This window comes from Mycobacterium sp. NGS26, from assembly GCF_059813025.1.
The window spans coordinates 54510-110368 of record NZ_JCALDU010000002.1; the positions used below are offsets into that span (position 1 = coordinate 54510).

Below are 55859 nucleotides of genomic sequence, written 5' to 3' on the forward strand. Positions count from 1 at the left end.
CGCGGGTATCCGGCCAGCGCTCGCGCCGGTCCTGCCGCTAGTCATTGACCTTGCGATCGGAGTCGCGACGCTCGCGTTAGTCGCGATCGGGGACAAACCCGCACGTCGCACACGTATCGCGCTTCGCGGTGTGGCAAGACCCGCGACTCCCGGAGCGGCTCCCGACCGCGGCGCCACAAGCGCGGCAACTGCGACTACCGCGACGACCAACCGCGACACCGCGGCTCCGTCGCGGGCCAAGAGCGCGAACCTTGCAGTCGACGAGCAGACCCGCGAACTCGCGGCAGCGATGGTCGCCCAGAAGGTCACCCGACAACCGGTCGAGACGGTCGTCCGCATTCTCGTCGCCCACACGTCCGGTGACCCTCTCAATAGGATCGCCAAGGACGTCGGGGTTCACCACTCAGCCGTGGCTAGGGTCATCGACGCTGCCGCAGCGCATGGCCAGCGCGTACTCGAGGCGGTATGACGACTAGGCGGTATGCCGACGAGGACCCACTGGTCGGTGACCCCGCTGCATGTTATGGGCTGCGTTTCGTGCGTGCCCACATTTTGCCCACATTTTGAGGCAAGTAACAGATAACTTGAGTAAGCATAAGTAATCAGTTCTCGCACGTCAGACGCTTATTGACGTCTCTGACCAGGTAGCTGAGCAGAACCACGACTTCTTCTCCGGCTCGGGCTCGTCGTACGTGATCGGAAAGGCCGTCGTCACCGAGGACGAGGACTGGGACTTCTAAGGCCTCAGTGCTCGTGCTCGGCGCGGTCGAGATGCTGCGCCCGCGTGGGCGAGTAGAACCTCGGCGTCATCGTCGCCATCACCGGTAGGCGCAGCGTGACCCCGTCGCCGATCGGCACGCGGAGCTTGAAGTACACGATCTGCATGTCGAGGCCCACCTGGAGACGCATCTCCCGCAGGGACTCGGTTTGCACGCGCAGGCCTATCTCCCTCAACCGGGCGGCCAGGCCGCGTTCCAGGGCCCGGACCGGCTTCAGGTCGGCCGGATTCTGAACGTTTATGGTCGCGATTGGCGTTGGCTTCTTCGCAATCGGTCTAGCCATGGCTCGACTGTACTCGTCACCGGCGGCGCAGACCGGCGTGCTGATCGGATCGTGAACGCGGCATGAATTGTCGGGATGCGGCGGCGCCCCGGTGGCGCCGGCCACCGCGAACCCGTGACACTGATGCGGTGACCACACTCAATCACCACCATTTCCTGCGGTCGGTAATCCGTTGGCTGCAGGCCGGCTACCCCGATGGCGTGCCCGGGCCGGATCGGGTGCCGCTGCTGGCGCTGCTGCGCAGCACGCCGCTGTCCGCCGAGCAGGTCGAAGCGGTGGTGAGCAACCTGACCGCCAAGGGTTCGCCCGCGGTGGCCGACGGCGTGATCGACGGCAACGAGATCGCCGAGACGATCTCGGGGCTGACCCACCGCGACCCCGGCCCCGAGAACGTCCGGCGGGTGGCCGCCACCCTGGCCGCCGCCGGTTGGCCGCTGGCCGGCATCGACGTCAGCGAGGTGATTCCCGGCGACGAGGACGGCGAGGCCGCCGAGGAGATCGCGAGCGGGCGCGGGGTGGCCGAGGGCGCCCCCGCCTCACAACCGTGAGATGTCGATGACGAAGCGGTAGCGCACGTCGCTGGCCAGCACGCGCTCGTAGGCCTCGTTGATGTAGGCCGGTGCGATGAGCTCGATCTCGGGTGTCACGCCGTGCTCGGCGCAGAAATCCAGCATCTCCTGCGTCTCGGCGATGCCGCCGATCAGCGAACCGGACAGGCTGCGCCGCCAGCCCGCCAGCGGGAACGCCGGCACCTCCATCGCGTGCTCGGGGATACCCAGCTCGACCATGGTCCCGTCGACGTCGAGCAGCTTCAGGTACTGGCCGAGGTCCAGGTTCGCCGACACGGTGTTGATGATCAGGTCGAAGTTGTCGCGCAGCACCGTGAAGGTGTTGGGGTCGGAGGTCGCGTAGTAATGGCTGGCGCCCAGGCGCAGCCCGTCCTCCATCTTCTTCAGCGACTGCGACAGCACCGACACCTCGGCGCCCATCGCCGCACCCAGCTTGACGCCCATGTGCCCGAGCCCGCCCAGGCCGATGATCGCCAGCCGGGTGGTCTTGCCCGCTTTCCAGTGCCGCAGCGGGGAATAGAGCGTGACGCCCGCACAGAGCAGCGGCGCGGCCTTGTCCAGCGGCAGCGCGTCGGGGATGCGCAGCACGTAGTTCTCGTCGACGACGATGGCGGTGCTGTAGCCGCCCTGGGTGGGCTGGCCGTCCTTGCCGACGCCGTTGTACGTGGGCGTCGACCCGCGCTTGCAGTACTGCTCCAGGCCGGCCAGGCAGCTGGCGCACTCGCGGCAGGAGTCGACGAAACAGCCGACGCCGACGCGGTCACCCACCTTGTGCCTGGTGACCTCGGAACCGACCGCGGACACCACGCCCGCGATCTCGTGGCCCGGAACCAGCGGGTAAGTGGGCTCGCCCCACTCGGCCTTGACGGTGTGGATGTCCGAGTGGCAGATGCCGGCGAACTTGATGTCGATCGCGACGTCGTGCGGGCCAGGGTCGCGCCGGGTGATGGTGGTCTTGGTCAGCGGTTCGGTCGCCGACGTCGCGGCATAGGCCGTAACAGTGCTCATGTATATCCCTCTTCGAAGTCGTCCTGAAAAAGTTTAGCTAAGGTAACGGTTTTCGAACCACCCGGGCGGGTGTGATGTGCCTTTCAACGGTGTCGCGGTGTTGAGTGTGCACTCACGGCTTTCGGTGTGTACGTACGGCGGGATTCCGGCCGGATCGACGCCCAGGTTTCACACGCGAAGCCCAGGATTCACACTCAACGCCCTGGCCCGACGCCAGGCGGGCGCTCAGTTGATCGGGGCGTTGACCATGCGGAGGTCGTCGACGATGCCCCGGGCGGCGAGCACGCCCTCACCGGTCTGCCATACCTCGTCGTTGACGACGTAAACGCGGTTGTCGCGGTTGGCGGACAGCCGGCGCCACGGGTCGCTGTCGAGGATGGTGGCGGCGCGGTCGGCGGCGGCGGGCGTGGCGCATGACACGTAGACGACGTCGGCGTCGGCGGCGGAGAAATCCGGAGCCTTCGCGAGATCGGCGTCGGTGGCGCCGATCTCGATGTAGGGCTTGTCGGTGAACCGCTGGGCGGCGGGCCGGTCCACCCCGACCGCGGCGAGCACGCTGGCCGGGAAGTTGACGGACCCGTAGACCCGGACGCTGGTGGTGGTCAGCTGGACGATCGACGCCTGGAAGTGGGCCGCGTCGTGGCTGCCGCCGATCTGCGTGGCCCGCTGGGTGAAGCCGTTGATCAGCCCGTCCGCGGCGGCGCCGCGCGCCGTGGCGGCGCCGACGCCGCGCAGGTTGTCCTGCCAGGCGGCGCCGGGTGCCGCGGTGAACACCGTAGGGGCGATCGCCGCCAGCTGCGGGTACAGCTTCGGCGTCAACCCCTGCGACCCCAGGATCAGGTCCGGGTGGGCCGCCGCGATGCCCTTCAGGTCGGGGTTGCTGCGCGTCCCGACGCCGGGCAGGCCGTGCACCGCGTTGCCCAGGTAGGACGGCTGGCCCGGGGAGCCGTCCGGCAGGGCGGCGGCGACGACGCGGGATTGCAGGCCGAGCGCGCACAGGGTGTCGAGCTGATCGCCGGAGAGCACCACGATGCGCTGCGCCTCGGCGGGCACCGCGACGACGTCCGGGGTGACCCCGGCCGCGTTGTGGGCCTCCCGCGTCGGCGGCCCCGGGTCGGCGGGGGCCGGGTCCCGCGCGCACGACTCGTCGGGCCGGCGGTCGTTTCCCAGCACCCCGGCCCCGGCGATCTGGGTGGTGGGCGTGACCAGCGATCGCGTCGACGCCCTGGGGGCCGATCCGGACCCGCAGGCGCCGCACGCCACCACCAGCGCCGCCGCCGCGGCGGCGGCCAGCATCGCTCGCGTCGGCCCCGATTGCACGCGTCCGACGCTAACATCCGCGCAGCTGGGACCCGCTCGGCGAAACGGCCCGCCGCCGCCGGCAACGCATTTACGACAGTTTGTAGGACCAGGCCTCCCACCGACCTGATCGGCGGCTAAGATTCCAATCATTGGTCCTGGGCCCCGGTCCGAGATGTTTGGAGGAGCTGTTGACAGCTGAAGCGCCCCCGTTGGGAGAACTCGAGGCCGTCCGCCCGTACCCGGCCAGAACGGGTCCCAAAGGGAACCTCATCTACAAGCTGATCACCACCACCGATCACAAGCTGATCGGCATCATGTACTGCGTCGCCTGCTTCATCTTCTTCTTCATCGGCGGGCTGCTGGCGCTGTTGATGCGGACCGAGCTGGCCGCGCCGGGCCTGCAGTTCCTGTCGAACGAGCAGTTCAACCAGCTGTTCACCATGCACGGCACGATCATGCTGCTGTTCTATGCGACCCCGATCGTATTCGGCTTCGCCAACCTGGTGCTGCCGCTGCAGATCGGCGCGCCCGACGTGGCCTTCCCGCGGCTGAACGCGTTCTCGTTCTGGTTGTTCGTGTTCGGCGCCACCATCGCGATGGCGGGCTTCGTGGTCCCGGGTGGGGCGGCCGACTTCGGCTGGACCGCGTACACGCCGCTGAGCGACGCCGTCCACTCGCCCGGCGCGGGCGGCGACCTGTGGATCATGGGCCTGGCGGTCGCCGGCCTGGGCACCATCCTGGGCGGGGTCAACATGATCACCACGGTGGTCTGCATGCGCGCGCCCGGGATGACGATGTTCCGGATGCCGATCTTCACCTGGAACATCCTGGTGACGTCGATCCTGGTGCTGATCGTCTTCCCGCTGCTGACCGCCGCGCTGTTCGGGCTGGCCGCCGACCGGCACCTGGGGGCGCACGTCTACGACGCGGCCAACGGCGGAGTCCTGTTGTGGCAGCACCTGTTCTGGTTCTTCGGCCACCCCGAGGTGTACATCATCGCGCTGCCGTTCTTCGGCATCATCACCGAGGTCGTGCCGGTGTTCTCGCGCAAGCCGATCTTCGGTTACACCACGCTGGTCTACGCGACGCTGTCGATCGCCGCGCTGTCGGTCGCGGTGTGGGCGCACCACATGTTCGCCACCGGAGCCGTTCTGCTGCCGTTCTTTTCGTTCATGACGTATCTGATCGCGGTGCCGACCGGGATCAAGTTCTTCAACTGGATCGGCACGATGTGGAAGGGCCAGTTGACGTTCGAGACGCCGATGCTGTTCTCGGTCGGCTTCATGGTGACGTTCCTGCTGGGCGGCCTGACCGGCGTGCTGCTGGCCAGCCCGCCGCTGGACTTCCACGTGACCGACACCTATTTCGTCGTCGCGCACTTCCACTACGTGCTGTTCGGCACCATCGTGTTCTCCACCTTCGCGGGCATCTACTTCTGGTTCCCGAAGATGACCGGCCGGCTGCTCGACGAGCGGCTGGGCAAGCTGCACTTCTGGTTGACGTTCATCGGCTTCCACACCACGTTCCTGGTGCAGCACTGGCTGGGTGACCAGGGCATGCCGCGCCGCTACGCCGACTACCTGCCCACCGACGGCTTCCAGGGCCTCAACGTCGTCTCGACGATCGGGGCGTTCATCCTGGGCGCGTCGATGTTCCCGTTCGTGTGGAACGTCTTCAAGAGCTGGCGCTACGGCGAGGTCGTCACGGTGGACGACCCGTGGGGCTACGGCAACTCGCTGGAGTGGGCGACAAGCTGCCCGCCGCCGCGGCACAACTTCACCGAGCTGCCCCGAATCCGTTCGGAGCGGCCGGCATTCGAGCTGCACTACCCGCACATGGTGGAGCGGCTGCGCGCCGAGGCGCATGTGGGACGCGCCCACGGTCCCTCCGACAAGGACGTCACCCGGATGGACGACGTCAACGTGCGAAGCTGACGGCGTCGGTGGGCGGCTGCCGCGAGTGAACTCACCACCCAAGGTGTCGGTGCTGATCACCGTCACCGGCGTGGATCAGCCAGGTGTGACGTCGGCGCTGTTCGAGGTGCTGTCGCGGCACGGGGTCGAGCTCCTCAACGTCGAACAGGTGGTGATCCGCGGCCGGCTGACGCTGGGTGTGCTGCTGTGCTGTGCGCCCGAGGTCGCCGACGGCGCCGTGTTGCGTGACGACGTCGAATCCGCCGTCCGCGCAAAGGGTCTCGACGTCAGCATCGAACGCAGCGACGACGTGCCGATCATCCGGGAACCGTCGACCCACACCATTTTCGTTCTGGGCCGCCCGATCACGGCCCGGGCGTTCGGCGCGGTGGCCCGCGAGGTGGCCGAGCTGGGCGTCAACATCGACCTCATCCGCGGCGTCTCCGACTACCCCGTGACGGGTCTGGAGCTGCGCGTGTCGGTGCCACCGGGAGCCGACGCGCCGTTGCGCAACGCGCTGACGCGGGTCGCCGTCGACGAGCGGGTCGACGTGGCGGTCGAGGACTACAGCCTGGAACGGCGCGCCAAGCGGCTCATCGTCTTCGACGTCGACTCGACGCTGGTGCAGGGCGAGGTCATCGAGATGCTGGCCGCCCGGGCGGGCGCCGAGGGGACGGTCGCCGCGATCACCGAGGCCGCGATGCGCGGCGAGCTGGACTTCGCGCAGTCGCTGCAGCAGCGGGTGGCGACCCTGGCGGGCCTGCCCGCGAGCGTGATTGACGAGGTCGCCGCCCAGCTGGAGCTGATGCCCGGGGCCCGGACCACGCTGCGGACGTTGCGGCGCTTGGGTTTTCACTGCGGCGTGGTCTCCGGGGGATTCCGTCGGATCATCGACCCGCTGGCCGACGAGCTGATGCTGGACTTCGTCGCCGCCAACGAGCTCGAGATCGTCGACGGCACGCTGACCGGACGGGTCGTCGGCCCGATCATCGACCGGGCCGGCAAGGCCAAGGCGCTGCGGGACTTCGCGCAGCAGGCGGGCGTGCCGATGGCGCAGACCGTCGCCGTCGGCGACGGCGCCAACGACATCGACATGCTGGCCGCGGCCGGCCTGGGGGTGGCGTTCAACGCCAAGCCGGCGCTGCGCGAGGTCGCCGACGCGTCGCTGAGCCACCCGTATCTGGACACGGTGCTGTTCCTGCTCGGCGTGACCCGCGGCGAGATCGAGGCCGCCGACGCCGGCGATCTCGGGGTGCGACGTGTGGAGATCCCCTCGGAATAACGGCGAGCGCGGCGAGCAACCCGGCAGCCTCGGCGGCGCCGCGGTACGGCACGATGATCGGGTGCCCGTCGACACCGGTGCTGCCCCAGCCGATCCCGATCTGCTGATCGACCTGCGCGACGTGGCGCTGCGCCGCGCCGGGCGCACCCTGGTCGGGCCGCTGGACTGGGCGGTCGAACTCGACGAACGCTGGGTGATCATCGGCCCCAACGGGGCCGGCAAGACGTCGCTGCTGCGCATCGCGGCGGCCGCCGAGCACCCGTCGTCGGGCGTCGCCTTCGTGCTCGGTGAGCGGCTGGGTCGGGTCGACGTTTCGGAACTGCGCGCCCGGATCGGCCTGAGTTCCTCGGCCCTGGCGCAGCGGGTGCCTGACGACGAGGTGGTGCGCGACCTCGTCGTCTCGGCCGGCTACGCGCTGCTGGGCCGCTGGCGGGAGCGCTACGAGGACGTCGACTACCGGCGGGCGATCGACATGCTGGAGAGCCTGGGCGCCGAGCACCTCGCGGACCGCAGCTACGGCACCCTGTCGGAGGGCGAGCGCAAGCGGGTGCAGATCGCGCGCGCCCTGATGACCGACCCGGAGCTGCTGCTGCTCGACGAGCCCGCCGCCGGCCTGGACCTGGGCGGCCGCGAGGAGTTGGTGGCCAGGCTCACCGACCTGGCCGCCGACCCCGACGCGCCCGCGCTGGTGCTGGTCACCCACCACGTCGAGGAGGTTCCCCCCGGCTTCAGCCACTGCATGCTGCTGTCGGAGGGCCGGGTGGTCGCCGCCGGGCTGCTGCCCGACGTGCTGACCGCCGAAAACCTGTCGGCCGCGTTCGGCCAGTCGATCGCGCTGGAGGTCGTCGACGGGCGCTACTTCGCCCGGCGCGTTCGCACCCGCGCGGCCCACCGGAGGCCGTTATGACCGCACCGCAAGAGCCGCCGCTGGTTCCGCGGCCGGCCGCGACCGTGATGCTGATCCGCGACACCGCCGCCGACATGGCGGTGTTCCTGATGCGCCGGCACGCGCGGATGGAATTCGCCGCGGGGACGATGGTGTTTCCGGGCGGCGGCGTCGACGACCGCGACCGCAACGCGGACATAGCGTGGGCCGGGCCGCCGCCGCAGTGGTGGGCGCAGCGGTTCGGCATCGAGCCCGACCTGGCCGAGGCGCTGGTCTGCGCGGCCGCCCGGGAGACGTTCGAGGAGTCGGGGGTGCTCTTCGCGGGGCCCGCAGGAGACCCGGACGGCATCGTCGGCGATGCGTCGGTGTACCGCGACGCCCGTCGCGAGCTGGCCTCCGGCACCCTGTCCTTCGCCGACTTCCTGCGCCGGGAAAACCTGGAGCTGCGGTCCGACCTGCTGCGGCCGTGGGCCAACTGGGTCACACCGGAGGCCGAGCGCACCCGCCGCTACGACACCTACTTCTTCGTGGCCGCGCTGCCGCGGGGCCAGCGCGCCGACGGCGAGAACACCGAATCCGACCGGGCCGGCTGGACGACGCCGCAGGCCGCCCTCGACGACTTCGCCGCCGGCCGCTGCTTCCTGCTGCCGCCGACCTGGACGCAGCTGGACTCGCTGGCCGGCCGCACGGTGGCCGACGTGCTCGCCGTCGAGCGCCAGATCGTCCCGGTGCAGCCGCACCTCGAAATACAGGGCGACAACTGGGTTTTCGAGTTCTTCGACTCCGACCGCTACCACCGGGCCCGCGAGGCCGGCGGGATGGGGTGGCGCCATTGAGCGAGTTCGTCAGCGTCGTGGTCAGCGACGGCTCCCGCGACGCCGGGCTGGCCATGCTGCTGCTGTCCCGGCCGCCCACCAACGCGATGACCCGGCAGGTCTACCGCGAGATCGTGGCCGCAGCCGACGAGCTGGGGCGCCGCGACGACGTCGCCGCCGTCATCCTGTTCGGCGGCCACGAGATCTTCTCCGCGGGCGACGACATGCCCGAGCTGGGGACGCTGACCCCGGCGGAGGCCGAGACCGCGGACCGGGTGCGCCGGCGGGCCGTCGACGCCGTGGCGGCGATCCCGAAGCCGACCGTGGCCGCGATCACCGGGTACGCGCTGGGCGCCGGCCTCACGCTGGCGCTGGCCGCCGACTGGCGGGTGGCCGGGGACAACGTCAAGTTCGGCGCGACCGAGATCCTGGCCGGCCTGGTCCCCGGCGGCGGCGGAATGGCCCGCCTGACCCGGGTCGCGGGGGCGAGCAGGGCCAAGGACCTGGTGTTCAGCGGCCGGTTCTTCGACGCCGAGGAGGCCCTGGCGCTGGGCCTGATCGACGAGATGGTGGCCCCCGACGACGTCTACGACGCCGCCGCGGCGTGGGCGCGCCGCTTCCTCGACGGGCCGCCGCGCGCGCTGGCCGCCGCCAAGGCCCAAATCAACGCCGTCTTCGAACCGCCGCCGCGGGCCGATTAGGCTGCCCTGCATGACCAGGAGTTCGACCGACGCCGTTCCCAACCCTCGTGCCACCGCCGAGCAGGTCGAAGCCGCCCGCCACGACAGCAAGCTCGCCCAGGTGCTCTACCACGACTGGGAAGCCGAGACGTACGACGAGAAATGGTCGATCTCGTATGACCAGCGCTGCATCGACTACGCCCGGGACTGCTTCGACGCCGCCGTGCCCGAGGAGGTCCTGCGCGAGCTGCCCTACGACCGTGCCCTCGAATTGGGTTGCGGGACGGGGTTTTTCCTGCTGAACCTGATCCAGGCCGGCGTCGCCCGCCGCGGGTCGGTCACCGATCTGTCGCCCGGCATGGTCAAGGTCGCCACCCGCAACGGGCAATCGCTCGGGCTGGACATCGACGGCCGGGTGGCCGACGCCGAGCGCATCCCGTACGACGACGACACGTTCGACCTGGTCGTCGGGCACGCCGTGCTGCACCACATTCCCGACGTCGAGCTGTCGCTGCGCGAGGCGATCCGGGTGCTGCGCCCGGGCGGCCGGTTCGTGTTCGCCGGCGAGCCCAGCAACGCCGGCGAAGTCTATGCCCGCACCCTGTCCACGCTGACCTGGCGGGTCGTCACCAACGCCACCAGGCTGCCCGGCCTGACCGGGTGGCGGCGCCCGCAGGCCGAGCTCGACGAGTCCTCGCGCGCCGCGGCGCTGGAGGCGCTCGTCGACCTGCACACCTTCGCGCCCGAAGACCTGGAGCGGATGGCCGCCAGCGCCGGGGCGGTCGACGTCGCGACCGCCACCGTCGAGTTCACCGCCGCGATGCTGGGCTGGCCGCTGCGCACCTTCGAGTGCGCGGTGCCGCCGGGGAAGCTGGGCTGGGGCTGGGCGAAATTCGCGTTCACCAGCTGGAAGACCCTGAGCTGGGTGGACGCCAACGTGATGCGGCGCGTGGTGCCGAAGGGCTGGTTCTACAACGTGATGATCACCGGGGTCAAACCGTCCTGAGGTGGTGCGCTTCAGCGCCGACGACGTCGACTACCTGCGGTTGGAACCGGGCGCCGAGGCGCTTGCCGCCGTCGCCGGCCTCGAGCTGACCGACCGCACCCGGGTCGCCGACGTCGCCGCGGTGCGCGCCCGGTTCGGCGGCCGGGCGCCGGTGCTGGTGGAGACGACGCTGCTGCGCCGGCGGGCGGTGGAGAAGCTGGGGGAGCTGGGCGTCTCCGGCTGGCTGTTCACCGACGAGGCGCTGCAGCAGGCCACCGCGGCGCCGGTGGCCCTGCACCGGGCCCGGCGGCTGGCAGGCCGTCTGGTGCACGACGCGACCTGTTCGATCGGCACCGAACTGGCCGCGCTGCGCGCCGCGGGGGCCGAGGCGGTGGGCAGCGACATCGACCCGGTCCGGCTGGCGATGGCGCGCCACAACCTGGGACCCGGCGCCGCCCTGTGCCGGGCCGACGCGCTGCGCCCGGTGACCCGGGATGCGGTGGTCCTCGCCGACCCGGCGCGGCGCGTTGGCGAGCGGCGTCGCTGGCGCCCCGACGACTACCGGCCGGGCCTGGGGCCGTTGCTGGACGCCTACCGCGGCCGCGATCTCGTCGTAAAGTGTGCTCCCGGAATAGATTTCGATGCCGTGCGGCGCCTCGGGTTCGACGGGGAGATCGAGGTTTCGTCGTACCGCGGTTCGGTGCGGGAGGCGTGCCTGTGGCCGGCCGGACTGGCCGAACCGGGCGTGCGCCGCCGCGCCAGCGTCCTGGATCGCGGCGAGCAGATCACCGACGCCGAGCCCGGCGACTGCCCGGCGCGGCCCGCCGGACGATTCATCGTCGACCCCGACGGCGCCGTCGTCCGGGCCGGGCTGGTGCGCCACTACGCCGCGCGGCACGGGCTGTGGCAGCTCGATCCCGACATCGCCTACCTGTCCGGCGACCGGTTGCCGCCGGGGGTGCGGGGCTTCGAGGTGCTCGAGCAGCTGGGGTTCGACGAGCGCCGGCTGCGGCGGGCACTGGCCGCGCTGGACTGCGGCGCGCTGGAGATCCTGGTCCGCGGCGTGCGGGAGGACCCCGACGCGCTGCGGCGCCGGCTGCGCCCGCGCGGCGCCCGGCCCCTGTCGGTGATCATCACCCGCGTCGGTTCGGGGTCCGCCGGTCGGGCGACGGCCTTCGTGTGCACTGCCTCCCGATAGCGCCCGGTACGCTGGCTGCGTCGGTTTGCCAGGCGCCCGTAGTTTGCGAGGACGAAACGATGCGTTACCTGATAGCGAGTACGGCGCTGGCCGCCGTGGCCTTGCTGGGCGGGCCGGCGGCCGCCGCGCCGTCGTCGTGCGCCGGCCTGGGCGGCACCGTCGACAGCGCCCAGATGTGCCACGTGAGCGCCACCGGCCCCACCTACGCGATCACCATGACATTTCCCGCCGACTACCCCGACCAGCAGGCGCTGACCGACTACATCTCCCAGAACCGCGACGGTTTCGTCAACGTCGCGCAGACGTCCGGGGCGCGCGACCACCCCTATCAAATGGAGGCCAGCACCGACCAGCGCACCTCCGGCCAGCCGCCCCACAACACGCGCAGCGTGGTGCTCAAGTTCTTCCAGGACCTCGGCGGGTCGCACCCGTCCATCTGGTACAAGGCGTTCAACTACAACCTGGGGACCAAGCAGCCCATCACCTTCGACAACCTGTTCGCGCCAGGGACGACGCCGCTGGACACCATCTTCCCGCTGGTGCAGCGCGACCTGGAACACCAGAGCGCGTTGGGTGCCGCCATCCTGCCGTCGACCGGGCTGGATCCTTCGCACTACCAGAACTTCGCGATCACCGACGACCAGCTGATCTTCTACTTCGCCCCGGGCGAGATGCTGCCCGCGGTCGCCGGGCCCGCGCAGGCGCAGGTGCCGCGCAACGCGATCCCGCCGCTGGCGGTCTAGGGGGCCTAAACGGGCCCGGACAGCGACTGCATCGCCGCGGCACCGATCGTCAGCACGATCTGCACCGAGCACCCGATGATCGGCACGAAAATGGCCGTTCGTCGCCGGACGAGGAGATACCCGGCGACGGCGACGTCCGCGACGAAGACGGCGGTGCCGCCCCACATCCCCAGCGTCATGGCGCGGCCGACCCAGGCAGGATCGCCGCACTTGACCGACCCGCACGGGTCGGTGTCCATGACGAACAGGCCCAGCAGCGCAACCGTCGCCGCCAGCAAGAACCCGTGGAAGACCAGCAGGACAATGGTCGCGGCGATGCCGGCGGAGCGGCGGCCGCTCATGCGGGCCCGAAGCCGTAGACCTGGCCGTCGCTGGTGGCCGCCACCACGCGGCGGTCGACGCCGACCGACACCCCGACCGGATACCCGGTGGCCGCGGGCAGCGGATAGCTGTTGAGGGTGTGGCCGTTGCCGGGATCGAAGGCCAGCAACGACATGCCGGGCGCGCCCTGCGCGGGCGGGCCGCTGACCACCGCGTAGCCGACGCCGGCGCCGGCCAGGCTCGACGACGACAGCGGCGCGACGTCGTCGCGCCGCCAGGCCTGCTCGGCGTGATCGCCGGCATCCTTGAAGGCCACCAGCTTTGTGTCGGGTCCGCCGCCGGACACGATCAGCCCCTGCGGGTTCACCGCGGGCGGCGTCTGCGCCAGGAAGCCCAGCGGCACCGACCATTTCACCTTCCCGTCGGCGGCGTGCAGCGCCCACAGGCGTTGATCGCGGCCGTTGACGTAGACGGTCGATCCGTCGGCGGACAGCGCCGGGCTGGCGATCACGCCGGCGCCGACGGCGTCGCTGGCCCACTCGCGGGTGAGCAGCGGCGTCTGGCCCGGGTGGTATTTCAGCCCGACCAGACCGGCGGCGGTGGCGCCGGGCTGCCAGACGCCGATCACCGCCGTCTGGCTGGCCGGCGAGAAGGCGGGGGCCGCCGCGACCGGACACCCCGGCCGGGCCGGTGCGCAGTCGGCCAGCCCGCGCGTGGCATCGGTCGGGTCGACGCCGTCGACCAGGTCCAGCGGAGCGCCCACCACGGCGCCGCGATGGGCGTCGAACGCCAGCACCTGTCCCAGGTGCGTGACGACCAGCAGCTGACCCCCGCCCAGGAACCGCGGCGTGGTCGGCATCCCGATCACCGGCTGGCGCCACCGCGTCCACTGCGTCACCGGAAAGGAGAGGAACGCCCCCGGCTGGCCGACGTAGAGGTTGTCGAAGCCGTCGAACAGCGGACCCGCGAAGCCGCCGCCCTGGACCACCCGCACGCACCAGCGTTGCCGGCCGTTGTCGTTGTTCTCCCATTCCATGAGCGAACACCCGCCCGGCGTCTGCGCATTGAGCGCGAGATAGCCGCGCGCGCTCAGCGCCGGCCCGGCCGCCAGGCTTCCCTTGACCGAGCGCGTCCACTGCAGCGAGAGCTTGCTGGCCCCGCCGGTCGCGGTGTAGCTGCTGTTGGCCGCGTCGGCGTATTGCGCGGGCCAGCCCTGCGACGGCGAGGCCTGCACCCACGAGTCGGTGTTGCCGCAACCGCCGAGCGCGGGCGTGAGCGCGGCCGCCAGCGCCACCGATGAGCAACGCCGAAGGCCTCGGAGGAGTTGTCGGGCGAGCACCTCGGTTTCCCAAATCCTTCCGCGGCCGTTCGGCTTGTTTCCAGCGCAGCGATCGAGTCCAGGTGAGGGTAACCCGCGGCGGCTCCGATAGGCTTTCCGGCCATGACGAGCATGTGGAATGCTCCGCTGCATCGCCGTTGGCGTGGATCGATGTTGCGCGACCCACGGCAGGCCAGGTTCCTCACGCTGGCCTCGCTGAAGTGGGTGCTGGCCAACCGCGCGTACACCCCGTGGTACCTGGTGCGCTACTGGCGGCTGCTGAAGTTCAAGCTGGCCAACCCGCACATCATCACGCGCGGAATGGTGTTCCTAGGCAAGGACGTCGAGATTCACTGCACGCCGGAGCTGGCGCAAATGGAGATCGGCCGCTGGGTGCACATCGGCGACAAGAACACCATCCGCGCGCACGAGGGCTCGCTGCGGTTCGGCGACAAGGTGGTGCTGGGCCGCGACAACGTCATCAACTGCTACCTCGACATCGAGCTCGGGGACTCGGTGCTGATGTCCGACTGGTGCTACGTCTGCGACTTCGACCACCGCATGGACGACATCACCATGCCGATCAAGGACCAGGGCATCGTCAAGTCGCCGGTTCGGATCGGGCCGGACACCTGGGTCGGGGTGAAGGTGACCGTGCTGCGCGGCACCACCATCGGCCGCGGCTGCGTGCTGGGGTCGCACGCGGTGGTTCGCGGCGTCGTCCCCGACTACTCGATCGCCGTGGGTGCGCCGGCCAAGGTGGTCAAGAACCGGCAGCTGTCCTGGGAGAGCTCGGCCGCGCAGCGCGCGGAGCTGGCGGCCGCGCTGGCCGACATCGAACGCAAAAAGGCGGCCCGCTAACCGATTTCGGGTGCTACGAGGGCTGGTCGTCGACCTTGAAGTTGAAGTTGACATCGCCGGCGTCGACGCTGGTGACGGTCACCGACACCCCGTACTTCTGGCCACCGCTGGTGAGTTGGCACCGCAGCGTCGCGCCCTCGACGCCCTTCAAGTTGTCCGGACATGTCACCGAATCGGGCTTTGTCCCCACCTGCTGAGTCACGTTGTCGCTGATCTGGCTGGCGACCTGGTTCTTGTCGACGGTCTCCACCATGTCGAACTTGACATCACGCCCGTTGACGCTGGTCACCGTCACGTTGACGTTGAAGGTCTGATTCTTGACCTTCATCTCGCAGTTCAGTTGCGCCCCGACCTTCGCCGGCAGGTCGCCCGGACAGTTCACCGAGTCGGGCTTGTTGCCGGCGGCGTCGGTCATCTTCGCCGTGATCTGGCTTGCGACATCTTTTTTGCCGACGGTTGACGTTCCGGTCGAGCACGAACACGCGCCGACGAGGGCCAGCAGGCCGGCCGCGGCCCCCGACATCACTAGCGTCCGAACGATCCGAGCCATGGCGCCTCCCGAGGGCTGACGGTGAATCGGCTGATGATCGCACGCCGAACGGCCACGGGTGGGCGGTTTTGGTAAACACGCGTCAAACAGCGATCTTGAACCCTCGGCTTTGCTGGCGCGGCCGCGCGGCGGTTCGTTACCGTACCTGGGACACAACAGCACTGGGGGGTGCCGCGGATGACGACCCGGACGATCGCGGTTGTGGTGCTCGCCGGCACGGTCGTCGCGGCGTGCGGCTCCACGTCCATCACGGCCTCGCCTTCCGGTATAACGTCGGGCACTCCGACGTCTGCGGCTCCCACCGACTACACCGGCCTGTTGCTTCAGGGCGGCGACGTCAGCTCGGAGCCGCCGAACGTTTTCACGCCGGCGGACCCGCCGGTCCAGAATCCCAACGCGGCGCCCGGGGCGGCGGTGGTGTTCACAAACTCCGACGACAGCAACCGGATCGGCGACACGGTCCTGGTGCTGACCGACGCGGGGGCCGCGACGAACGCGATGAGCGCGTCGGTCGCGTCGCTGGGCAACACGGTGACGGACGGTGACGCACAGCCGATTTCGGTGGGCGATGGCGGCACGATGGTGTCGGGCACGTCGCCGGACAGGACCAAAGCGGTGACCGTGCTGCTGTTCACCGAGGGCAAGGCGTTCGTCACGCTGGAATTCGACGGCGCGCCGGGCGATGTGGTGCCCGCCGACTACGCGCTGGGGGTCGCGCGGCGACAGGACGGCGCGGTCAAGGCCAGGCTGCCCGGCTGAGATTCAGCCGGTGTCGCGCCGGTTGAGCCGCCAGATGTGGGTGGACAGAACGGTGGCGAAGCCGCACCACACCGGGTATGGCGAAAGCGCAAGTCCCGCTCGCGGTTTGGCCTGCGCGGCCCGACGGGCGAGGTCGGCGCTGCTGGCCGTCAGCGCGGCCGCGCCCAGCGCGGATGCACCGAGCATGTGGCACCGGAAGAAAAGCCAACTCCATCCGGCGTTCAGCAGCAGGTTGACGCTCAACGCGGCGGCGTATCGGCGCGCCTCGTGGTCCCGCCCCGCCCGGCGGAACCCGCCGATAGCCGCCGCCGACGTGGCGGCGATGTCGCCGTAGAGGGCGGTCCAGACGACCGGGAATGCGACACCGGGCGGCTGGTACGGCGGCTTGCGAAGCCGCGAATACCAGGCAGGGACGCGCCTTGGGCTGGCGATGCTTCCGGCGCCGGCCGCCGCGGCGACGGCCAGGGTCGTCGCGGCCAATGTCGATCTGCTCACAGTGTGCTTCGTTCGTGCTCAGCCGGGTCCGCTTGCTGCTCAACGGGTTTGGCGTTGGTCACGGGCCACCATATGCGGTCGCCGATCAAGGCGAACAGCGCTGGGATGACGAGTGTGCGCACGACGAAGGTGTCGAGCAGGATTCCGAGGCCGACGATGATGCCCAGTTGGGTCAGCACGATCAGCGGCAGCACCCCGAGCACGCAGAAGACCGCGGCCAAAACGATTCCGGCGCTGGTGATTACCCCACCGGTGGCCGACACCGCGCGGATCATGCCGGCGCGCGCGCCGCGCCGCGCCGCTTCTTCACGGGCGCGGGTGACCAGGAAGATGGTGTAGTCCACGCCCAGGGCCGCCAGGAACAGGAAGGCGAACAGGGGCGTGCTGTCGTCGAGGGCCGGGAAACCGAAGAGGTGCATGCCCGCCCACCCGCCGAGGCCCAGCGCGGCCAGCGCGCCCAGGATGGTCGCCGCCAACAGCGTGGGCGGCGCGAGCGCCGACCGCAGCAACGCGTAGAGGACGACCAGGATCACCGCCAGGATCGACGGGATCAGCACCCGCCGGTCATGTGCGGCGCCGTCACGAACGTCGAGCGCCTGCGCGTCGGGCCCGCCCACCAGCGCTCCGGCGACGGTGCCGGTCGAATGCCGCAGCGCCGCAATCGTTTTGAAGGCACCGTCGGATGACGGGCTGGCGTCCAGCACCACCGACCACTGCGTCAGGCCGGAGAGGGAGTGGCCGCCCTCGGTCGCCGAGACCACACCGGGGGTGGCGCGGATCGCCCGCTGCACCTGCGGCGCCGCGGCGGTGGGGGCGACGACCAGGGTGGGGTTGGTCAGCCCGGCCGGAAAATGCGCGGCCACAACGCGATAACCCGACACCGAATCGGCCTGCACCCGGAACTGCTCGGTCTGCGTCAGACCGATCCGGGTGCCCAGTAGTCCGGTGGCGAGGACCGCCAGAACCGCGATCGCGGCCGCCGCGACCACCGCCGGACGGCGGGCCACCCGTTCGGCGAGCCGGTGCCAGGGGCCGGAATCGAGGGTGTCCGCGGCGTCGGGCCGGGGGATGAAGGGCCAGAACAACCGTCGGCCGCACAGCGCCAACAGCGGCGGCAGCACCAGCAAAACCGATAACGCGGCGACGACCAGTCCGCACGCCGCCAGGGCGCCGAGGCTGCGCGTGCTGGGCGTCGAAGCGCACAGCAGGGTGAGCAATGCCAGGACCACGGTCGCGTTGCTGGCGACGATCGCGGGCCCGGCCATGCGCACGGTGCGGCGCAGGGCGTCGCGGTGTTCGCGGTGGCTCCGAAGTTCTTGCCGGTAGCGGGAAATCAGCAGCAGCGCGTAGTTGGTGCCCGCCCCGAACACCAGCACGCTGGTGATGCCGGAGGTGGCGCCGTCGAAGCTGAGCCCGGTCAGCGACGCCACCGCGGTGCCCGCCGCCGCCGCGACCCGGTCGGCGAACCCGATCACCAGCAGCGGCACCAGCCACAGCACCGGCGAGCGATAGGTGGCGATCAGCAGCAGCGCCACCACCGACGCCGTCACCGCGAGCAGGGTGACATTGGCATGGGTGAACGCGCTGGCGATGTCGCCGCCGAACGCAGGCCCCCCGGTGACGTGGGCCTGCAGCCCCGGGGGCAAGCCGGTGGTCGCGGCGGCGCGCAGCGCGGTGACCCCGTCGCTCAGCGCCAACCCCGACAGGTCGGACCTGATCGGCACCACACCGATGGCGGCCTTGCCATCGGCCGACACCATCGGCGGGCCCGGGCCGATCGCGCCGAACGGATGGGTGAGCGCCCGCATGCGGTCGCCGGCCGCCTGGGCGGCGCTGACGTCGGCGGGCCCCAGCGGGGCACCGTCGACACGGCTGACCACCAGGATGAGCGGGACCCGGTCGCCCCCGGGGAATTCGCGGGCCAGGTCCTGTACCTTCGCGGAGTCCGAGCCGGTGGGCACGGTCAGCGGCGCCTGGCCCGCCGACGCGTTGCCGCCGATCAAGACCGTGAAGCCGACGCCCAACGCGACGAGGCCCAGCCCCAGCAGCCACGAACGTCGGCCCGTCACGGCGCGGGCCAGCCCCTGCCACACCACGGCCGCCAGCATTTCAGCGAATTAAACATTAATCAACTGAACTGAAGGGCCGGATGCGGATATGCTGCACAGCGCTATGGACGCTCTGGACTCTGGCGAGCCGCCCGTCGCCCGGGAGGCGCTGGAGTCGCTGATGTCGGCCGACCTGCGGGAGATGTCGACCGAATCCGACCAGATCGGCCGACTGTTCGCGGTGTCACAGCGGCTGCGGCCCACCGATTTCCGCGCGTTGCTGCACATCATGGTCGCCGAAACCGCGGGCAAGCCGATGACGTCGGGTGAGCTGACGGAGCGGATGGGCCTGTCCGGGGCCGGGATCACCTATCTGGTGGACCGCCTGATCGAGTCCGGCCACATCCGCCGCGATTCGCACCCGGGCGACCGGCGCAAGGTCATCCTGCGCTACTCGGACCCGGGACTCGACACCGCCCGCTCGTTCTTCAACCCGCTTGGGGCGCATATCCGCGCCGCGCTGAGCGACCTGCCCGACGCCGACCTGGCGGCCGCGCACCGCGTCTTCACCGCGCTGATCGACGCCATGCGGCGCTTCCAGGGCGAGCTGGGCGCCGTCCCGCGCTGACGGGTTTGCCAACCGACACGCGGCCAGGGACACCGGCAACGCTGGGCATGGCCGCTAACGGTCGGGCAGGGCGTGCTCGACGATGGGCAGCCGCGGCTGTGGTTGCCGCTCACGGCGTTTGGCCGCCAGATACACCTGGGCCGTCTCGTTGGCCACGGTTCGCCAGTCGAAGTCGGAGGTGAGCCGTTCGCGGGCGGCGCGGGCGCGCCGCTGGGCGCCGTGCGGGTCGTCCAGCACCGTGCGCACCGCCGCGGCCAGACCGGCCACATCGCGGGGCGGGCACGACACGCCGGTCTGGCCGTCGATCACCGCTTCGCCGAGACCGCCGATGTTCGACGTCACCAGCGGGGTGCCGGCCGCGGCGGCCTCGAGGGCGGCGAGGCCGAAGGGCTCGTAGTGGCTGGGCAGCACCGCGGCGTCGGCCCGGTGCAGCAGCGCGAGCAGTTGGTCGTGATCGCAATGCCCGACGAACCGAGTTGCCTTGAGCACCCGGTGTTTCCGGGCCCGCTCGACGAGCCAGTCCTGCTGGGTGCCGTCGCCGGCGACGGTCAGCGTGGTGCCCGGGTGCGTGCGCCTGATCCGCGGCAGCGCGGCAATCACGTCGTGCACACCCTTCTCGTACTCCAGGCGCCCGACATACAGCAGCTCGGCCGGCCCGGTGCGCGGGCGGCGTGGCGCGAAAGGCCAGCGCGCGGCGTCGATGCCGTTGCGGATCACCGTCGTCTCGGCCAAACCGGGACCGAACAACTCGGTGATCTCGTCGGCCATCGACGCCGAGCAGGTGATCAGCGAATCGGATTCCCGCACCAGCCACGACTCGACCGCGTGCACCTGGCGGCTGATGGACCCGGAGACCCAGCCCGAATGGCGCCCGGCCTCCGTCGCGTGAATCGTGGAAACCATTGGCACGTCATAGTGTTCGGCCAGCGCGATGGCGGGATGGGCCACCAGCCAGTCGTGGGCGTGCACCACGTCGGGCCGCCAGGGCCGGTCGGTGCCGAATTTCTTCAACCGCAGGCCGGCGCGGACCATCGCGTGGCCCATCGCCAGGGTCCAGGCCATCATGTCGGTGCCGAAGCTGAACTCGTGCGGATCCTGTGCGGCCGCGATGACCCGGACGCCCTCGCTGAATTCGTCGGACGACGGGTGCGTGCTGGGATCGGTGCCCGACGGCCGTCGCGACAGCACGACGACATCGTGACCGGCCGCGGCCAGCGCGGTCGACAGGTGATGCACGTGCCGGCCGAGCCCGCCGATCACCACCGGCGGGTACTCCCACGACACCATCAGGACCTTCATTTGCGGGCCCGCGAGTGTCCCCAAAATGCCGTGAATACCGGCGTTTCGACGTACATATGAGGACGCTCGCGGGTCATCGCGGGAGCCTGCGCGCGTCCAGGGCGCCGAACAGGCCGTCGGCGCGGTTCCACCCGTCGGCCAGCCGCTCGGCGGTCTCGCGCCGGCCCGACGCCAGCGCCCCGGCGATCTCGCGGGTGGCGTGCGCGTGCAGGTGGGCGCGGTAGCGGGCGTAGTCGGCGGCCGAGTCCTTGCTCACCATGAACGGCCAGTCGCTGGACACGGTGAGCAGGGTCTCGCGCAGGATCTGATCGGCGACGCGGTCGCGGGGCAGCGGCCCGTCCAGCGACGCCGTCTGGGACAGCGCCTTGTCCACGGTGCTCAGCGCGGTGTCGACCACCTCGGTGTTGAGCTGGACCAGGTCGGCCACCTTCTCCCCGGCCCACACCTGCCAGTCCTTGCCCGAGCCCCATGAGCTCGGCGGCAGGGCGACCGCATCGCCGACGAACCCGCCGGCCAGCGCGTCGCGCAGCGTGCCCACCCGGACCCCGGCGGCGGGCAGCGCCCGCAGCACCCGCGCCAGCCACGTCGGACCCTCGTACCACCAGTGGCCGAACAACTCGGTGTCGAATGCGGCGACGACGTGAGCGGGGCGCCCGATCCGCTCGGACTCGGCGAGCAGCCGGGCGCGGACCACGTCGACGAAGTCGGCGACGTGCACGTCGACGGCGCGGTCGGCGCGCTCCGGGTCATAGGGCGCCTTGGCCTCCGAGGACACGTTGCGGCCGGTGACCCGGGCCGGCTTGAGCCCGGTGAGGTGGTCGTAGGTGTGGAAGTCGCGGTAGGCGGCGTGGCCGGGGTAGCCGGACTTCGGCGACCACACCCGGTAGCTGACCTGCAGGTCGCGCCCGAACGCGACCACGCCGGTGTCGCCGACCGGTCGGCCCAGCGCGGTGTCGCCGTGCAGCGACGGGCCGTCGACCATGAAGTGGGAAATGCCGGCGGCCGCGTACTCGGTCTCCAGGCCGGGGGCGTAGGCGCATTCGGGGGCCCAGATGCCGCCCGGGGTGTGGGCCAGCCGCAGGGCCGCGTCGGCCAGGCCCTCGCGCAGCGCGAACTCGCGCAGCCGCGGTGCGAGCAGCGGCTGGAACGGGTGGGCGAGCGGGCCGCCGAGCAGCTCGACGGTGCCGGCGTCGAGCAGGCCGCGCAGCAGCGGGCTGCCGCCGTGCCGCCACAGCGTGGCGAAATCGTCCAGCGCCCGGTCGGCCTCGGCGCATTCGCGAATCCCGAAGGCCCGCAACGCCTCCGGCGCGCAGGACTGGTAGCCGGCCGACTTGGACCGGGGAGCCGAGCGCACGCTGGCCGCCTCGGCCGCCCGCAGCCGCCAGTTGGCCAGCCAGTGGTGCATGCCGTCCAGGCAGTACGGGTCGTCGAGCTGCGCGTTGACCACCGGGGTGACGCCCAGGGTGAGCAGGTTGTGCCGATCCTCGTCGGCCAGCGTGCGCAGCGCCCGCAGCAGCGGGAGGTAGGACGCGGCCCAGGACTGGTAGAGCCATTCCTCGCCGACCGGCCAGCGCCCGTGGTGCGCCAGCCACGGCAGGTGGGTGTGCAGCACCAGGGTGAACAGCCCGGGCACCCGGTCGCCCCCGGAAGTCGCAGCGGTCACGGGCGCACCGCGATCGCGATGAGATCCAGGCTGTCGTCGATGTCGCGGTCGCCCGCCCCGATCAGGTCGAAGTCGTCGGTGGTGACGGCGGCGACGTCGGCGGCCAGCCCGGCCGGCCAGGGCGCGTCGGCCACCGCGCGGGCGATCTGCGCGTCGATGATCGAGCCGCCGTGCCGGGTGTCCATCTCGCGCAGCCGCGGGCCGTGGAACAGCCCGTACGTGACCACGTCGGCGAAACCGCCGTCGACCAGCAGCTCGGTCAGCTCGTCGGCGTTCAGTTCGCGGGTGTGAAACGGGTTGACCGGGGTGTCGCGGCCCGGGGAGAAGGTGATTCGGTTGGGCGTCGACACCATCAACAGCCCGGACGGCCGCAGCACCCGTGCGCATTCGGCCACGAACCGGGGCTGGTCCCACAGGTGCTCGATCACCTGGAGGTTCACCACGACGTCCACCGACGCGTCGGGCAGCGGCAGCTCGGCCAGGTTTGCCCGCATGACTTCCACCCCGGGGTAGCGGCCGCGGACGTGCGCCACGGCGGCCTCGTCGTAGTCGACCGCGACGACCCGGCGGGCGACGCCGGCGATCAGGTCGGCGCCGTAACCTTCGCCACATCCGGCCTCGAGCACGTCGCGGCCCGCGCACCGCGGGGCCAGCCACCGGTACACCACCTCGTGCCGGCGAAACCAATAGTTCTCGATGTCCAGACCGGGGATGGTGCGCTCGCCTGTCAGCGTCAATACCGCGTCGACCGCCGGCGAGGTGTCGCCGGGGAGGCGTTGCGGGACGTCGGGGACGAATGCGCTCATTGCATAGGCAGGCTAACGCGAAGTGTCCGTTTCGCGAACCGGGCCGAGGGAACCTGCACTACGACCCGCTATGGTGTGAGAGCAGACCGCACAAACTTGCCGGGTAGTAGTACCGCCGTGCGTTGCTAAACGCTACCGAGTTCTCGCAGTCGCGCACTGCGGGGGCTCCCTTCGAGGAGGACGAACCACACTCATGACGAACATCGTGGTCCTGATAAAGCAGGTCCCAGACACCTGGTCGGAGCGCAAGCTCACCGACGGCGATTTCACGCTGGACCGCGAGGCCGCCGACGCGGTGCTGGACGAGATCAACGAGCGCGCCGTCGAGGAGGCGCTGCAGATCCGGGAGAAAGAGGCCGCCGACGGCGTCGAGGGGTCGGTGACCGTGCTGACCGCGGGCCCCGAGCGCGCCACCGAGGCCATCCGCAAGGCCCTGTCCATGGGCGCCGACAAGGCCGTCCACCTCAAGGACGACGGCATGCACGGCTCGGACGTGATCCAGACCGGGTGGGCGCTGGCGCGCGCGCTGGGCACCATCGAGGGCACCGAGCTGGTCATCGCCGGTAACGAGGCCACCGACGGCGTCGGCGGCGCGGTGCCGGCCATCATCGCGGAGTACCTCGGCCTGCCGCAGCTCACCCACCTGCGCAAGCTCTCGCTCGAGGGCGGCAAGGTGATCGGCGAGCGCGAGACCGACGACGGCGTGTTCACCCTGGAGGCCTCGCTGCCCGCGGTGGTGAGCGTCAACGAGAAGATCAACGAGCCGCGCTTCCCGTCGTTCAAGGGCATCATGGCCGCCAAGAAGAAGGAAGTCACGGTGCTGACCCTGGCCGACATCGGGGTGGAGAGCGACGAGGTCGGGCTGGCCAACGCCGGGTCGACGGTGCTGTCGTCCACGCCGAAGCCGCCCAAGACCGCGGGTGAAAAGGTCACCGACGAGGGTGAGGGCGGCAACCAGGTCGCCCAGTACCTGGTCGCCCAGAAGATCATCTAGCCGTCCCATCACGAGACTCACGAGAAGAGCGATATAACCCATGGCTGAAGTACTGGTGCTCGTCGAGCACGCCGAAGGCGCCCTGAAAAAGGTGACCGCCGAACTGATCACCGCCGCCCGCGTGCTGGGCGAGCCGGCCGCCGTCGTGGTCGGCACGCCGGGCACGGCCGCGCCGCTGGTCGACGGGCTGAAGGAGGCCGGCGCCGCCAAGATCTACGTCGCCGAGTCCGACGTCGTCGACAAGTACCTGATCACCCCCGCCGTCGACGTGCTGGCCGCGCTGGCCGAGTCCAACGCGCCCGCCGCGGTGCTGCTGGCCGCCAACGCCGACGGCAAGGAGATCGCCGGCCGGCTGGCCGCCCGGATCGGCTCCGGGCTGCTCGTCGACGTGGTCGAGGTGAAGGAGGGCGCCAAGGCGACGCACTCCATCTTCGGTGGCGCGTTCACCGTCGAGGCGCAGGCCAACGGCGACACCCCGGTGATCACGGTGCGGGCCGGCGCCATCGACGCCGAGCCGGTCGCGGGCGCCGGTGAGCAGGTCACCGTCGAGGTGCCCGCCCCCGCCGAGAACGCCACCAAGGTCACGTCCCGCGAGCCCGCGGTCGCCGGTGACCGTCCGGAGCTGACCGAGGCCACCATCGTGGTCTCCGGCGGCCGGGGCGTCGGCAGCGCGGAGAACTTCAGCGTGGTCGAGGCGCTGGCCGACTCGCTGGGTGCGGCCGTCGGTGCGTCGCGCGCCGCCGTCGACTCGGGCTACTACCCGGGCCAGTTCCAGGTCGGCCAGACCGGCAAGACGGTGTCGCCGCAGCTCTACATCGCGCTGGGCATCTCCGGCGCGATCCAGCACCGCGCGGGCATGCAAACCTCGAAGACCATCGTCGCGGTCAACAAGGACGAAGAGGCGCCCATCTTCGAGATCGCCGACTACGGCGTGGTGGGCGACCTGTTCAAGGTCGCTCCCCAGCTCACCGACGCGATCAAGGCCCGCAAGGGCTGAGTTCCCGCGGTTCCCGCGCGAACAGACGTAAAGGCCCCCACCGCCCCGGCGTGTCGGGGGCTTTTGCGTCTGCTGGGCCGAACGTATTTCGTCATCTGACGTGCACCGACATGTCACGGCGGCGATGCCGACTCGCTGATCGGCTGCGCCACGTTGGGTGGCATGAGCATCGCTTCCGTCCTGATACCCAGCGACAAGCCAGAGGCCGTCGGTCCGCCCGGACCGCGCTATTCGCTGTTGCTGTCCACCGACCCGACCCTGATCGAGGCGGCGCAGCGGCTCCGGCACGAGGTGTTCAGCGGCACCCCCGGCTTCGCCCCGCCGGGGGACGCCGACGGCCTCGACCGGGACCGGTTCGACGAGTACTGCGACCACCTGCTGGTCCGCGACGACGACACCGGCGAGCTGGTGGGGTGCTACCGGATGCTGGCCCCGGCGGGCGCCATCGCCGCCGGGGGACTGTATACGGCGACGGAGTTCGACGTCCGCGCGTTCGATCCGCTGCGGCCGTCGCTGGTGGAGATGGGGCGCGCCGTGGTGCGCGACGGCCACCGCAACGGCGGCGTCGTGCTGCTGATGTGGGCGGGCATCCTGGCCTACCTGGACCGCTACGGCTACGACCACGTGACCGGGTGCGTGTCGGTGCCGATCGGCGAATCGGGACCCGAGCCGCCGGGCGGCCTGCTGCGCGGGGTCCGGGACTTCATCCTGAGCCGGCACGCCGCGCCCCCGGCGTACCGGGTGCGCCCCCACCTCCCGGTGCGGGTCGGCGGGCGGTCCCTCGACGAGATCCCGCCGCCGCCGCGGCCCACGGTTCCGCCGCTGCTGCGCGGCTATCTGCGGCTGGGCGCTCAGGTCTGCGGGGAGCCCGCGCACGACCCGGACTTTGGGGTCGGCGACTTCTGCGTGCTGCTGAACAAGCAGCGGGCCGATACCCGCTACCTCAGACGGCTGCGGTCGGTGTCGGCGGCCTCCCGAATGGCCGGCGCGATGGCGGGCGGCCGATGACCGCCGCCGGGCACTCCTGGCTGCCCCGCGCGACGTGCGACGGCGGCTGCGTCGGTGTCGGCCCCGCGTCCTCGCGGTGGCGGGTGGCGCTGCGGGTGACGCTTCGCGTCATGTTCGCGCTGCTGCTGGCGCCGGGCGCGCCGCTGCTGGCGGTGCCGGTGCCGGGGCAGGTGCGGGTGCAGCGCTTCTATTGCCGCGCGGTGCTGCGCTGCTTCGGTGTGCGTATCACGGTGTCGGGCAACCCGATTCGGAACTTGCCCGGCGTCCTGGTGGTCGGCCCGCACACGTCCTGGCTGGACGCCTTCGCCATCGGGTCGGTGTTGCCCGGGGCGTTCGTCGCCCGGGCCGACCTGTTCGCCGGGCCGCTCGGGCGCCTGCTCAGGGTCATCCCCATCGAGCGGGCCAGCCTGCGGCGGTTGCCGGGCGTGGTGGACATCGTCGCGCGCCGGCTGCGGGCCGGCCAGACCGTGGTGTGCTTCCCGGAGGGCACCACCTGGTGCGGCGTGGCGCGCGGTTCCTTCTACCCGGCGATGTTCCAGGCCGCGATCGATGCCGGCCGCCCGGTGCAGCCGCTTCGGCTGACCTACCACCACGTCGACGGCAGCGTCTCGACCGCCCCGGCGTTTGTGGGCGACGACACATTGCTGCGCTCGATCGGCCGGCTGCTCACCGTGCGTCGCACGCTGGCGCACGTTCGCGTGGAATCCCTGCAGCTGCCGGGCGTCGACCGGCGATCGCTGGCGCGGCGCTGCCAGTCGGCCGTGGGCGCCGGCGCGCCGCAGCGTCCGGGCCGGCGCCACGTGCTGGTGGCCTGAGCCCCCGGACCTGCCGGTATCGTGGGGCGCGTCATGGTCTACCTGGATCACGCCGCCACCACCCCGATGCACCCCGCCGCCATCGAGGCGATGACGGCCGCGCTGGGCACCGTCGGCAACGCCTCCTCGCTGCACACCAGCGGCCGCGCGGCGCGGCGGCGCATCGAGGAATCGCGGGAGCTGATCGCCGAGAAGCTGGGCGCGCGTCCCTCGGAGGTGATCTTCACCGCGGGCGGCACCGAGAGCGACAACCTGGCCGTCAAGGGGATCTACTGGGCGCGCCGCGACGCCGAGCCGCGCCACCGCCGCATCGTGACCAGCGAGGTGGAACATCACGCGGTGCTGGACTCGGTGAACTGGCTCGCCGAACACGAGGGCGCGCAGGTGACCTGGCTGCCCACCGCGGCCGACGGGTCGGTGTCGGCGGCCGCGCTGCGCGACGAGCTGACCCGCCACGACGACGTCGCGCTGGTGTCGGTGATGTGGGCTAACAACGAAGTCGGGACGGTGCTGCCGGTCGCCGAATTAGCCGCCGTCGCAGCCGAATTCGGCGTTCCCATGCACAGCGACGCCATCCAGGCGGTGGGCCAGCTGCCCGTCGACTTCACCGCTAGCGGGCTGTCGGCGATGAGCGTGGCCGCGCACAAGTTCGGCGGCCCGCCGGCCGTGGGGGCGCTGCTGCTGCGCCGCGACGTCGCCTGCGCGCCGCTGTCGCACGGCGGCGGGCAGGAGCGCGACATCCGCTCCGGCACACCCGATGTCGCCGGCGCCGTCGGAATGGCGGCGGCGGCGCGGGTCGCGGTGGACGGGCTCGCGGCCAACGCCGCGCGGCTGCGGGGGCTGCGCGACCGCCTGGTCGAGGGCGTGCTCACCGGCATCGACGACGTCATCCTCAACGGCGCCGCCGACCCGCTGCGGCTTCCCGGCAACGCGCACTTCACCTTCCGCGGCTGCGAGGGCGACGCGCTGCTGATGTTGCTGGACGCCAACGGAATCGAGTGCTCCACCGGGTCGGCCTGTACCGCCGGGGTGGCGCAGCCGTCGCACGTGCTGCTCGCGATGGGCGCCGACCCGGCCAGCGCCCGCGGATCGCTGCGGCTTTCCCTGGGCCACACCAGCGTTGACGCCGACATCGACGCGGTGCTGGAGGTGCTGCCCGGCGCGGTGGAGCGCGCCCGGCGCGCGGCCCTGGCCGCGGCGGGAGCGGCCCGGTGAGGGTCCTCGCTGCGATGAGCGGTGGCGTCGACTCGTCGGTCGCCGCCGCCCGGATGGTTGACGCCGGCCACGACGTGGTCGGCGTCCACCTGGCGCTGTCGAGTGCGCCCGGCACGCTGCGCACCGGCTCGCGGGGCTGCTGCTCCAAGGAGGACGCGTCCGACGCCCGCCGCGTCGCCGACGTGCTCGGAATCCCGTTCTACGTCTGGGATTTCGCGGAGCGCTTCAAAGAAGACGTGATCGACGATTTCGTATCGTCGTATGCCCGCGGGGAAACCCCCAACCCCTGCGTGCGGTGCAATCAGCGCATCAAGTTCGCCGCGCTGTCGGCGAGGGCGCTCGCGCTGGGCTTCGACACGGTGGCCACCGGGCACTACGCCCGGTTGTCCGCCGGGCGGCTGCGCCGCGCCGTCGACCGGGACAAGGACCAGTCCTACGTGCTGGCCGTGTTGACCGCAGAGCAGTTGCGCCACGCCGCATTCCCGATCGGGGACACCCGCAAGCCGCAGATCCGCGCCGAGGCCGCCCGCCGCGGCCTGGCGGTGGCCGCGAAGCCGGACAGCCACGACATCTGCTTCATCCCGTCCGGCAACACCCGCGCGTTTCTGGGTGAGCGCATCGGTGTGCGCCGGGGCGCGGTGGTCGACGCGCACGGCGCGGTGCTGGCCACCCACGACGGGGTGCACGGCTTCACCGTCGGGCAGCGCAAGGGGCTTGGCATCGCCGGGCCCGGGCCCGACGGCCGCCCCCGCTACGTGACGGCGATCGACGCCGACACCGCGACCGTGCACGTGGGCGAGGCGGCAGATCTCGACGTGTTCTCGCTGAGCGGGCGGGCGCCGGTCTTCACCGCGGGGGCCGCGTTCTCGGGTCCCGTCGAGTGCGAGGTTCAGGTGCGCGCGCACGGCGAAACCGCCGGTGCGGTGGCCGAATTGGTCGGCGACGAACTCGACGTGCGGTTGCGCACCCCGCTGCGCGGGGTGGCGCCCGGCCAGACGCTGGTGTTGTATCGCCCGGACGCCGACGGCGACGAGGTGTTGGGCAGCGCCACCATCGCCCGCACCGGCCGCCGGCGCTAGCCCGGCACGTTGGCGACGATGTTCGTCATCACGATGTCGGACACCGTTTGCGGGAAGCCGCAGAACGTGACCTCCAGCAGGGCCACCGACAGCACCCGGTAGTCGCGGCCGCAGCCGCCGGGCCGCATGTGCAGCGAGCTTCCGTCGGCCTTCCACTCGCCGACGAACAGCTGGCCGTCCGAGCCGTCCGCGCAGGTCCCGACGGTGCTCACCAGCGCGCCGAAGGCGCGCCGCGCGGTTGCCGCATCCGGATAGGCCGCGGCGCCCTCGGAGATCAGCGCGCCGTCGGGCGGGTCTTGAAAGGTGGTCTTGTGGAACTCCGCGACGTCGGGCCCGAACGTCGCCGTCTCGGCGAACAGGAACCGGCACTCCCGCGGGGTGTGATCGGCCAGCGCGTCGACGTCCACCGGTCTGGTGTCGTCCATCGTGGGGATGATCGTCAGGTGCTGGCCGGCGCCGGTGATGGCCTGCATCCGCGGCTGGTCCAGCAGGATCGCGTCGACGTTGACCCCCTGCACGCCCCGGTGGGCCCCGCCGAACGCCGGGACCGCCGCGCCGTCCACCACCCGGGTGCACGCCGCCGCCAGCAGCGCCGCGCCGCACAGCATCAGCGGCCGCGCCAGTCTCCCCGTCAGCGACACGTTCGCACCCTTCTCGGCTCGAACCTACCCGGCCGGCCTCCCTGCAAACACCCCTGGCGAGCGTTCCGCGGCGGGAGGTCGAATACGGTTGCCGGGTGAGTGTTTTCGCCAACGTCTTCGCGACGGCCAGCGGAGTCGGGTCGTGGCCCGGCACCGCCCCGCGGCGGGCCGCCGAGGTCGTCGTCGGCGAGCTGGCGGACGCGCTGGCGCACATCGTCGAGCTGCCGGCCCGTGGCGTCGGCGCCGACCTGCTCGGCCGCGCGGGCGCATTGCTGATCGACGTGGCCATCGACACGGTGCCGCGCGGCTATCGCGTCGCCGCCCGGCCCGGCGCGGTGACGCGCAGGGCGGTCAGCCTGCTCGACGAGGACTGCGACGCCCTGGAGGAGGCCTGGGAGTCGGCGGGCCTGCGCGGCGTCGGTCGTGTGGTCAAGGTGCAGGCGCCGGGGCCGATCACGCTGGCCGCCGGGCTCGAGCTGGCCTCCGGTCACCGGGCGATCACCGATTCCGGCGCGGCGCGCGACCTGGCGGCCTCGCTCGCCGAGGGGGTGGCCGCGCATCGCGCGGCGCTGGCCCGCCGGCTCGACACCACGGTGGTGGTCCAGTTCGACGAGCCGTCGCTGCCGGCCGCCCTGGGCGGGGAGCTGACCGGGGTGACCGCGCTGAGCCCGGTCGCCGCGCTCGACGAGGCGGTGGCCGCGGCGCTGCTGGACACCTGCGTCGGCGCGGCGGGCGTCGAGGTGCTGGTGCACAGCTGCGCCCCGGGCCTGCCGTGGGATCTGTTGCGGCGCAGCGCTATTAGTGCGGTGTCGGTGGACGCCGGCGCGTTACGCGCGGCGGACCGGGACGGTGTGGCGGCGTTCGTCGAGTCCGGCCGCGCCGTCGTGCTCGGCGTGGTGCCCGCGAGCGCCCCGGACAAGACGCCGTCGGCGGAGGAGGTGGCCGGCGCGGTCGTGGCGGTGACCGACCGGCTCGGGTTCGGCCGCGCGGCGCTGCGCGGTCGCATCGGCGTCACGCCCGCGTGCGGCCTGGCGACGGCCACGCCGCAGTGGGCCCGCACCGCGATCGGGCTCGCGCGCCGGGCCGCCGACGCGTTCGCGCAAGACCCGGACGCCATCACATAGGCAACTAATTGGTTGCATATCGCCGCACCTTGTGCTTTGCTGAAAGGCAACCAGGAGGTTGCATATGAGTACTGATCGCATCGAGAAGCAAGCACTGTTGCGCGCGCCGCTGGACCGGGTGTGGCGGGCCATCAGCGACGCCGAGGAGTTCGGCCGCTGGTTCGGCGTCCGCTTCGACGGGCCCTTCGTCGAGGGCGCCTCCGTCGGCGCGGTGATCACCCCGACCACCGTCGACGACGAGGTCGCCAAGCGGCAGGAGCCGCACGCCGGGGTGCGCAGCACCTGGCAGATCGTCGCGATCGAACCGCGGCGGCGCTTCGCCTACCGCTGGCATCCGTGCGCGGGCGAGCCGGATGTCGACCAGGAGCCCACCACGCTGGTGGAGTTCACCCTGGCGGAGACCGACGACGGGGTGCTGCTCACCATCACCGAATCCGGTTTCGACGCCATCCCGGCGGCGCGCCGCGCTTCCGCGTTCGACGCCAACAGCGAGGGCTGGGCCATCCAGGCCGACCTCGTGCGCCGCTACGTCGAGGGCGCCCGGGTGTGAGCGCGGCCGGCGCGGTCGGTGCGCCGCTGTTCGACGCGCTCGGCGACCCGAACCGGCTGCGCATCATCGTGCGACTGTGCGACGCCGGGCCGTGCTCGACGTCGCAGGTCACCACCGTCGTCCCGGTCACCCGGCAGGCGGCCAGCAAGCACCTGCAGCAGCTGCAGGCCGCGGGTCTGGTCACCAGCAGCCGGCGCGGGCGGGAACGCATCTGGACGGTGCGGACCGAACCGCTGGCCCGCGCCAGCGACTACCTGACCCAGTTGTCGCGGCGGTGGGACGCCGCGGTGGAGCGGTTGCGGGCTTTTGTAGAAGAAGATGTCGAGCAGTGAGGTGTCGGCGACCTTCGATAGCCTGCGAAGGTGAGCTCGCCAGCCGATGATCCCGTCCCGCCCGAGGTGCGGCGCCATTGGCGGGAGCTGGCCGACGAGGTGCGCGAACACCAGTTCCGGTACTACGTGCGCGACGCGCCGATCATCTCCGACGCCGAATTCGACGAGCTGCTGCGGCAACTCGGCGAGCTCGAGGAGCAGCATCCCGAGCTGCGCACGCCCGACTCGCCCACCCAGCTCGTCGGCGGTGCGGGCTTCGCCACGGACTTCATGCCGGCCGAGCACCTGGAGCGGATGCTGTCCCTGGACAACGTGTTCAGCACCGAGGAGTTGGACCAGTGGGCCGCGCGGGTGCGCGCCGAGGTCGGCAAGGACGTGCCGTACCTGTGTGAGCTCAAGATCGACGGGGTCGCCCTGTCACTGGTGTATCGCGACGGGCGCCTCGTCCGGGCGGCCACCCGCGGCGACGGGCGCACCGGCGAGGACGTCACGCTGAACGCGCGCACCATCGACGACGTCCCGGAGCGGCTGACCGCCGGCGACGGCTACCCGATACCCGATGTCCTCGAGGTGCGCGGCGAGGTGTTCTTCCGGCTCGCCGATTTCGAGGCGCTGAACGCCGCGCTGGTCGAGGACGGCAAGACGCCGTTCGCCAACCCGCGCAACAGCGCCGCGGGCTCGCTGCGTCAGAAGGACCCCGCGGTGACCGCGCGCCGCAAGCTGCGGATGATCTGCCACGGGGTGGGCCACGCCGAGGGATTCCGGCCGGCCACCCTGCACGACGCGTACCTGGCGCTGGGGGCCTGGGGCCTGCCCGTCTCCGAGCACACCACCCGGGTGGAAAACGTGGCCGGCGTGCACGAGCGCATCGCCTACTGGGGCGAGCACCGCCACGACGTGGATCACGAAATCGACGGTGTGGTAGTCAAAGTCGACGATGTGACCCTGCAGCGCAGGCTCGGCTCCACGTCGCGGGCGCCGCGGTGGGCGATCGCCTACAAGTACCCGCCGCAGGAGGTGCAGACCAAGCTGCTCGACATCCGGGTCAACGTCGGGCGCACCGGGCGCGTCACGCCGTTCGCGTTCATGACGCCGGTGCAGGTCGCCGGATCCACGGTGGGGCTGGCCACGCTGCACAACGCCAGTGAGGTCAAGCGCAAGGGGGTGCTGATCGGCGACACCGTGGTGATCCGCAAGGCCGGCGACGTGATCCCCGAGGTGCTGGGCCCCATCGTCGACCTGCGCGACGGCTCCGAACGCGAATTCGTGATGCCCACCAAGTGTCCCGAGTGCGGCACCAGGCTGGCGCCGGCCAAGGAGGGTGACGCCGACATCCGTTGCCCCAACGCGCGCTCCTGCCCGGCGCAGTTGCGGGAGCGGGTTTTTCACGTCGCCGGCCGCGGCGCGTTCGACATCGAGGGGCTGGGCTACGAGGCCGCCATCGCGCTGTTGCAGGCCCAGGTGATCGGCGACGAGGGGGATCTGTTCTCGCTCACCGAGGACGACCTGTTGCGCACCGAGCTGTTCACCACCAAGAGCGGCGCGGTGTCGGCCAACGGCAAGCGGCTGCTGGCCAACCTCGACAAGGCCAAGGAGGTGCCGCTGTGGCGGGTGCTGGTGGCGTTGTCCATCCGGCACGTCGGCCCCACCGCGGCCCGGGCGCTGGCGACGGAGTTCGGCAGCCTGGACGCCATCACCTCGGCGTCCACCGAAGAGCTGGCCGCGGTGGAGGGTGTGGGCCCGACGATCGCCGAGTCGCTCGCCGAGTGGTTCACCGTCGACTGGCATTGCGCGATCGTCGACAAGTGGCGAGCCGCCGGGGTGCGGATGGCCGACGAGCGCGACGAAAGCGTGCCGCGCACCCTGTCCGGGCTGACCATCGTGGTCACCGGCTCGCTGACGGGCTTCTCGCGTGACGACGCCAAGGAGGCGATCGTGGCGCGCGGCGGCAAGGCCGCCGGGTCGGTGTCGAAGAAGACCGACTACGTCGTCGCCGGCGACTCGCCGGGATCCAAGTACGACAAGGCCGTCGAGCTGGGCGTGCCGATCCTGGACGAGGACGGGTTTCGCCGGCTGCTCGAGGAGGGACCGCCGGTCGGGGAGGACGCCGCCGAATCGGCGGAGTGACGAGTACGGTACTGGACCGTACAGCCCCGCCGGGCCTATTGTGTGCGCTATGACCCAGACTGCCGATCGGTGTGGGGAGGCATCACCGTGGTCGCCCCGCGAAGCCGAGTTGCTTGCGGTGACTCTGCGGCTGCTGCAGGAACACGGCTATGACCGGCTGACTGTGGACGAGGTGGCCAGCGCCGCCCGCGCCAGCAAGGCCACCGTGTACCGGCGCTGGCCCTCGAAGGCCGAACTGGTGTTGGCCGCCTTCATCGAGGGCATCCGTCAAGTCGCGGTCGCGCCGGAGACCGGCACATTGCGGGGCGACTTGCTACGGCTGGGCGAGGTCTGCTGTCAGGAGACACGCCAGCTCGCCAGCACGATCCGCGCGGTGATGGTCGAGGTGTCGCGCAACCCGGCACTCAACGAGGTGATGCAACGTCAATTCATCGATCAGCGCAAGGCTCTCATACGGCACGTGCTGCAACAGGCCGTTGATCGTGGCGAGATCAACCAGGGGGACATCACCGACGAACTCTGGGACCTGCTGCCCGGCTATCTCATCTTCCGGTCCATCATCCCGGGCCGGCCGCCCACCCGTCGCACCGTGCAGGTTCTCGTCGACGACGTCATCATCCCCGGCCTCACCCGATCCCGACGATGAATGTGTACGCTCGCGTCTCTTGTGCAGTACGGTTCAGTACCGTACTGTCAGACCAAGGGATCAACCGCTGAAGCGCCGGCAGCCGCCCTCCCATCGAGGTTGACCGCATCGCCCGATGATCGAAAGGCTAGCGGGTGAAGGGGATTTCGATTGCGACCATCGTCCGACGAGGCTGGATGGTGCTGGTCGCGGCGCTGGTGATCGCCCTTGTGGGATTCGCGATTGATCGCCTGCACGGAATCTTCGGCTCGCACTACAGCACCACGGCAAACAGCGGCCTCGCCAACGAGATCGTCCCGTTCAACCCCAAACAGGTGGTTCTCGAGGTCTTCGGCTCGCCGGGCGCGGTGGCCACCATCAACTACCTTGACGTCAACGCGCAGCCGCAGGAAGTCAAGAACGCGCCCCTGCCATGGTCGTACACGATCACCACGACCGAGCCGGCGGTCGTGGGCAACGTTGTGGCACAGGGAAATGGCGACACCCTCGGGTGCCGCATCACCGTCAACGGCGAGGTCAAAGCTGAACGCACCGTCAACAAAGTCGCTGCCTACACCTTCTGCCTGGATAAGTCTGGATAAGTCTGGATGAGCAACCATCAACAGTCGCGGCCCCGGGTGCCGCACACTATCCGCCGGCTAGCGCTGCCGATCCTGTTGTTCTGGGTGGCGCTGGCCGCCATCACGAACGTTGCGGTGCCGCAGCTGGAAGACGTTGGCAAAACACACAATGTGGCGCTGAACTCGCCAGACGCGCCATCACTGAAGGCGATCAAGCGCATCGGCGAAGCGTTCCACGAGTTCGACACGGACAGCTCGGCGATGATCGTCCTGGAAGGCGACAAGCCGCTCGGCGCGGACGCCCACCAGTTCTATGACGCGATGATCCGCAAGCTCGAGCGGGACCGCAAGCACGTCGAGCACGTCCAGGACTTCTGGGGAGACACCCTGACCGCGGCCGGATCCCAGAGCACGGACGGCAAGGCCGCCTACGTCCAGCTGTTTCTCGCGGGCAATCAAGGCTCGGCATTGGCCAATGAGGGCGTGGGCGCGGTTCGCGACATCGTCGAGCACATGCAACCACCGCCGGGCGTCAAAGCCTATGTCACCGGCGCGGCCCCACTGATCTCCGATCAGTTCGACGTCGGCAGCAAGGGCACCGCAAAGGTCACCGCGATCACCATCGGGGTGATCGCGCTGATGCTGTTCTTCGTATATCGCTCCGTCCTCACGACGCTCCTCGTTCTCTTCACCGTCCTCATCGAGATGTCCGCGGCCCGCGGGCTCGTCGCCTTCCTCGGGAATGAGGGAATAATCGGGCTGTCGACGTACGCGACGAATCTGCTGACGTTGCTGGTGATCGCCGCCGGAACGGATTACGCGATCTTCTTCGTCGGCCGCTACCAAGAAGCGCGCGGGTCAGGCGAGGACAAGGAAACCGCGTACCACACGATGTATCGCGGAACGGCCCACATCGTCTTGGGTTCGGGCTTGACCGTCGCCGGCGCCGTGTTTTGCCTCAGCTTCACCCGGCTGCCCTATTTCCAAAGTCTGGGAATCCCGGCTGCGCTGGGCATCCTCGTCGCGCTCGTCGCCTCGCTTACCCTCGGACCGGCCGTACTCACCCTGGGCGCCCTGGTGGGCATCTTCGAGCCGAAGCGCGCGATGAGAACCCGGGGATGGCGGCGGATCGGCACCGCCATCGTTCGGTGGCCCGCTCCCGTCCTCACAGCGGCGTGCGCGCTGGCCCTGGTGGGTCTGCTCGCGTTGCCCGGATACAAGACGAGTTACGACACCCGCCCCTACATGCCCCAAAGCGCACCGGCCAATGTCGGTTACACCGCTGCCGAGCGGCATTTTTCGCGCGCTCGGCTGGAGCCCGAATTGCTCATGGTCGAAACGGATCATGACATGCGTAACCCGGCCGACATGCTCATCCTGGACCGGGTGGCCAAGGCGGTGTTCCACGTGCCCGGCGTCGCGCAGGTCCAGACCATCACCCGGCCGTTGGGGACGCCGATCGACCACAGCTCGCTCGCCTTCGTGGTCAGCAATCAGAGCGCGGCCCAGCGGCAAAACCTGACGTACCAGCGAGAGCGAGCGGACGACCTACTCAAGCAGGCCGGCGAATTATCGAAGACGATCAACATTTGAGGCAGCAGTACGTGCTGCAGCAGCAGCTGGCCGCCGCCACCCACAGCGAAACGCAAAGCTTTCACGACACGGTCGACACGATCAGGGACCTGCGCAACAAGATCGCGGATTTCGACGACTTCTTCAGGCCGATCCGTAGCTATTTCTATTGGGAAAAGCATTGCTTCGACATCCCCGCGTGCTGGGCGATCAGGTCCGTTCTGGACGCCCTGGACGGCATCGACCAGCTCACCGAAAAATTCGAAAATCTCACGGCCACTTTGGATAAGCTCGACGAGCTGCAGCCGAAGCTGGTGGCGCTCATTCCGCCTCAGATCGATAGCCAGGAGACCAATCGCGCATTGACCTTGGCGAGCCACGCCACCCAGTCGGGTATCAACGCCCAGACGCAGGAAGCGATCGACAACGGGACGGCGCTGGGGCGCGCGTTCGATGCCGCAAAGAACGATGACAGCTTCTACCTGCCTCCCGAGGTATTCGATAATCCCGACTTCAAGCGTGGCCTGAAACTGTTCCTGTCGCCCGACGGCAAGGCCGCCCGCATGATCGTCACCCATGACGGCGACCCCGCGACGCCGGAAGGCATCTCACACATCGACCCGATCACCAAGGCCGCGCACGAGGCCCTGAAGGGCACGCCCATGGCCGCCGCGAAGATCTACGTGGGCGGAACCGCGGCCACGTACAAGGACATCCAGGACGGCGCCAAGTACGACCTGATGATCGTGGCCCTCGCGGCCCTGAGCCTGATCCTGCTGATCATGATGATCATCACGCGGAGCCTGGTTGCGGCGCTGGTCATTGTCGGCACGGTTGCGCTTTCGCTGGGCGCATCCTTCGGGCTTTCGGTGCTGGTGTGGCAGTACATCTTTGGGGTCCAGCTGTATTGGGTGGTGCTCGCGCTGGCCGTGATCCTGTTGCTGGCCGTGGGATCCGACTACAACCTGCTGTTGATCTCGCGGTTCAAGGAAGAGATCCATGCCGGGTTGAAGACCGGCATCATCCGCGCGATGGCCGGCTCGGGGTCGGTGGTCACTTCGGCCGGCATCGTTTTCGCCGTCACCATGTGCGCGTTCGTGTTCAGCGGTTTTCAGGTCCTCGGTCAGATCGGCACAACGATCGGCCTCGGCCTTTTGTTCGACACATTGATCGTGCGTTCCTTCATGACGCCCTCCGTCGCAACGCTTTTGGGCCGGTGGTTCTGGTGGCCCCAGCGGGTGCGCCCGCGCCCGGCCAGCACGATGCTGCGGCCCTACGGCCCGCGCGCGGCGGTGCGTCAGTTGCTGCTGTGGGAGGACGGCGACACGTCGGTGATGTCCGGATCGCGCCCTGCGTCTCGCTGATTCCGGTGCCGGTGCGCGCTGAGCCGTCGTCTTGCAGTCTGTCGCACAATGGCGTCATGGCTGACACCATCACCTTTCGGCCCGATGAGGATGCATCGCGGGCGCTTGCGGTCCTGACCAGGGACGGGACATCGATATCAGCGGCGGTTCGGGCGGCGCTCGTCGACGCCGCACGCCGAAAGGCCGCCGCAGCGATTCGCGCCGAGGCGGAGGAGCTCGCCGCTGACGAGGCGGACCGCGCCGAGGCGATTCGTGTGCTTCGCGACATGGCGACGCTGCGTGCGTGGTGACGTCTTCACGCTCCGTCGTGGTTCAATCCGACGACCTGCCGCTATCGACATGGCTCGTCGCGCCCACATCCACCTCAGCCAGAGCCGCAAGGCTTGGCCCGAGGTCGAGATCGACGGGTGCATGACGCGCGTGCTGGCTGAACAAGCCGCGGCAGTAGATCCCGGCCGGCTCGGCAACAGCGCGGTTATCTCAGTCTGGAAGAGATGCGCCGTGTTGCTGCCGCCTTGTGGCTTGTACTAGACCTGTAGCAAAGCCGGGTCCAATTCAATTAAACCTGTTGGGGCACAAAGCAATAGGTGCCAGGCGCTTTCACGCGGCTGAGATTCGCCGGTGAAGCCGTATGTTCGGTTCCGCGGCGCGTGAGTGCGGGCGGTAGCGTTGTACGGCATGGTCGACCACGTCATCGTCACGGTAAAGCCCGGCAGTCGTAAGGGGCCCCTTGTCGAGGTCGGTCCCAATGGTGAGTTGACGATCTACGTCCGCGAGCGACCGGTTGACGGCAAGGCCAACGACGCGGTGGTCCGGTTACTGGCGGCGCACCTTGAGTTGCCAAGAAGCCGAGTCGAATTGGTATCCGGAGCCGGATCGCGGATCAAGCGTTTCCGCGTGAACCGTTGAGCAGGCAGCGCTTGCGGACAACGCGCTGGATTGTCTGCTATGGGCCCCGCCATCAGGCCGGCGGTGGCTCAATCCGCTCGATCGTCTTGATCCGGTCGATGGACCGGTCAAAGGACGCAACCGTGCCAATCCCCGTGCTCTCTGCGCACGCGACGAGGTATGCCTCTGCGAAGTCGATGCGGTCGGTCTCGTAGATCTCGACCGCCCGCAGCAGCAGTGCCCTGTCCACGCAGAGGATCGAGTCCAAGGCGACAAGTGATCGCATCGCTTGAGCAACTTGGTCGCGCGGCGCCTCGTAAAACGATTCCAGTACATAGATTGTCTCGGCGACGACGAGATCGGCCAGCAATAATTCACGCTCAGCTCCGAGGTAGGCGGTCGCGCGTGCCGCCATGTCCGGCGGGTCGCCGGTCAGGTGACGGACCAGGACGTTCGTGTCGACAAACGCGCTCACCGTCGATCCGCGGCTCGATCCGACCTGGTGCGGCGGATGACCTCATCCCAGGCGACATTTCGCTTTGCCGCCGGCACGCGGATCGTCGCGGCCAGGGACAGGAAGTCGGGTGTTCGTGCAAGCACCGCTCGGTTGCCCTCAACCCGGAAGACGATTTCATCGCCCTCCTTCAGGCCGAGTGCATCACGTACAGCCTTGGGGACCGTCACCTGCCCTTTCGATGTCACCCTCGCAGCAGCATCCATGAGGTCGTCTCCTTACTTGTCATCAAGAGTAAGGATAGCATTCGGATTCGACTGCGGCCAGGCGATGGAGGTCCCCCTCGAGGTGTAACGGATCGATGAGGTGCCTCAGTGATGATCGATGAGGTGCCTCAGTGATGCTGAGTCCTTGTTCTCGGTGATCGGCGACCTCTGGTAGTGGCCGGGGATTGCGCGGTTGCGGACCCGACGCGGCGGCGCATTTTTGCCAGACCATCGATGATCAGCTCCAGGCCGAGCGCGAATTCCTCGTCCAACGGTACGGGCAGGTAGTCGGCCACGGTGTGGGTGGCGGGGAACAGCTGCGGGTCCAGCTTGCGGAAGAGGCGGGAGAGTTCCGCATTGTCGATTCGGTGATCGCTGAGCTGGATGGCGAAGCCCAGCACATAGCGTGCCACGGTCGCATACGAGCGCGCCGCGTGCTGCGCAGTAAATCCGTTGTCGAGCATGACCTCCAACAATCGTTCGCGCTGCGCCATCGCGTTAGGGCCCATCGGCACCTGCTCGATAAGCAGCGGCGCCACGTTGCGGTGGCGGTGCAACACGTCAAACATGGCCTGTGCGAACGACTCGCACGCCCGCTGCCAACCCATGGCTGCGAGTTCCGCGGCGCTGAACTCCACCTCGCCGAAAACGCGGTCCACCACGTGCGCAATCACCTCGCCGCGGTTGGCGAAGTGGCGATACAGCGTGGCGGTTCCCGACTCCAGTCGCTGCGCGAGCGTCCTCATCGACAACGCGTCCGCGCCTTCCTCGTCCACGATCTGCAGCGCCGTGTCGATGATCCGATCCACCGGCACCGGCGGGCGTCCGCGGGAACGGCGGGCGGTGCTTGCTTCGTCGGTTCCGCGTGCGGTTGCCACGCTCCCAGTATGGCGACGGTTGACAAGCGAAAGCAATATCGGTAACAATGTATCCATTATTGCTTCGGCGTGGGTACGCCCCGCATCGGCTGCACATGACAAAGGACGACCAATTCATGCTCTTACCGCTTGCCACGGAGCCATTCACGGTTCCCACCGACCGCGACATGCTCCCTTCGGAGCGGCGCGAGTTCGTGCGGACTCATCGCACGTGTGTGTTCGGCTACCGCCGGAAGAATGATGGGCCGGGAATGTCGGTCGTCTACTACATTCCCACCGACGACGACGAGCTGTTGGTGTCGACGATGGCCGGACGCGGCAAGGCTCGCGTCATCGCTCGGGACGGCAAGGTGAGCCTGTGTGTGCTCGACGAGCGCTGGCCGTTCGCGTATCTGCAGGTGTATGCCGACGCGGTGATCGATGACGACCCCGAACTGGTGGTCGACGTCATGATGGCGGTTGGCGGACGGATGTCGGGCCAACCGCTTCCCGACGAAGCCCGCCCCCATATCGAGGCCATGCGCGTCCAAGAGGATCGTGTTGTGGTCCGCTGTCGCCCCTATGCCACATTCGGCCAGCCGCCGCGGCATCTGCACCGCAATGATCAGGAAGAGCGGGTGACCCATTGGCTTTCGGGCACCGTGCCGTGGGACGCCGCAGACCCGGCCTGACGGTGGCTTATCTATGAGCCGGACACTGCTGCGCGGCGCGCAGGTGATCACCATGTCAGCACAGCGGCCCGACGCAGAACACGTCGACATCGTCATCGACGGCGATCGCGTCGCGGACATCAGCGAGCACCTTGACCGGCCCGAAACCGAGACTGTCGATTTATCCGGGCGCATCATCATCCCCGGCCTGGTCAATGCGCACCTGCACACCTGGCAGAGCGGGCTGCGGTTTGCCGGCGCTGACTGGACATTGCCTCAATATCTGCACCGCATGCATGGTTGCCTCGCCGAACACTACACTCCAGCGGATATCTACATCGGCAACCTGTCCGGTGCCCTGAATCAAATCAACTGCGGCACAACTACTCTGGGAGACTGGTGTCATAACAATCCCACTCCCGAACACACTGACGCCGCCGTCGAAGGGCTGCAGGAGTCCGGCATTCGTGCCGTCTTCCTGCACGGCACTCCGAACAGAGCACCCGATGTCGCTCATCCGCTGGCCGAAGTGGACCGGCTGCTCGACGGCTCGGCCAGAGCGCACGAATTGATCACCGTTGGCATGGCAATCGGCGGGCCGCAGTACTCGACACCTGATGTGGCCGTGGCTGATTTCCGTGCTGCCGCCGAGCGCGACCTGATCGTGTCGATGCATCAAAGCGGCGGTCAACCGGCGGCCGCGTGGGAAGCCGTACGCGCAGCGGGGTTGTTCGGGGCTCACACCAACGTCGTGCACGGTGCCGGTCTCACCTGCCAGTGGGTCGACACGCTGGTCGACATGGGCGTCAGCTTTACCGCCACACCGGAAAACGAGCTCAGCCACGGCCACGGCGTGCCCATCACCGGGCGATTGCTGCGACGGGGTGCGGCGCCGTCATTGGGCACCGACACCGAAACCGCGGTCTCCGGCGAAATCCTGACCGCGGCACGGATCGCACTGGCGCACCAGCGCGGTCTCGACCATGAGGAGCACCGGCAAGCAACCGGCCTGATGTGCACAACACCGTCGGTCACCAGCAAGCAGGCACTGTCGTGGGCGACCGTCGAGGGAGCACGAGCGTTCGGGCTGGCCGGCCGGGTCGGCCGAATAGAGCCGGGCATGCAAGCCGACCTGGTCGTCATCGATGCGCGAGCGTTGAACCTCTGGCCGGCGCACGACCCAATCGCCGCCGCACTGAGCGCCGGCGTCGCCAACATCGAAGCAGTGATGATCGGCGGCCGCTGGCGCAAACGCAACCACCGCCTGATCGACGCCGGCCTCGACGAAGTGAAAAGCCGGCTGCTGGAATCAGGCGAACGGCTTGTCCGCCAGTTGAATACGGCCAGCAGCACATGACTCTGTAGCTAGTCACTGCGGTCAGCGCAGCATGGTGGCAACGATCCCGGCCAGGTAACCCAGCCGCGCCACCTCCGACGGCCGGAATTCCGGGCCCGGGCGGCCCAGCACCACCGCCGTGTGCGGATCGCCCAACGGCGCGGCGACCATCGTGATGTCCATGTTGCGCCACGCCTGCGGCACCCACTCGGCGGAACCGTCCAGCGCGACGGCCTGCTCGATCGGCAGCCACGGCGCCGAATCCGCCTTGGTTTCCGGGGCGCCCGGGCTGGCCGCCAGGCGGTGCAGCTCCCCGCCCGAGCCGCGCAGCACCGCACACCAGCTCACCCGCAGGACCCGCGGCGCCTCGTCGACCAGCACCCGCAGCCGCGACGCGTTGTCGCCGGCCGCGGCGACATGGTCCAGCAGCTCCAGCTCACGGTGCGCCTCCAGCAGCCCGGTGTGCGGACGCACGCTGTCCACCCGAACACCGTTAAGCGATTCGGCGGCGGTGATCAACGTGTCCGGCATCGCCCCCGGCGGCAGGTCGATCACGAGATCGTCGGTCGCATAACCGGAGCGGCGCTCCACCACGTCGAGCGACAGGATGTCGGCGCCCACCGAACCGAGCGCGACCGCCAGCGAGCCCAGGCTTCCCGGGCGGTCCAGCAGCTCGATGCGCAACAGATACGACGGCACGCGCCCACTGTCGCACAGCGGGGCGTCCCCGGCATTTCGGCCGCACACCAGCCCCTGGGTAGGCTTTTCGCTCGTGTCCCAGATCTCCCGCGATGAGGTGGCGCACCTCGCCAGGCTGGCCCGGCTGGCGTTGACCGACGCCGAGTTGGACAGCTTCGCCGGCCAACTCGACGCCATCCTGACCCACGTCAGCCAGGTCCAGGCGGTCGATGTCACCGGCGTCGAACCGACCGACAACCCGCTCAAGGACGTCAACGTCACCCGGCCCGACGAGACGACGCCGTGCCTGACGCAGGCCGAGGCGCTGGCCGCCGCGCCCGAGGCCGTCGACGGCCGCTTCGCCGTCCCCCAGATCCTGGGGGACGAGGAGTGACCGAAATCATCCGGTCCGACGCCGCGACGCTGGCGGCCCAGATCGCCGCCGGGGAGCTGTCGTCGGTCGAGGTCACGCGGGCGTGCCTGCGGCAGATCGAAGACACCGACGACCGCTACCACGCGTTTCTGCACGTGGCGGCCGACGCGGCGCTGGCGGCGGCGGCGGCCGTCGACAAGGCGCTGGCCGCGGGCGAGGGGCCGCCGTCGGCGCTGGCCGGGGTGCCGCTGGCGCTCAAGGACGTGTTCACCACCACCGACATGCCCACGACCTGCGGGTCCAAGATCCTCGAGGGCTGGCGCTCGCCGTATGACGCCACCCTCACCGCCCGGTTGCGCGCCGCCGGCATCCCGATCCTGGGCAAGACCAACATGGACGAGTTCGCGATGGGCAGCTCGACCGAAAACTCCGCCTACGGCCCGACGCGCAATCCCTGGAACGTCGAGCGGGTGCCCGGCGGCTCCGGCGGGGGCTGCGCGGCGGCGCTGGCGGCGTTCCAGGCGCCGCTGGCCATCGGGTCCGACACCGGCGGCTCGATCCGCCAGCCGGCAGCGCTCACCGCGACGGTCGGCGTCAAACCCACCTACGGCACGGTGTCCCGCTACGGGCTGGTGGCCTGCGCGTCGTCGCTCGACCAGGGCGGCCCGTGCGCGCGCACCGTGCTCGACACCGCGCTGCTGCACCGGGTGATCGCCGGACACGACGCCCGCGACTCGACATCCCTCGACGCCGAGGTGCCCGACGTCGTCGGCGCCGCCAGGGCCGGTGCGGACGGTGACCTGCGCGGCGTGCGCGTCGGCGTGGTCAAGCAGCTGCGCGGCGAGGGCTACCAGCCGGGCGTGCTGTCGTCGTTTCGGGCCGCCGTCGAGCAGCTGACCGCCCTGGGCGCCGAGGTCAGCGAGGTCGACTGCCCGCACTTCGATCACGCGCTGGCCGCCTATTACCTGATCCTGCCGTCGGAGGTGTCCAGCAACCTGGCGCGGTTCGACGCGATGCGGTACGGGCTGCGGGTCGGCGACGACGGCACGCACAGCGCCGAGGAGGTGATGGCGCTGACGAGGGCGGCCGGTTTCGGCCCGGAGGTCAAGCGGCGCATCATGATCGGCACCTACGCGCTCTCGGCGGGCTACTACGACGCCTACTACAACCAGGCGCAAAAGGTGCGCACGCTGATCGCCCGCGACCTCGACGAGGCCTACCGGTCCGTGGACGTCCTGGTGTCACCGGCGACGCCGACCACGGCGTTCGGCCTGGGCGAAAAGGTCGACGACCCGCTGGCCATGTACCTGTTCGACCTGTGCACGCTGCCGCTGAACCTGGCCGGGCACTGCGGCATGTCGGTGCCGTCGGGACTGTCCGAAGACGACGGCCTGCCGGTGGGGCTGCAGATCATGGCGCCCGCACTGGCCGACGATCGCCTGTACAAAGTGGGCGCGGCCTACGAGGCCGCCCGCGGGCCGCTGCCGACGGCCATTTAGCGCCGAGCAGACACAAAAGCACCCCAAAACGGCCCGTTTTGGGTGCTTTTGCGTCTGCTCGCGCCACTAACTGGCGGCAGGGCAAGATAAGGGCATGCGGATCGGAATTCTCACCGGGGGCGGCGACTGCCCGGGCCTCAACGCCGTCATCCGGGCGGTGGTGCGCACCTGCGACTCCCGATACGGCTCGTCGGTGGTGGGATTTCAGGACGGGTGGCGCGGGTTGCTGGAGAACCGGCGCATGCAGCTGGCCAACGACGACCGCAACGACCGGCTGCTGGCCAAGGGCGGGACGATGCTGGGCACCGCCCGCGTGCACCCCGACAAGCTGCGCGCCGGGCTGAACCAGATCAAGCAGACCCTGGACGACAACGGCATCGACGTGCTCATCCCCATCGGCGGTGAGGGCACGCTGACCGCCGCGCACTGGCTGTCCGAGGAGAACGTGCCCGTCGTCGGCGTGCCGAAAACAATCGACAACGACATCGACTGCACCGACGTGACTTTCGGCCACGACACCGCCCTGACGGTGGCCACCGAAGCCATCGACCGGTTGCACAGCACCGCGGAATCACACCAGCGCGTGATGCTGGTGGAGGTGATGGGCCGGCACGCCGGGTGGATCGCGCTCAACTCCGGGCTGGCCTCCGGCGCGCACATGACGCTGATCCCCGAACAGCCCTTCGACGTCGAGGAGGTGTGCCGGCTCGTGAAAAGGCGCTTCCAGCGCGGGGATTCGCACTTCATCTGCGTGGTCGCCGAGGGCGCCAAGCCCATCCCCGGCTCGATCTCGTTGCGCGAGGGCGGAATTGACGAGTTCGGCCACGAGCGTTTCACCGGCGTGGCCGCCCAGCTGGGCGCCGAGGTGGAGAAGCGGATCAACAAGGAGGTCCGGGTGACCGTGCTGGGCCACGTCCAGCGGGGCGGCACCCCGACGGCCTACGACCGGGTGCTGGCCACCCGGTTCGGCGTGAACGCCGCCGACGCGGCGCACGCCGGCGAGTACGGCCAGATGGTGTCGCTGCGCGGCCAGGACATCGGCCGGGTGCCGCTGGCGGACGCCGTGCGCCAGCTCAAGCTGGTGCCCGAAAGCCGCTACGACGACGCCGCCGCTTTCTTCGGTTGATGGCGGGTTGAGCAAGCTGGATCGGGCAAACATCGGGTAGCACCGGCCTGACGATTGGCTGAATTTGCCGGCCGAAGTGCCCGGTCCCGGTGCCGGGCACATTTTCGTGGTTTAACCGCGGGTCCCAAGGGGCTATACCCGGGGGTATGAGCAACCGCGGTTCGGTTCGCGGAATGGTTCAGCAACCCGCCGGACCGGCGGGGGGAGCGGGCCCGCGAGGGCGCCCGCCACCCGCAGCCTCCAGGCGCGCCGACGCCGACGCGACGGCGGTCACCGCGCCGGAACCCTACCGTCGCGGCGCGGCCGAGCGCCGACAGCCACCCGGACCGGCCCCGCCGGCGCCGCCGACCGCGCCCGCCCCGCCGCGGCGCGTGCCCCCGCCGTGGTTTCGCCCGGAGCTGCTGCGCGGCGGGACCGCGCTCGACGGCCTCAACCGGCAGGACGAAGCGGATTCGGCCGGGTTCAGCTGGCGAGACCTGATCCGCCGCGTCACCGGAATCGATCTGGGTCCGGGCAAGGCGACGACGTACGAGCACGAGCTGGAGGAGCGCATCCGGCGCACGGTGCTGGGCGGGGTGTTTCCCATCGCGGTCCTCAACTTCAAGGGCGGCGTCGGCAAGACCGCGGTGGTCGAGGCGCTCGGGTCGACGTTCGCCCGGGTGCGCGAGGACCGGGTGATCGCCGTCGACCTCGACGGCGGGGACCTGGCCGACCGGCATGGCCGGCGGAACCCGCTGAGCATGGCCGACCTGCTGCTGGACGACGCGCCCACCCAGTACCGGGACATCCGGGCGCACACCCACATGAACAGCTTCGGGCTGGAGGTGCTCGGGCTGCCGGACTACGCGCGCACCGACTGGCGACTGGACCGCCCCGACGTGGTCAAGGCGTTCTCGATTCTGCGGAACCAGTATTCGGTGATGCTGATCGACTGCGTCAAGGTGATCAACTCGGCCGTGATGGACGCCGTCCTGCCGGAGTCACGGGCGCTGGTGCTGGTCACCAGCACCTCGATCGACGCCGTGCGCAAGACCCGGACGACGCTGGAGTGGTTGTGCAACAACGGATATCCGCGACTGATGAAGTCGACGGTGCTTGCGATCAACCACATCGAGCCCGCCAAGCCGGGCGCGGTTGCGGTCAAGGAACTCGAGGAGTTGTCCGCCCGGGTCGCCACCACCGTGGAGTTGCCGTTCGATCGGCACGTGCACGAGGGCAAGGAGATCGGGCTGGACCGGTTGAGCAGGGAAAGCCGGCGCGCCTACCTGGAGCTGGCGGCCGCGCTGGCCGGCATGGCCCCGGGCCGGCGCATCGAGCGGGCCCGCGGATAGCCGCCCGGCCCTGCCGCCCTCGCGATCCCCACTAGGATCGACCCCATGACTGTTGCCGCCGGCGCGCCCCGGGCTTCGGGCGCTGACCTGCTGGATTACGACGACGTCGTCGCGCGCTTCGACCCGGTGCTGGGCCTCGAGGTGCACGTCGAGCTGTCCACCGCGACCAAGATGTTCTGCGGCTGCGCCACCGCCTTCGGCGCCGAGCCCAACACGCAGGTGTGCCCGGTGTGCCTGGGCCTGCCCGGTTCGCTGCCGGTGCTCAACCAGGCCGCGGTGGAGTCGGCGATCCGGATCGGGCTCGCGCTCAACTGCGAGATCGTGCCCTGGTGCCGCTTCGCCCGGAAGAACTACTTCTATCCGGACATGCCGAAGAACTACCAGATCTCGCAGTACGACGAGCCGATCGCCATCGACGGCCACCTCGACGCGCCCCTGGAAGACGGCAGCACCTGGCGGGTGGAGATCGAGCGCGCCCACATGGAGGAGGACACCGGTAAGCTCACCCACATCGGCAGCGAGACGGGCCGCATCCACGGCGCGACGACGTCGCTGATCGACTACAACCGGGCCGGGGTGCCGCTGATCGAGATCGTCACCAAGCCCATCGTCGGGGCCGGGGCGCGGGCCCCGCAGATCGCCCGCTCCTATGTGACGGCGCTGCGAGACCTGTTGCGCGCGTTGGGCGTTTCCGATGTCCGGATGGACCAGGGCTCGATGCGATGCGACGCCAACGTGTCGCTGAAGCCGGTCGGGACGGCCGAGTTCGGAACCCGGACCGAGACCAAGAACGTCAACTCGCTGAAGAGTGTCGAGGTCGCCGTGCGTTACGAGATGCAGCGCCAGGGCGCCGTTTTGGCATCGGGTGGCCGAATCATCCAGGAAACCAGGCACTTTCACGAGTCCGGCTACACCAGCCCGGGCCGCGTCAAGGAGACCGCCGAGGACTACCGCTATTTCCCCGAGCCCGACCTGGAGCCCGTCGCGCCCAGCCGCGAGCTCGTCGAGCGGCTGCGGCAGACCATTCCCGAGCTACCGTGGTTGAGCCGCAAGCGGATTCAGCAGGAGTGGGGCGTTTCCGACGAGGTGATGCGCGACCTGGTCAACGCGGGCGCCGTCGAACTGGTCGCCGCGACCGTCGCGCAGGGCGCGTCCAGCAAGGAGGCCCGCTCCTGGTGGGGAAACTTCTTGGTGCAGAAGGCCAATGAGGCCAACGTCGCGTTGGACGAACTGCCCATCACCCCGGCCCAGGTCGCGAAGGTGATCGCACTGGTCGACGAGGGGAAGCTGTCCAACAAGCTGGCCCGCGATGTCGTGGAGGGCGTGCTGGCCGGGGAGGGCGAGCCCGAGCAGGTGATGACCGCCCGCGGCCTGGAGCTGGTGCGCGACGACTCGGTGACCCAGGCGGCCGTCGACGAGGCGCTGGCCGCCAATCCCGATGTGGCGGAGAAGATTCGCGGCGGCAAGGTCGCCGCGGCCGGCGCGATCGTCGGTGCGGTGATGAAGGCCACCCGCGGTCAGGCCGACGCGGCGCGGGTGCGCGAGCTGGTCCTGTCGGCCTGCGGTCAGGGGTAGCGCGAGGTCAGCTCTTAGGTCTTGTCGTCGTTGTTGCGCGGGAAGCCGCCGCCCTGCGGGAACAACGGGAACACCACGTCGTCGAGCTTCTCGGCGTCGCCGGCGGTCTTGTTGACGGTGGCGCCCCAGACGTTGCCGTCCGGCGACATCCGCAGCGCCCACGCGTGGGCGTGGGTGTCCTTGCGGACGACGTCGGGCTCACCGGTCACCGCGCCCGTGTTCGGCGCCAGCCGCACCGCGACCGTCAGCTTGGTGTTGATCAGGTTGACCAGCACCGTCCCGTCCATGGCCGCGCACCCGGCCACGCCGGGCTTGTCCGGCCACGTCCACACCGTGGAGACCTCGGAGGTCTTGGTGATGCGCTGCAACCGGTCGGCGGTGGGGGTGCGGTCGGCGACATACAGCGAGCCGTCGACGGGGTCGGTGCACAGGCCGCCGCCGGCGCCGACGCCGGACAGCGCCGTCGTCGGCGGCGCCTGGCCGATGGTGGTCGGCTGCTCGATGCGCAGCACCTTGCCGGCCAGCGACTTGGGGTCGGCGGCCATGGCCGGGTTGCCCGCGTCGCCGGTCAGCACCACCAGCGTGGTCGGGCTGGTGAAGATCAGGGCCCCGGTGTTTCCGGTGGCGCCCTTGGGAATCCCGGTCAGGATGTCCTTCGGGATGTCGCCGTCGGCGATGCGGATCACCCGGTTGTCCGACGGCGTGCTGATGTAGGCGTACATCAGCCGGTCCTGCTGGTAGGTGGGCGACTGCACGATGTCCATCAGGCCGCCGTCGCCGGACGGGTCGACCGGGATCACCATCTTGACCTTCGGCTCGGCGTTGACCGCGATCTCCTTGACCGCCCCGGTGGTGCGCTCGGCGACCAGGGCGGTTTTGCTGTCGGGCCCCATGATGAGGCCACTGGTGCTCTCCAGGCAGCCCTGCATCACCCCGGGCGCGGGGCACGCCTTGGGGAACGGCGTGGGCGGCAGCGGCGGCGGCGGGGGAGGCGTCGAGCTGGGCTGGGGCTTGAGCTCGGGGTTGGTGGTGAACGGCTGGGACTGGGCGTCGTTGAACTTTGCGCAGCCGCTCGAAACCAGGATCACCGCGGACAGCGCGGCGAGCCCGCACCGAACCGCCCGCCGTGATCGCCCCACTCGCATGATCGACAGGCTACGGACATTGCGGGCTGCAGCGCCACACGCCGCCACGGACGTGCCCGCCGGGGCCGGCCCGGGCGGAGGTTCACCGTTTCGGAACGATGCCGAGACCGATTGGTGACAAACCGGACCGATTTGGCACGGTTTGCGCCGATTCTTCGGCGAAAGCGCCGCTCAAATCCCCAATTCGAGGGCAACTGCCCTTACCCTGACACCCGTGACCAGTCAACCTGATGACGGACATTGGGAACGGCCCGACGAAGGCCAAGAGCCGATCCCGGCGCGCCCCGCCACGGCGCGGGTGGTCGACCCGGAAGACGACCTGACCCCGGTCGGGTACCCGGGCGACTTCGGGACCACCACCGTGATCCCCTACCAGGACCCCGGCCCGGCGGGCGGCTCGTCGTATCACCTGCTCGACCAGCAGGAACCGCTGCCGTACGTGCAGCCGCAGCCGGCGTCGGGCACCCCGGCCGAGCCCGCCGAGATCGACGCGGCCGAGGACGACGAACGGCACCCGGTGGTCGGCAAGCGCGGCACCCAGCATCTCGGTTTGCTGGTGTTGCGCGTCGGGCTCGGGGTGGTGCTGGGCGCCCACGCGCTGCAGAAGCTGTTCGGGTGGTGGGGCGGCTCGGGGGTGACCGGGTTCAAGAACTCCCTGTCCGACGCCGGCTACCAGCACGCCGACATCCTGGCCTACGCCAGCGCCGGCGGCGAGCTCGTCGCGGCCGCGCTGCTGGTGCTGGGGCTGTTCACCCCGATCGCCGCGGCCGGCGCGCTGGCGTTCTTGATCAACGGCCTGCTGGCCACCGTCTCGGCGAAGCCGCGTTCGCACGCGTTCTCCTACTTCCTGCCCGACGGCCACGAGTACCAGATCACCCTGATCGTCCTCGCGGTCGCGGTGATTCTGACCGGACCGGGCCGCTACGGCCTCGACGCCCGCCGGGGCTGGGCGCATCGACCCTTCATCGGGTCGTTCGTGGCCCTGCTCGCCGGCATCGCCGCCGGCGTCGCCGTGTGGGTGATGCTCAACGGGGTCAACCCGCTGGCCTGAGACGATCCGCTACCGGTAGGGGTTGGGAACCCGTCCCGAGCTGGCCTGGGTCAGCAGCGGCAGCGTCGCGAACGTGACCGCGGGCAGCCGCAGCTCCGCCCCGCTTTTGAGGCGGGCCCGCGCCCAGGATCCGCGGTGAAAGCGCAGCCCGTCGATGTCGTCCCAGGGCACGGCCCGGCTGCCCAGCAGGGTCCGCACCGTCACGCCCCGGTCGTCGGCGACCGTCCGCAGCCGGAAGACCATCGCCGACAACACCACCGGGATGGCGAGCAGCGGCGCGGACGGTGGCCACGCCAGGACCGGGATCAGCAACCCGAGGGTCAAGAACCCGACGGCGATGTGCGCCATCGGTGAAATCTTGATCACGACGGGCGGGGGTGCCGGGGGCTGCGAACCGGTGGCCACCCGAGCATCATTTCACGCACCGGATTTGACGGCTGAGCAGTGCGAAGGCTACCGTCGGACGCTATGGATACCGGGATGCTCGTAGTAATCAGTCGGCGCGTTGGTGGCTGACTAGTACTTCGGCATTTGAAGCGATCCAGCACCAACGCACCCTCGTACAGCGGCCGAGCTGACGGGGGTTTTTTGTTGCCCAGGGCGAGACATCCGATGAACGAGGATTAAGAGGACGAGAGTGAGCGCACCCACGAGGCCACACGCCGGGTCGCAGGAAGCGGCCAACGGCGCGCCGAAACCACCCGCAAAAGCCGCGCAGTCGAAGCGCGTCGCACCGGAGCAGATGACCGGCGCCCAGTCGGTGATCCGGTCGCTGGAGGAGCTCGACGTCGACGTCATCTTCGGCATTCCGGGCGGCGCGGTGCTGCCCGTCTACGACCCGCTGTTCGACTCGAAGAAGCTGCGCCACGTGCTGGTGCGCCACGAGCAGGGCGCCGGCCACGCCGCCAGCGGTTACGCGCACGCGACCGGGCGGGTCGGGGTCTGCATGGCCACCTCGGGTCCGGGGGCCACCAACCTGGTGACCGCGCTGGCCGACGCGCAGATGGACTCGATTCCCGTCGTCGCCATCACCGGGCAGGTCGGTCGCGGGCTGATCGGCACCGACGCGTTCCAGGAGGCCGACATCTCGGGCATCACGATGCCGATCACCAAGCACAACTTCCTGGTCCGCTCCGGCGACGACATTCCCCGGGTGCTGGCCGAGGCGTTCCACATCGCGTCCTCGGGGCGCCCGGGCGCCGTGCTCGTCGACATCCCCAAGGACGTGCTGCAGGGGCAGTGCACGTTCAGCTGGCCGCCGCGCATGGACCTGCCCGGCTACAAGCCCAACACCAAACCGCACAGCCGGCAGATCCGCGAGGCCGCCAAGCTGATCGGCGCCGCGAGCAAGCCGGTGCTCTACGTCGGCGGCGGTGTGATCCGCGGCGAGGCGACCGAGCAGCTGCGAGATCTGGCCGAGCTGACCGGCATTCCCGTCGTCACCACGCTGATGGCGCGCGGCGCCTTCCCGGACAGCCATCGGCAGAACCTGGGCATGCCCGGCATGCACGGCACCGTCGCCGCGGTGGCCGCGCTGCAGCGCAGCGACCTGCTGATCGCGCTGGGCACCCGCTTCGACGACCGGGTCACCGGAAAGCTCGACTCGTTCGCGCCCGAGGCCAAGGTCATCCACGCCGACATCGACCCGGCCGAGATCGGCAAGAACCGGCACGCCGACGTGCCGATCGTCGGCGACGTCAAGGCCGTCATCACCGAGCTCATCGCGATGCTGCGGCACTACGAGATTCCCGGCAAGCTCGACATGACCGACTGGTGGCGATACCTGCAGGAGGTGCAGTCCACCTATCCGCTGAGCTACGGGCCGCAGAGCGACGGCAGCCTGAGCCCGGAGTACGTCATCGAGAAGCTGGGCGAGATCGCCGGGCCGGACGCCGTCTACGTCGCGGGCGTCGGCCAGCACCAGATGTGGGCCGCCCAGTTCATCCGCTACGAAAAGCCGCGCACCTGGCTCAATTCCGGCGGCCTGGGCACCATGGGGTTCGCGATCCCGGCGGCCATGGGCGCCAAGATCGCCCGCCCCGACGCGGAGGTCTGGGCGATCGACGGCGACGGCTGCTTCCAGATGACCAACCAGGAGCTGGCCACCTGCGCCATCGAGGGCGCGCCGATCAAGGTGGCGCTGATCAACAACGGCAATCTGGGCATGGTGCGGCAGTGGCAGAGCCTGTTCTACGAGGAGCGCTACTCGCAGACCGATTTGGCGACGCACTCGCACCGCATTCCGGACTTCGTGAAGCTGGCCGAGGCGCTGGGTTGCGTCGGATTGCGTTGCGAGCGTTCCGAAGACGTCGTCGACGTGATCAACCGGGCGCGCGCGATCAACGACCGCCCGGTGGTGATCGACTTCATCGTGGGCGCCGACGCGCAGGTGTGGCCGATGGTGGCCGCCGGCACCAGCAACGACGAGATCCAGGCGGCCCGGGGCATCCGCCCGCTGTTCGACGACGAAAGCGAAGGGCACGCCTGATGGAGTCCAAGACGCACACGTTGTCCGTGCTGGTCGAGGACAAACCCGGTGCGCTCGCGAGGGTGGCGGCGCTGTTCTCGCGGCGCGGGTTCAACATCGAGTCGTTGGCGGTCGGGGCCACCGAGCAGAAGGACATGTCGCGGATGACCATCGTGGTCTCCGCCGAGGAGACCCCGCTCGAGCAGGTCACCAAGCAGCTCAACAAGCTGATCAACGTGATCAAGATCATCGAGCAGGACGAACAGAACTCGGTGTCCCGGGAGCTGGCGCTGATCAAGGTGCGCGCCGACGCCGGCACCCGCAGTCAGGTGATCGAGGCCGTAAACCTGTTCCGCGCCAAGGTGGTTGACGTGTCACCGGAGGCGCTGACCATCGAGGCCACCGGCGATCGCGGCAAGATCGACGCGCTGCTGGGGGTCCTGGAACCATTCGGCATCCGTGAAATCGTGCAGTCCGGGATGGTCTCGATGTCGCGCGGTTCGCGCGGCATCGGGTCCGCCAAATAGCAGACAAGGAGAAGTCCAGCAGTGGCATTAGAGATGTTTTACGACGACGATGCAGACCTGTCGATCATCCAGGGCCGCAAGGTCGGCGTCATCGGATACGGCAGCCAGGGGCACGCGCACTCGCTGAGCCTGCGCGACTCGGGCGTGCAGGTGCGCGTCGGGCTGAAGGAGGGCTCGAAGTCGCGGGCCAAGGTGTCCGAGCAGGGCCTGGACGTCGACACCCCCGCCGAGGTCGCCAAGTGGGCCGACGTGATCATGCTGCTGGCGCCCGACACCGCGCAGGCCGACATCTTCAAGAACGACATCGAGCCCAACCTGAAGGCCGGCGACGCACTGTTTTTCGGCCACGGGCTCAACATCCACTTCGGCTTGATCAAGCCGCCCGCCGACATCACGATCGCGATGGTCGCCCCCAAGGGCCCCGGGCACCTGGTGCGCCGCCAGTTCGTCGACGGCAAGGGCGTGCCCTGCCTGATCGCCGTCGAGCAGGACCCCACCGGCAACGGCCAGGCGCTGGCGTTGTCCTACGCCAAGGCCATCGGCGGCACCCGGGCCGGGGTCATCAAGACCACCTTCAAGGACGAGACCGAGACCGACCTGTTCGGTGAGCAGGCCGTACTGTGCGGCGGCACAGAGGAATTGGTGAAGGCGGGCTTCGACGTGATGGTCGAGGCCGGCTACCCGCCGGAGATGGCGTACTTCGAGGTGCTGCACGAGCTCAAGCTGATTGTCGACCTGATGTACGAGGGCGGCATCGCCCGGATGAACTACTCGGTGTCCGACACCGCCGAGTTCGGCGGGTACCTGTCGGGGCCGCGCGTCATCGACGCCGGCACCAAGGAGCGGATGCGGGAGATCCTGCGCGACATCCAGGACGGCAGCTTCGTCAAGAAGCTGGTCGCCAACGTCGAGGGCGGCAACAAGCAACTCGAAGCGCTGCGCAAGGAGAACGCCGAGCATCCCATCGAGGTCACCGGCAAGAAGCTGCGCGACCTGATGAGCTGGGTCGACCGCCCGATCACCGAAACGGCCTGACCCCCTTATCCTCTTCGCGCCGAGCGTGAAGCTGTTGCGAATCTTTCGGCCAGATCTCGCAACAGTTTCACTTTCGGCGGCTTAGGTGGGCCCCAACGCCGGCATCCCCAAGCCGAATTCGCGGCGCAACAACGTGCGCGCGGCGTAGTAGCCGGCCATGCCGTGCACGCCGCCGCCGGGCGGCGTGGCCGCCGAGCACAGATACACCTTGGGAATCGGTGTGCGCCAAGGGTTCAGCCGCGGCGTGGGGCCGGCGATCGCGCGCCACGCCGAATTCCCGCCCATCCCGATGTCGCCGCCGACGTAGTTGGCGTTGTGCTCCGACATCCGCGCGGCGGGCACCGCACGCGCCGCCAGCACGACGT

The 55859-nt window shown here is 69.8% G+C and carries 56 protein-coding genes and 3 pseudogenes (2 of these 59 cut by a window edge); 40 read left to right on the top strand and 19 right to left on the bottom strand.

Features of this window, described 5'->3' with window-relative positions; genetic code table 11:
- On the top strand, positions 1-469 hold the 3' portion of the coding sequence (locus tag AC5Y6X_RS06260; RefSeq protein WP_499985349.1) for a DUF2637 domain-containing protein. The gene continues 338 nt to the left of window position 1, outside the view; only the last 469 of its 807 coding nucleotides appear in the window; its start codon lies off the left edge, out of view; it ends in the stop codon at positions 467-469.
- A 178-nt stretch (positions 470-647) separates the two neighbouring features.
- Positions 648-740: pseudogene (locus AC5Y6X_RS06265) on the top strand (hypothetical protein); the annotation flags it as partial.
- Between the two features lie 4 nt (positions 741-744).
- Here AC5Y6X_RS06265 and AC5Y6X_RS06270 read toward each other — a convergent pair.
- Positions 745-1167 carry a hypothetical protein gene (locus tag AC5Y6X_RS06270; RefSeq protein WP_499986512.1) on the bottom strand — a complete coding sequence of 141 codons (423 nt, stop codon included), beginning with the start codon at positions 1165-1167 and terminating at the stop codon, positions 745-747.
- On the opposite strand from AC5Y6X_RS06270, the gene AC5Y6X_RS06275 reads away from it, so the two are divergent.
- On the top strand, positions 1125-1610 hold the full coding sequence (locus AC5Y6X_RS06275) for a DUF3349 domain-containing protein (RefSeq protein ID WP_499985351.1): 486 nt from the start codon (positions 1125-1127) through the stop codon (positions 1608-1610). The two genes, AC5Y6X_RS06270 and AC5Y6X_RS06275, sit on opposite strands and share 43 nt — an antisense overlap.
- Here AC5Y6X_RS06275 and AC5Y6X_RS06280 read toward each other — a convergent pair.
- Both AC5Y6X_RS06280 and AC5Y6X_RS06285 read right to left on the bottom strand, forming a co-directional pair.
- A complete protein-coding gene (locus AC5Y6X_RS06280; RefSeq protein ID WP_499985352.1) occupies positions 1599-2639 on the bottom strand; it encodes an NAD(P)-dependent alcohol dehydrogenase in 1041 nt (346 codons plus the stop codon). The two genes, AC5Y6X_RS06275 and AC5Y6X_RS06280, sit on opposite strands and share 12 nt — an antisense overlap.
- 225 nt (positions 2640-2864) lie before the next feature.
- Positions 2865-3935: an iron-siderophore ABC transporter substrate-binding protein gene (locus tag AC5Y6X_RS06285; RefSeq protein WP_499986453.1), complete on the bottom strand. Its 1071-nt coding sequence runs from the start codon at positions 3933-3935 to the stop codon at positions 2865-2867.
- Between the two features lie 194 nt (positions 3936-4129).
- Between AC5Y6X_RS06285 and ctaD the strand changes: the two genes are divergently transcribed.
- From ctaD to AC5Y6X_RS06325, 8 genes and pseudogenes are all read left to right on the top strand, one after another.
- Positions 4130-5875, top strand: a complete 1746-nt coding sequence (ctaD, locus tag AC5Y6X_RS06290; RefSeq protein ID WP_324681198.1) for an aa3-type cytochrome oxidase subunit I — start codon at positions 4130-4132, stop codon at positions 5873-5875.
- Positions 5876-5900: 25 nt separating this feature from the next.
- Complete coding sequence (gene serB, locus AC5Y6X_RS06295) at positions 5901-7136, top strand: phosphoserine phosphatase SerB (RefSeq protein WP_499985354.1); 1236 nt, start codon at positions 5901-5903, stop codon at positions 7134-7136.
- Positions 7137-7197: 61 nt separating this feature from the next.
- On the top strand, positions 7198-8043 hold the full coding sequence (locus tag AC5Y6X_RS06300) for an ABC transporter ATP-binding protein (RefSeq protein WP_499985355.1): 846 nt from the start codon (positions 7198-7200) through the stop codon (positions 8041-8043).
- Positions 8040-8858: an NUDIX hydrolase gene (locus tag AC5Y6X_RS06305; RefSeq protein WP_499985357.1), complete on the top strand. Its 819-nt coding sequence runs from the start codon at positions 8040-8042 to the stop codon at positions 8856-8858. Before AC5Y6X_RS06300 ends, AC5Y6X_RS06305 begins: the two co-directional genes overlap by 4 nt.
- Positions 8855-9526, top strand: a pseudogene (locus tag AC5Y6X_RS06310) (enoyl-CoA hydratase); the annotation flags it as partial. The gene AC5Y6X_RS06305 and the pseudogene AC5Y6X_RS06310, both read left to right, overlap by 4 nt.
- Before the next feature lie 22 nt (positions 9527-9548).
- The gene (locus AC5Y6X_RS06315; RefSeq protein ID WP_499985358.1) at positions 9549-10523 is read left to right on the top strand and encodes a class I SAM-dependent methyltransferase; all 975 of its coding nucleotides are present in this window, start codon (positions 9549-9551) and stop codon (positions 10521-10523) included.
- Positions 10524-10527: 4 nt separating this feature from the next.
- Positions 10528-11700, top strand: a complete 1173-nt coding sequence (locus AC5Y6X_RS06320) for a THUMP-like domain-containing protein (protein WP_499986454.1) — start codon at positions 10528-10530, stop codon at positions 11698-11700.
- Between the two features lie 59 nt (positions 11701-11759).
- Positions 11760-12443, top strand: a complete 684-nt coding sequence (locus AC5Y6X_RS06325; RefSeq protein ID WP_499985359.1) for an esterase — start codon at positions 11760-11762, stop codon at positions 12441-12443.
- Between the two features lie 5 nt (positions 12444-12448).
- On the opposite strand, the gene AC5Y6X_RS06330 is transcribed toward AC5Y6X_RS06325, so the two are convergent.
- Entirely contained in the window at positions 12449-12784 is a 336-nt protein-coding gene (locus tag AC5Y6X_RS06330) for a hypothetical protein (RefSeq protein ID WP_499985360.1), read from the bottom strand.
- Positions 12781-14058, bottom strand: coding sequence for an outer membrane protein assembly factor BamB family protein (locus AC5Y6X_RS06335; protein ID WP_499985362.1), 1278 nt, complete (start codon positions 14056-14058; stop codon positions 12781-12783). The genes AC5Y6X_RS06330 and AC5Y6X_RS06335 overlap by 4 nt, the downstream gene beginning before the upstream one ends.
- A 147-nt stretch (positions 14059-14205) precedes the next feature.
- Here AC5Y6X_RS06335 and AC5Y6X_RS06340 point away from each other — a divergent pair, with 147 nt between their 5' ends.
- Positions 14206-14943 (top strand): acyltransferase, encoded by a 738-nt coding sequence (locus tag AC5Y6X_RS06340; protein WP_499985363.1) that lies wholly within the window; start codon positions 14206-14208, stop codon positions 14941-14943.
- Positions 14944-14956: 13 nt separating this feature from the next.
- Here the strand turns inward: AC5Y6X_RS06340 and AC5Y6X_RS06345 are convergent, their stop codons facing one another.
- Positions 14957-15493, bottom strand: coding sequence for an anti-apoptotic protein (locus AC5Y6X_RS06345; RefSeq protein ID WP_499985365.1), 537 nt, complete (start codon positions 15491-15493; stop codon positions 14957-14959).
- A 177-nt stretch (positions 15494-15670) separates the two neighbouring features.
- On the opposite strand from AC5Y6X_RS06345, the gene AC5Y6X_RS06350 reads away from it, so the two are divergent.
- Positions 15671-16252 carry a hypothetical protein gene (locus AC5Y6X_RS06350; protein ID WP_499985366.1) on the top strand — a complete coding sequence of 194 codons (582 nt, stop codon included), beginning with the start codon at positions 15671-15673 and terminating at the stop codon, positions 16250-16252.
- A 3-nt stretch (positions 16253-16255) separates the two neighbouring features.
- Here AC5Y6X_RS06350 and AC5Y6X_RS06355 read toward each other — a convergent pair whose 3' ends face one another.
- Both AC5Y6X_RS06355 and AC5Y6X_RS06360 read right to left on the bottom strand, forming a co-directional pair.
- Positions 16256-16747: a TspO/MBR family protein gene (locus AC5Y6X_RS06355; RefSeq protein WP_499985367.1), complete on the bottom strand. Its 492-nt coding sequence runs from the start codon at positions 16745-16747 to the stop codon at positions 16256-16258.
- Positions 16744-18855 (bottom strand): MMPL family transporter, encoded by a 2112-nt coding sequence (locus AC5Y6X_RS06360; protein ID WP_499985369.1) that lies wholly within the window; start codon positions 18853-18855, stop codon positions 16744-16746. The genes AC5Y6X_RS06355 and AC5Y6X_RS06360 overlap by 4 nt, the downstream gene beginning before the upstream one ends.
- A 49-nt stretch (positions 18856-18904) precedes the next feature.
- Here AC5Y6X_RS06360 and AC5Y6X_RS06365 point away from each other — a divergent pair, with 49 nt between their 5' ends.
- Positions 18905-19423 (top strand): MarR family winged helix-turn-helix transcriptional regulator, encoded by a 519-nt coding sequence (locus AC5Y6X_RS06365; protein ID WP_499985371.1) that lies wholly within the window; start codon positions 18905-18907, stop codon positions 19421-19423.
- A gap of 54 nt (positions 19424-19477) precedes the next feature.
- Here AC5Y6X_RS06365 and AC5Y6X_RS06370 read toward each other — a convergent pair whose 3' ends face one another.
- From AC5Y6X_RS06370 to AC5Y6X_RS06380, 3 genes are all read right to left on the bottom strand, one after another.
- On the bottom strand, positions 19478-20722 hold the full coding sequence (locus tag AC5Y6X_RS06370) for a glycosyltransferase family 4 protein (RefSeq protein ID WP_499985373.1): 1245 nt from the start codon (positions 20720-20722) through the stop codon (positions 19478-19480).
- 73 nt (positions 20723-20795) lie between these two features.
- Positions 20796-22355, bottom strand: coding sequence for a 1,4-alpha-glucan branching protein domain-containing protein (locus tag AC5Y6X_RS06375; RefSeq protein WP_499986455.1), 1560 nt, complete (start codon positions 22353-22355; stop codon positions 20796-20798).
- A 26-nt stretch (positions 22356-22381) separates the two neighbouring features.
- On the bottom strand, positions 22382-23191 hold the full coding sequence (locus AC5Y6X_RS06380; protein WP_499985375.1) for a class I SAM-dependent methyltransferase: 810 nt from the start codon (positions 23189-23191) through the stop codon (positions 22382-22384).
- 193 nt (positions 23192-23384) lie between these two features.
- Here AC5Y6X_RS06380 and AC5Y6X_RS06385 point away from each other — a divergent pair, with 193 nt between their 5' ends.
- The 6 genes from AC5Y6X_RS06385 to mnmA all read left to right on the top strand — a co-directional run bounded on the left by AC5Y6X_RS06385 (position 23385) and on the right by mnmA (position 29299).
- A complete protein-coding gene (locus AC5Y6X_RS06385) occupies positions 23385-24185 on the top strand; it encodes an electron transfer flavoprotein subunit beta/FixA family protein (RefSeq protein WP_324681221.1) in 801 nt (266 codons plus the stop codon).
- A 40-nt stretch (positions 24186-24225) separates the two neighbouring features.
- Positions 24226-25182, top strand: coding sequence for an electron transfer flavoprotein subunit alpha/FixB family protein (locus AC5Y6X_RS06390; protein WP_324681223.1), 957 nt, complete (start codon positions 24226-24228; stop codon positions 25180-25182).
- A 162-nt stretch (positions 25183-25344) separates the two neighbouring features.
- Entirely contained in the window at positions 25345-26190 is an 846-nt protein-coding gene (locus AC5Y6X_RS06395; protein WP_499985377.1) for a GNAT family N-acetyltransferase, read from the top strand.
- Complete coding sequence (locus tag AC5Y6X_RS06400) at positions 26187-27005, top strand: lysophospholipid acyltransferase family protein (RefSeq protein WP_499985379.1); 819 nt, start codon at positions 26187-26189, stop codon at positions 27003-27005. The genes AC5Y6X_RS06395 and AC5Y6X_RS06400 overlap by 4 nt, the downstream gene beginning before the upstream one ends.
- A 33-nt stretch (positions 27006-27038) precedes the next feature.
- The gene (locus AC5Y6X_RS06405) at positions 27039-28220 is read left to right on the top strand and encodes a cysteine desulfurase family protein (protein ID WP_499985381.1); all 1182 of its coding nucleotides are present in this window, start codon (positions 27039-27041) and stop codon (positions 28218-28220) included.
- Positions 28217-29299: a tRNA 2-thiouridine(34) synthase MnmA gene (gene mnmA, locus AC5Y6X_RS06410; RefSeq protein WP_499985382.1), complete on the top strand. Its 1083-nt coding sequence runs from the start codon at positions 28217-28219 to the stop codon at positions 29297-29299. The genes AC5Y6X_RS06405 and mnmA overlap by 4 nt, the downstream gene beginning before the upstream one ends.
- Here mnmA and AC5Y6X_RS06415 read toward each other — a convergent pair.
- Positions 29296-29907, bottom strand: coding sequence for a sensor domain-containing protein (locus AC5Y6X_RS06415; RefSeq protein ID WP_499986456.1), 612 nt, complete (start codon positions 29905-29907; stop codon positions 29296-29298). The two genes, mnmA and AC5Y6X_RS06415, sit on opposite strands and share 4 nt — an antisense overlap.
- Before the next feature lie 128 nt (positions 29908-30035).
- Here AC5Y6X_RS06415 and AC5Y6X_RS06420 point away from each other — a divergent pair, with 128 nt between their 5' ends.
- From AC5Y6X_RS06420 to AC5Y6X_RS06460, 9 genes and pseudogenes are all read left to right on the top strand, one after another.
- A complete protein-coding gene (locus AC5Y6X_RS06420; RefSeq protein WP_499985384.1) occupies positions 30036-31064 on the top strand; it encodes a uroporphyrinogen decarboxylase/cobalamine-independent methonine synthase family protein in 1029 nt (342 codons plus the stop codon).
- 64 nt (positions 31065-31128) lie between these two features.
- Complete coding sequence (locus tag AC5Y6X_RS06425) at positions 31129-31614, top strand: SRPBCC family protein (RefSeq protein ID WP_499985385.1); 486 nt, start codon at positions 31129-31131, stop codon at positions 31612-31614.
- Entirely contained in the window at positions 31611-31946 is a 336-nt protein-coding gene (locus AC5Y6X_RS06430; RefSeq protein WP_499985387.1) for an ArsR/SmtB family transcription factor, read from the top strand. Before AC5Y6X_RS06425 ends, AC5Y6X_RS06430 begins: the two co-directional genes overlap by 4 nt.
- Positions 31947-31976: 30 nt before the next feature.
- Positions 31977-34073, top strand: a complete 2097-nt coding sequence (gene ligA, locus AC5Y6X_RS06435) for an NAD-dependent DNA ligase LigA (RefSeq protein WP_499985388.1) — start codon at positions 31977-31979, stop codon at positions 34071-34073.
- A 37-nt stretch (positions 34074-34110) separates the two neighbouring features.
- Positions 34111-34719, top strand: coding sequence for a TetR/AcrR family transcriptional regulator (locus AC5Y6X_RS06440; protein WP_499986457.1), 609 nt, complete (start codon positions 34111-34113; stop codon positions 34717-34719).
- A 134-nt stretch (positions 34720-34853) separates the two neighbouring features.
- Positions 34854-35300 carry an MmpS family transport accessory protein gene (locus AC5Y6X_RS06445; protein ID WP_499985389.1) on the top strand — a complete coding sequence of 149 codons (447 nt, stop codon included), beginning with the start codon at positions 34854-34856 and terminating at the stop codon, positions 35298-35300.
- A 6-nt stretch (positions 35301-35306) separates the two neighbouring features.
- Positions 35307-38215: pseudogene (locus AC5Y6X_RS06450) on the top strand (MMPL/RND family transporter).
- Between the two features lie 56 nt (positions 38216-38271).
- Positions 38272-38505, top strand: a complete 234-nt coding sequence (locus tag AC5Y6X_RS06455; protein WP_324681236.1) for a hypothetical protein — start codon at positions 38272-38274, stop codon at positions 38503-38505.
- 388 nt (positions 38506-38893) lie between these two features.
- The gene (locus AC5Y6X_RS06460) at positions 38894-39124 is read left to right on the top strand and encodes a DUF167 domain-containing protein (protein ID WP_499985390.1); all 231 of its coding nucleotides are present in this window, start codon (positions 38894-38896) and stop codon (positions 39122-39124) included.
- Positions 39125-39176: 52 nt separating this feature from the next.
- On the opposite strand, the gene AC5Y6X_RS06465 is transcribed toward AC5Y6X_RS06460, so the two are convergent.
- The 3 genes from AC5Y6X_RS06465 to AC5Y6X_RS06475 form a co-directional block, all read right to left on the bottom strand.
- Positions 39177-39578 carry a type II toxin-antitoxin system VapC family toxin gene (locus AC5Y6X_RS06465; protein ID WP_499985392.1) on the bottom strand — a complete coding sequence of 134 codons (402 nt, stop codon included), beginning with the start codon at positions 39576-39578 and terminating at the stop codon, positions 39177-39179.
- Positions 39575-39823: an AbrB/MazE/SpoVT family DNA-binding domain-containing protein gene (locus tag AC5Y6X_RS06470; protein ID WP_499985393.1), complete on the bottom strand. Its 249-nt coding sequence runs from the start codon at positions 39821-39823 to the stop codon at positions 39575-39577. Before AC5Y6X_RS06470 ends, AC5Y6X_RS06465 begins: the two co-directional genes overlap by 4 nt.
- Positions 39824-39951: 128 nt before the next feature.
- Positions 39952-40632 carry a TetR/AcrR family transcriptional regulator gene (locus AC5Y6X_RS06475; protein WP_499985394.1) on the bottom strand — a complete coding sequence of 227 codons (681 nt, stop codon included), beginning with the start codon at positions 40630-40632 and terminating at the stop codon, positions 39952-39954.
- A gap of 185 nt (positions 40633-40817) precedes the next feature.
- Here AC5Y6X_RS06475 and AC5Y6X_RS06480 point away from each other — a divergent pair, with 185 nt between their 5' ends.
- Positions 40818-41372 (top strand): pyridoxamine 5'-phosphate oxidase family protein, encoded by a 555-nt coding sequence (locus tag AC5Y6X_RS06480; protein WP_499986458.1) that lies wholly within the window; start codon positions 40818-40820, stop codon positions 41370-41372.
- Between the two features lie 13 nt (positions 41373-41385).
- The gene (locus AC5Y6X_RS06485; RefSeq protein ID WP_499985396.1) at positions 41386-42708 is read left to right on the top strand and encodes an amidohydrolase family protein; all 1323 of its coding nucleotides are present in this window, start codon (positions 41386-41388) and stop codon (positions 42706-42708) included.
- A 21-nt stretch (positions 42709-42729) separates the two neighbouring features.
- Here the strand turns inward: AC5Y6X_RS06485 and AC5Y6X_RS06490 are convergent, their stop codons facing one another.
- Positions 42730-43386, bottom strand: a complete 657-nt coding sequence (locus AC5Y6X_RS06490; protein ID WP_499985397.1) for an ACT domain-containing protein — start codon at positions 43384-43386, stop codon at positions 42730-42732.
- A 73-nt stretch (positions 43387-43459) separates the two neighbouring features.
- Here AC5Y6X_RS06490 and gatC point away from each other — a divergent pair, with 73 nt between their 5' ends.
- The 5 genes from gatC (at position 43460) to gatB (ending at position 49269) form a co-directional block, all read left to right on the top strand.
- Positions 43460-43759, top strand: a complete 300-nt coding sequence (gatC, locus tag AC5Y6X_RS06495; protein ID WP_324681242.1) for an Asp-tRNA(Asn)/Glu-tRNA(Gln) amidotransferase subunit GatC — start codon at positions 43460-43462, stop codon at positions 43757-43759.
- On the top strand, positions 43756-45237 hold the full coding sequence (gene gatA / locus AC5Y6X_RS06500; protein ID WP_499985398.1) for an Asp-tRNA(Asn)/Glu-tRNA(Gln) amidotransferase subunit GatA: 1482 nt from the start codon (positions 43756-43758) through the stop codon (positions 45235-45237). Before gatC ends, gatA begins: the two co-directional genes overlap by 4 nt.
- A 94-nt stretch (positions 45238-45331) precedes the next feature.
- On the top strand, positions 45332-46363 hold the full coding sequence (locus AC5Y6X_RS06505) for an ATP-dependent 6-phosphofructokinase (protein ID WP_324681244.1): 1032 nt from the start codon (positions 45332-45334) through the stop codon (positions 46361-46363).
- Between the two features lie 146 nt (positions 46364-46509).
- Positions 46510-47694 (top strand): MinD/ParA family ATP-binding protein, encoded by a 1185-nt coding sequence (locus tag AC5Y6X_RS06510; RefSeq protein WP_499985400.1) that lies wholly within the window; start codon positions 46510-46512, stop codon positions 47692-47694.
- Between the two features lie 45 nt (positions 47695-47739).
- Positions 47740-49269 carry an Asp-tRNA(Asn)/Glu-tRNA(Gln) amidotransferase subunit GatB gene (gene gatB, locus AC5Y6X_RS06515; protein WP_499985401.1) on the top strand — a complete coding sequence of 510 codons (1530 nt, stop codon included), beginning with the start codon at positions 47740-47742 and terminating at the stop codon, positions 49267-49269.
- Between the two features lie 14 nt (positions 49270-49283).
- Here gatB and AC5Y6X_RS06520 read toward each other — a convergent pair whose 3' ends face one another.
- A complete protein-coding gene (locus tag AC5Y6X_RS06520; protein WP_324681247.1) occupies positions 49284-50414 on the bottom strand; it encodes a PQQ-dependent sugar dehydrogenase in 1131 nt (376 codons plus the stop codon).
- A gap of 214 nt (positions 50415-50628) precedes the next feature.
- Here AC5Y6X_RS06520 and AC5Y6X_RS06525 point away from each other — a divergent pair, with 214 nt between their 5' ends.
- Entirely contained in the window at positions 50629-51465 is an 837-nt protein-coding gene (locus tag AC5Y6X_RS06525) for a DoxX family protein (protein WP_499985402.1), read from the top strand.
- Between the two features lie 9 nt (positions 51466-51474).
- Here the strand turns inward: AC5Y6X_RS06525 and AC5Y6X_RS06530 are convergent, their stop codons facing one another.
- Entirely contained in the window at positions 51475-51813 is a 339-nt protein-coding gene (locus tag AC5Y6X_RS06530) for a PH domain-containing protein (RefSeq protein WP_324681303.1), read from the bottom strand.
- Between the two features lie 289 nt (positions 51814-52102).
- Between AC5Y6X_RS06530 and AC5Y6X_RS06535 the strand changes: the two genes are divergently transcribed.
- From AC5Y6X_RS06535 to ilvC, 3 genes are read left to right on the top strand one after another with little or no spacing between them, the layout of a single operon-like run.
- Complete coding sequence (locus tag AC5Y6X_RS06535; protein ID WP_499985403.1) at positions 52103-53953, top strand: acetolactate synthase large subunit; 1851 nt, start codon at positions 52103-52105, stop codon at positions 53951-53953.
- Positions 53953-54459 (top strand): acetolactate synthase small subunit, encoded by a 507-nt coding sequence (gene ilvN, locus AC5Y6X_RS06540; RefSeq protein WP_499985405.1) that lies wholly within the window; start codon positions 53953-53955, stop codon positions 54457-54459. Before AC5Y6X_RS06535 ends, ilvN begins: the two co-directional genes overlap by 1 nt.
- A 33-nt stretch (positions 54460-54492) precedes the next feature.
- Positions 54493-55494, top strand: a complete 1002-nt coding sequence (ilvC, locus tag AC5Y6X_RS06545) for a ketol-acid reductoisomerase (protein WP_499986459.1) — start codon at positions 54493-54495, stop codon at positions 55492-55494.
- Between the two features lie 81 nt (positions 55495-55575).
- Here ilvC and AC5Y6X_RS06550 read toward each other — a convergent pair whose 3' ends face one another.
- A protein-coding gene (locus AC5Y6X_RS06550) for a phytoene desaturase family protein (protein WP_499985407.1) crosses the window boundary here: on the bottom strand, positions 55576-55859 show its end. 1159 nt of this gene lie beyond the right edge of the window; the window shows 284 of its 1443 coding nt (coding positions 1160-1443); its start codon lies off the right edge, out of view; the stop codon is at positions 55576-55578.

What these genes read in the sequence shown, in the direction of transcription:
- AC5Y6X_RS06275 (WP_499985351.1), top strand. Translation starts at nt 1,125, where the DNA reads ATGAATTGTCGGGATGCGGCGGCGCCCCGGTGGCGCCGGCCACCGCGA.
- AC5Y6X_RS06280 (WP_499985352.1), bottom strand. Translation starts at nt 2,639, where the DNA reads ATGAGCACTGTTACGGCCTATGCCGCGACGTCGGCGACCGAACCGCTG.
- AC5Y6X_RS06285 (WP_499986453.1), bottom strand. Translation starts at nt 3,935, where the DNA reads ATGCTGGCCGCCGCCGCGGCGGCGGCGCTGGTGGTGGCGTGCGGCGCC.
- AC5Y6X_RS06305 (WP_499985357.1), top strand. Translation starts at nt 8,040, where the DNA reads ATGACCGCACCGCAAGAGCCGCCGCTGGTTCCGCGGCCGGCCGCGACC.
- AC5Y6X_RS06315 (WP_499985358.1), top strand. Translation starts at nt 9,549, where the DNA reads ATGACCAGGAGTTCGACCGACGCCGTTCCCAACCCTCGTGCCACCGCC.
- AC5Y6X_RS06325 (WP_499985359.1), top strand. Translation starts at nt 11,760, where the DNA reads ATGCGTTACCTGATAGCGAGTACGGCGCTGGCCGCCGTGGCCTTGCTG.
- AC5Y6X_RS06330 (WP_499985360.1), bottom strand. Translation starts at nt 12,784, where the DNA reads ATGAGCGGCCGCCGCTCCGCCGGCATCGCCGCGACCATTGTCCTGCTG.
- AC5Y6X_RS06340 (WP_499985363.1), top strand. Translation starts at nt 14,206, where the DNA reads ATGACGAGCATGTGGAATGCTCCGCTGCATCGCCGTTGGCGTGGATCG.
- AC5Y6X_RS06345 (WP_499985365.1), bottom strand. Translation starts at nt 15,493, where the DNA reads ATGGCTCGGATCGTTCGGACGCTAGTGATGTCGGGGGCCGCGGCCGGC.
- AC5Y6X_RS06350 (WP_499985366.1), top strand. Translation starts at nt 15,671, where the DNA reads ATGACGACCCGGACGATCGCGGTTGTGGTGCTCGCCGGCACGGTCGTC.
- AC5Y6X_RS06360 (WP_499985369.1), bottom strand. Translation starts at nt 18,855, where the DNA reads ATGCTGGCGGCCGTGGTGTGGCAGGGGCTGGCCCGCGCCGTGACGGGC.
- AC5Y6X_RS06365 (WP_499985371.1), top strand. Translation starts at nt 18,905, where the DNA reads ATGCTGCACAGCGCTATGGACGCTCTGGACTCTGGCGAGCCGCCCGTC.
- AC5Y6X_RS06370 (WP_499985373.1), bottom strand. Translation starts at nt 20,722, where the DNA reads ATGAAGGTCCTGATGGTGTCGTGGGAGTACCCGCCGGTGGTGATCGGC.
- AC5Y6X_RS06380 (WP_499985375.1), bottom strand. Translation starts at nt 23,191, where the DNA reads ATGAGCGCATTCGTCCCCGACGTCCCGCAACGCCTCCCCGGCGACACC.
- AC5Y6X_RS06385 (WP_324681221.1), top strand. Translation starts at nt 23,385, where the DNA reads ATGACGAACATCGTGGTCCTGATAAAGCAGGTCCCAGACACCTGGTCG.
- AC5Y6X_RS06390 (WP_324681223.1), top strand. Translation starts at nt 24,226, where the DNA reads ATGGCTGAAGTACTGGTGCTCGTCGAGCACGCCGAAGGCGCCCTGAAA.
- AC5Y6X_RS06395 (WP_499985377.1), top strand. Translation starts at nt 25,345, where the DNA reads ATGAGCATCGCTTCCGTCCTGATACCCAGCGACAAGCCAGAGGCCGTC.
- AC5Y6X_RS06400 (WP_499985379.1), top strand. Translation starts at nt 26,187, where the DNA reads ATGACCGCCGCCGGGCACTCCTGGCTGCCCCGCGCGACGTGCGACGGC.
- AC5Y6X_RS06405 (WP_499985381.1), top strand. Translation starts at nt 27,039, where the DNA reads ATGGTCTACCTGGATCACGCCGCCACCACCCCGATGCACCCCGCCGCC.
- AC5Y6X_RS06415 (WP_499986456.1), bottom strand. Translation starts at nt 29,907, where the DNA reads ATGCTGTGCGGCGCGGCGCTGCTGGCGGCGGCGTGCACCCGGGTGGTG.
- AC5Y6X_RS06425 (WP_499985385.1), top strand. Translation starts at nt 31,129, where the DNA reads ATGAGTACTGATCGCATCGAGAAGCAAGCACTGTTGCGCGCGCCGCTG.
- AC5Y6X_RS06455 (WP_324681236.1), top strand. Translation starts at nt 38,272, where the DNA reads ATGGCTGACACCATCACCTTTCGGCCCGATGAGGATGCATCGCGGGCG.
- AC5Y6X_RS06460 (WP_499985390.1), top strand. Translation starts at nt 38,894, where the DNA reads ATGGTCGACCACGTCATCGTCACGGTAAAGCCCGGCAGTCGTAAGGGG.
- AC5Y6X_RS06470 (WP_499985393.1), bottom strand. Translation starts at nt 39,823, where the DNA reads ATGGATGCTGCTGCGAGGGTGACATCGAAAGGGCAGGTGACGGTCCCC.
- AC5Y6X_RS06480 (WP_499986458.1), top strand. Translation starts at nt 40,818, where the DNA reads ATGCTCTTACCGCTTGCCACGGAGCCATTCACGGTTCCCACCGACCGC.
- AC5Y6X_RS06485 (WP_499985396.1), top strand. Translation starts at nt 41,386, where the DNA reads ATGAGCCGGACACTGCTGCGCGGCGCGCAGGTGATCACCATGTCAGCA.
- AC5Y6X_RS06505 (WP_324681244.1), top strand. Translation starts at nt 45,332, where the DNA reads ATGCGGATCGGAATTCTCACCGGGGGCGGCGACTGCCCGGGCCTCAAC.
- AC5Y6X_RS06510 (WP_499985400.1), top strand. Translation starts at nt 46,510, where the DNA reads ATGAGCAACCGCGGTTCGGTTCGCGGAATGGTTCAGCAACCCGCCGGA.
- gatB (WP_499985401.1), top strand. Translation starts at nt 47,740, where the DNA reads ATGACTGTTGCCGCCGGCGCGCCCCGGGCTTCGGGCGCTGACCTGCTG.
- AC5Y6X_RS06520 (WP_324681247.1), bottom strand. Translation starts at nt 50,414, where the DNA reads ATGCGAGTGGGGCGATCACGGCGGGCGGTTCGGTGCGGGCTCGCCGCG.
- AC5Y6X_RS06530 (WP_324681303.1), bottom strand. Translation starts at nt 51,813, where the DNA reads ATGGCGCACATCGCCGTCGGGTTCTTGACCCTCGGGTTGCTGATCCCG.
- ilvN (WP_499985405.1), top strand. Translation starts at nt 53,953, where the DNA reads ATGGAGTCCAAGACGCACACGTTGTCCGTGCTGGTCGAGGACAAACCC.
- ilvC (WP_499986459.1), top strand. Translation starts at nt 54,493, where the DNA reads ATGTTTTACGACGACGATGCAGACCTGTCGATCATCCAGGGCCGCAAG.